Source organism: Ideonella alba (assembly GCF_018069875.1).
In the GTDB taxonomy this organism is placed as follows: Bacteria; Pseudomonadota; Gammaproteobacteria; order Burkholderiales; family Burkholderiaceae_C; genus Ideonella; species Ideonella alba.
Genome location: NZ_JAGQDF010000002.1, coordinates 452,143 through 508,164, shown reverse-complemented (window position 1 = coordinate 508,164; position 56,022 = coordinate 452,143). Strand labels below are relative to the sequence as shown.

Here is a 56,022-nt window from a genome sequence, read left to right as displayed (position 1 = left end):
GCTGGCTGCCGTCCTCATAGGTGTAGTCGGCGGCGCAGGCGGGGCAGGCAGGCAAATTGCTCATAGAAGGGTGTGGGCGGGCGGTCAACCGGCGATTGTCGCTGACCCGCCTCAGGAGGCGAGGACCGCGCGGCCGTTCGATGGCTGCACGGCGCGCGCATTCGGTGCCATCACCGCCCGCAGCGCGGTCAGCTGCGCCGCAGACACCGTGGCCACCGCCTTCAGCACCAGCCATACGACGCCCTCGGTGCAGGGCGCGCTGGTCAGCGAGCCCTCGTAGCGGTAGTAGGCCAGGTCGGTGGGCAGCCAGCGGCCGGGGTCGACGCTGGCGCCGTCCACCCGCTGCTCGGGTTGACCGGCCCGCGGCCAGGGCAGTGGCAGCTGCGCCAGGGCGGGGTGGGGTGCGCCCTCACGGCACAGCAGCACCAGCGTCACCAGCTGCCCCGAGGGGCTCTTGTGCGGGAAATGCAGTCCGAGCGGGAAGCTCTCGCCGCGGATGCGGTCGCCGCCGGGCAAGTGGAAGTGGAACTGCTGCAGCGTGTGCGGCACCGCGCCCACCCACAGCCGGCTGCCCGGGGCGCTGCGCACGCGCAGCGTGTGGCCATCGTGGACCCAGCGCAGCGGCGAGGGCTGCCAGTCGGCGCGCAGCGGCGGCAGCGGGACCTGCGCCGTGGGCACGATGTCGATCGGTGACTGGCGGCGGCCATCGCGGCACAGATCCGCCTGGGCTGTCAGCGGCAGCAGGCCGAGGCTGGCGAGCGCCTGCCGCCGGGTGAGGTGGTGCATCAGGCCAGCGTAACCGACAGCGATAATCGCCGCCATGACGCAAGACGAACTCAAGGCCCTTGTCGGCCAGGCCGCACTGGCCTATGTGGTGCCCGGCTCCATTGTGGGCGTGGGCACCGGCTCCACCGTCAACTGCTTCATCGACGCGCTGGCGACGATGAAGGACCAGATCCGCGGTGCGGTGTCCAGCTCGGTCAAGAGCACCGAGCGCCTGCAGGCGCTGGGCATCCCGGTGTTCGACGCCAACGAGGTCGAGTCCATCCCGGTCTACATCGACGGCGCCGACGAGATCGATCACAGCGGTTGCATGGTCAAGGGCGGCGGCGCGGCGCTGACGCGCGAGAAGATCGTGGCCGACCTGGCCGAGCGCTTCATCTGCATCGCCGACGAATCCAAGCTGGTGCCGGTGATGGGCCGCTTCCCGCTGCCGGTCGAGGTGATTCCGATGGCGGCAGCCCAGGTGGCGCGCCGCTTTGCCGCCACCTATGGCGGCACCGGCACGGTCCGCGAGGGCGTGGTGACCGACAACGGCAACCTGATCCTGGACGTGCGCGGCCTGCAGATCACCGACCCGCTGGCCATGGAGGCCGAGGTCAATCAGTGGCCCGGCGTGGTCACGGTGGGCATCTTCGGCCGCCACAAGGCCAAGGTCTGCCTGCTGGGCACGCCGCAGGGCGTGAAGACGCTGGCGTTCTAAGCCGGCTTGCGGGCGGCGCGGGCGACGAAGCGCGCCGGATCGATCGCATCGAGCAGGCTGGCCGCCAGCGGCACAGGCGCGCCGCAGATCCACGCTGCCAGCACCTCGCCCAGCAGCGGCGCCAGCGTCAGCCCGCGCGAGCCCAGCGCGGTGAGCAGGTACAGGCCCTCGACGCGTGGCACCTGGCGCGGCTGCTCCTGGCGCCGCGCACCGGCACGCGCGGGCGCATCGGCCGGCACCGGACCCACCAGGGGCAGCCGATCGTCGGCGGCCAGGCGCCAGCCCACCTTGCCCTCCAGCGCCGGGTGCTCGGCCAGCAGCGGGTCCACCGGCTGGCCGGTGAGCTCGGCCATGCGGGCCAGGTTGCGCCGGTGGTCGTCCGTGCGCACGGCAGCGTCCGTGTCGCCGCGTTGCGAGGTGGCCCCGCACAGCAGGCCGCCGCCCAGTGCATCGGGCAGCGTGATCAGGTAGCCGCCGCTGGCCAGCGGCAGTGCGGGCTTCGGAAGGTCCGAGGCCAGCGACGGCGGCACGATGCTCACCTGGCCGCGCTGCTGGCCGAGGGGCCAGTCCGCGGCCTCCGGGTGCCACGGCACCAGCAACGCCAGGCCGTCCAGGGCGCCGGCCACCACCGCCACGTCGGCCACGGCCAGGACGCGGCCCTGCGCATCACTCGCCTGCCAGAGGCCGCCCTCGCGGACCAGCCGCGCGACATCGCTGTCGGGACGCAGCGTGATGCCCGGCGCGTCCAGCAGGCGGCGCACCAGGGCCGGCGGGCTGACCCAGCCGCCGCCGGGGTAGAACCACTGTGGCCGCGGCAGCGCCAGGCCGGCCCGGCGCGAGGCCTCGTTGGCCGGCAGCGCCTGCACATAGCCGGCCGGCAGGCCCTGCTGATCGGCCAGCGCCTGCAGGACCTCGGCGGGATCGTCACCGCCGCCGCGCAGCAGACCCTCCACGGCGCCCGGCAAGGCCTGGGTGCCAAGCTGCCCCGCCAGTCGCTGCGCCGTGCGCAGCGCCGCCGCGCGCAGCAGCTGCGCATGCGCGCCGTCGTGCGGATGCAGCACGCCGTGGAACAGGCCGGCGCGGTTGGACGAGGTCTCCTGCGCCGGTGCGCTGCGGCGTTCCAGCACCGTCACGCTCAGCCCTTCGCGGGCCAGGGCGTCGGCCGCCGCCGCGCCGGCCACGCCGGCACCGATCACCAGCGCGCTGCGGGCTGTGGGCGCGCTGCGGCGGCCCGGGGGGGGCAGGGCACGTCGCTGAGCACCGATGAAGCGCGCCACGCTGATCTCGCGCTTGCCGCCCAGGCCGTGTTGGCGCTCGACGCTGAAGCCGGCCGATGCCAGGCCCTCGCGCACATCGCGCGCCACGCTCCAGGTGGCGGCGGTGGCGTCTGGCGAGGCCAGGCGGGAGAGCGCCGGGTACAGGCGCGCGTCCCACATCGCCGCGTTCTTCGCAGGTGCAAAGCCGTCCAGGTAGAAGGCATCGACCTCGGCCACCAGCTCCGGCAGCCAGTCGGCGATGTCGCCGAAGGCCAGCAGCAGGCGCACGCGGCCGTCGTCGAAGTCCAGGGTGTGCAGGTCGGGGGTCAGGGGCGGCCAGGCGGCCTGCAGCTGACGCGCCAGATCGGCAGCCTCGCTGCCAGCGTGGGCGCGCACCAGGTCGTCCACGCGCAGCGGGTGTTTCTCGATCGAGACGAAGACCAGGCGCTGGCTGCGCTGCGGATCGTTGCGCCAGGCCTGCCAGGTGGCCAGGAAGTTGTTGCCCAGGCCGAAGCCGGTCTCCAGCACCACGAAGCGCTGGCGACCCCGCCAGCGCATTGGCAGGCCGTTGCCGGCCAGAAAGACATGGCGCGCCTGGGTGAAGGCCCCGGCGCGCGGGTGAAAGACATCGCCGAAGGCCGGCGCATAGGGCAGGCCCTCGAAGCCGGGCTGGTCCAGCCGCAGCGCGCCCGGGACGATGGGCGCGGTCTTCATGCCGCGGCGCGGGCCGCCAGCCAGCGCAGCAGCGGCCCCTGCACGCCGTCCAGCGCGCGGTAGGCCAGCACCGCAGGGCTCATGCTGGCCAGCGTGTCGTGCAGCGCCTGGGCGCGCTCGGGCGTGTCGACCGCCTCGGCCAGCGGGCGCACCTGCACGCCGATCGTGAAGATCGCCTGCTGCAGCGCGGGCAGCGGCAGGAAGCACTGGTGCTCGGTGCGGAACCAGGCGTCGCCGGGGCGGCCAGGGTCCAGGTCGCGTGGCCAGGCGTGGGGCGCGCGGTCGGGGTGGCCATGCAGCCACGGCGAATCGGTGATCGTCCAGACGAAGCGCTCCCAGGCATCCGGACCGCAGACCAGTTTCATCAGGTGGGCGCCAGCCTGGCGCACCCTGTCGGCATCGGCCACCGGGGCGTGGGCTTCGGCGAAGCGCCGGCCGATCTTGTCGCGCGGCGCCCAGTGCGAGGGCAGGCACACCGCCAGCCAGGCCAGGCTGCCGTCGCGGCCGTCGACCAGGGCCAGGTCCTCGGCGAAGGCCAGCGCCAGCAGCGCGCTGCGGCGCAGCGGGGCGGGCAGCGCCGCCAGCGCGCGGGCGGGCTCGGCCCAGGCGCCGGGATCGGCCTGCAGCGTGCCGTCGGGCGCGACCGTGCAGCCCAGCACCGGGGCGTGCCAGCGACCATCGGGCTGGACCTGCCAGGCGGTCGGGTGGGCCTGCGCGGCATGGGCGGCCAGGGCATCCAGCGCCGGTGTGGGGTCGGCACCCGGGGAGGTCAGCAGCGCCTCGGTCGGCCAGCGCTGCAACACCGCCACCTTTTCACGCAGGTGGCGCGAGCCGGCGGCGACCGGGGTCAGCTGGGGGGTGTCGGCCGCCAGCCGCCGCAGCCCGGGCTGCATGCGGAACGGGGCCGTCACCGTGTGTTCGAAATCGAAGGACAGGGCCATGGTGGACAAGAAAAAGGGCACCTGAGAAGGTGCCCATGATGCCTGCCCGGACCGCGCCGGGCGCTGCGCCGCGTCAGGCGCGCTTGCGGTATTCGTGGGTGCGGGTGTCGATTTCGATCTTGTCGCCGTTTTCCACGAACAGCGGCACGGCGATCTCGAAGCCGGTGCCGACGATGCGGGCGGGCTTCATGACCTTGCCCGAGGTGTCGCCCTTGACGGCCGGCTCGGTCTCGATCTCGCGCACGACGGTGGTGGGCATTTCGACCGAGATGGCCTTGCCGTCATAGAACACGACCTGCACCGGCATGTTGTCTTCCAGGTAGCTGACCGCGTCGCCCATGTTCTCGGCCTCGACCTCGAACTGGTTGTACTCGGCGTCCATGAAGACGTACATCGGGTCGGCGAAGTAGGTGTAGGTGCAGTCCTTGGTGTCCAGGACGATCTGCTCCATCTTGTCGTCGGCCTTGAAGACCACTTCGGCGCCGGCGCCGTTGAGCAGGTTCTTCATCTTCATGCGCACGGTGGCGGCGCCGCGGCCGCCGCGGCTGTATTCGGTGCGCAGCACGACCATCGGGTCCTTGCCCTGCATGATCACGTTGCCGGCGCGGATTTCCTGAGCGAGTTTCATGGTGCTGTTCCAGCTGGGGGCCCGGGGCGTTGTTCAGCGTGCCGTCGCGGGGTATCCGCGGGGTGACCGGGGCCTGATTGAAATGAGTGGGTCGCGAAAAACCGGGCTTGCGCCCCAGGCTGTCCGGTGCAGGCCCAGCCAGCCGTTTTTCGCAAAGCCTTGAATTTTAACGCCTTTCGGTGACAAAGGCGAGGAGCTGCGTTGTCAGGTCGACCTGGGTCAAGAGCCGGTCGCGCCAGCGCCGGGTCAGCGCCTGCCAATCCGCCAGCGGCGGCAGCGGGTCCAGCCCGTCGGCGGCAAAGCCATTCCAGGCCCGGAAGGCCTGGGCCACCGCGCCGGCCACTGCCGGTGGCTGATCCTGCCGCAGGCGCTGCAGAAAGGCCTCCAGCTTGGCCTGGTGCACGCCGTCGTCCTGCACGTAGATCTGCCACAGGAAGGGGCGCGCGGCCCACTGGGCGCGCACGAAGCTGTCCTCGCCGCGCACCAGGTTCAGGTCGCACACGGCCAGCAACTGGTCGTAGGCGGCCTGCGGCAGCCAGGGCAGGGCGAGGCTGCGCAGGCCCGGCGGCAGCGCGCGGCCCTGCAGCGCGGCGGTGGCTGCGCCCGGGGTGGTGAGCAGCAGCGTCGGGGTGCCGGCCAGGGCCGCCAGCAGCCGGTCCACCGGCGCGCCGGGGTAGCAGAACAGGCTGACCAGTCGCTCGTCGGGTCGTGCCTGCACGCCCCAGGCGGCCAGCCAGGCATCGCGCGCGCAGGCGTCCAGCGCCTCGATGCGGCCGGGCTCGCGCAGCAGGCCGCCGGTGGCGGGCGTGAAGCCGGGGTAGAAGAACCACTTGTCCAGACCGGCGCCCGGGCCGCTCATCACCGGCGAGCGCAGGCCGTGGCTGCGCTCCACATAGGGCTCGGCGCTGAGGTACTCCAGGTTCAGCCACACCGGCGGGCGCTGCTCGGCGCGCATCGCGGCGACGAAGGCCGGAGGTGGGTCGCAGCCGAAAGCCTCGACCACCACCTCGCCCGGCGTGGGCAAGGCGTCCTCCTGCCAGCGCAGCACCTGCACGCCCGGGTGGCCCTGCGGCGCCATCCAGGCCAGCGCGGCGGCATCGTCCACCCACAGCCGCACCCGCTGGCCCCGTTCGGCCAGGTCCACGGCCAGACGCCAGCACACGCCGAGGTCGCCGTGGTTGTCGATCACGCGGCAGAACAGGTCCCAGAGCGGCGCAGCCATGGTGGGCATTATCGAAGGGCACAATGCGCGCCTGCATGGAAGTCCCCGAGCCGTCCCCCGTTCCTGCCCCGGCCAGCGAGGCCGCCGAGGCCCGCGCCCAGCAGGCGCTGGTCGAGGCGGCGGCGGCCGCCCGCGAGCGCCTGCTGGCCGAGGTGGCCGCGCTGCCCGGCCTGCCCGGCGTCTACCGCTACTTCGATGCGCGCGACAACGTGCTCTACGTGGGCAAGGCGCGCGACCTGAAGAAGCGCGTCTCCAGCTACTTCCAGAAGGACCACGGCGGCACCCGCATCGGCCTGATGGTGGCGCGCATCGCCCGCCTGGAGACCACGGTGGTGCGCACCGAGGCCGAGGCGCTGCTGCTGGAGAACAACCTGATCAAGGCGTTGAACCCCAAGTTCAACATCCTGTTCCGCGACGACAAGAGCTACCCCTACGTCAAGATCACCGGCGGCGGCTTCCCGCGGGTGGCCTACTACCGCGGCGCGGTGGACCGCAAGCACCGCTACTTCGGGCCCTACCCGGGCGCCGGTGCGGTGCGCGAGGCGATCCAGCTGATCCAGAAGGTCTTCCGCCTGCGCACCTGCGAGGACACGGTCTTCGCCAACCGCTCGCGGCCCTGCCTGCTCTACCAGATCCGCCGCTGCTCGGGCCCCTGCGTGGGCCTGGTCTCGGCCGAGGACTACGCCCGCGACGTGCGCGACACCGAGCGCTTCCTGCTCGGCGACGAGCAGCAGGTGGTGGCCGACCTGCAGGCGCAGATGATGGCGTTTGCCGACGCGCTGGAGTACGAGAAGGCCGCCGAGGTCCGCAACCGCCTGAGCGCACTGGCCAAGGTGCAGCACCAGCAGGCGGTGGACGAGAGCAGCCTGTCCTCGGCCGGTCGCGAGGTGGACGTGCTGGCGGTGAAGGTGGCCGGCGGGCGCGCCTGCGTCAACCTGGCGATGGTGCGTGGCGGGCGGCACCTGGGCGACCGCGCCTTCTTCCCCGCCCATGTGGAGGACGCCACCGCGCTGGCTGGCGGCGACGAGGACACGCGCAGCCCCGAGCAGCAGGTGCTGGACGCCTTCATCGCCCAGCACTACCTGCAGGGCACGCCGCCGCCGCTGCTGGTCACCAGCCACGCGGTGGACAAGGGCCTGCTGGCCACGCTGGCCGAGTCCACCGGCGTGAAGATCAGCGCCCAGCACCAGCCCCGCGAGCAGCGCCGCATCTGGCTGGAGATGGCCCAGACCGGCGCTGACCTGGCGCTGGCGCGGCTGCTGGCCGAGGAAGGCTCGCAGCGCGAGCGCACCCGTGCGTTGATCGACGCGCTGGACCTGGCGATCGACGACCCGGATACGTTCCGTGTCGAATGTTTCGACATCAGCCACACGGCCGGCGAGGCGACCCAGGCATCCTGCGTGGTGTTCCAGGACCACAAGATGCAGAACGGCGAGTACCGGCGCTTCAACATCGACGGCATCACCCCGGGTGACGACTACGCGGCCATGCGCCAGGTGCTGACACGCCGCTACGCCAAGCTGGCCGAGCAGGTGGCGGCCGAAGGCGTGCCGCCCCCCACCGCCAAGGTCCGGCTGCCCGACATCGTGCTGGTGGATGGCGGCAAGGGCCAGGTGAGCATGGCGCGCGAGGTGTTCAGCGAGCTGGGTCTGGACCTGGGCCTGATCGTCGGTGTCGAGAAAGGCGAGGGCCGCAAGGTCGGCCTGGAAGAGTTGGTGTTTGCCGACGGCCGCGAGAAGTTGTCACTGCCGCCGGACTCGGCGGCACTGATGCTGGTGGCGCAGATCCGCGACGAGGCGCATCGTTTCGCGATCACCGGCATGCGCAGCAAGCGCGCCAGCGTGCGCACCGGCGGCAGCCGGCTGGAAGACATTGCCGGCGTGGGCCCCAAGAAACGCGCGAAACTGCTGCAGCGCTTCGGGGGCGTGCGCGGCGTGGCCGCCGCCAGCGTCGAGGACCTGCAAGGTGTCGAAGGCATATCAAGAGACTTGGCATTGGAGATCTACCGTGCGCTTCACTGAACCCCACCCGATCGGCTACGCCTTCTGGTCGTCCTGGCGCGGCTGGGCGCTGCTGGCGGCCGTGGGCGGCTCGGCCTGGCTGTCGGGCTGCAAGACCCCGATGCCGGCGCCCGCCCCCGCCCCGGCCCCCAGCACCCGTCCGGCGCCCGCTCCGGCGCCCAGCACGCCCGCCGCCCGCACCCCGGCCGAATTCCGGCTGCAGGCGGCGCGCCGGCTGGTCGAGGCCAACGCGTCGATGACCTACCTGGAGGACGCGCCCGAGCCGCTGCTGGCCATCCCGGTGCTGGAGGCCGAGCTGGATGCCGACGGCCGCATCCTGAAGATCAATGTGCTGCGCTACCCGTCGCAGGCCAAGGACACCACGCAGCTGGCGATCGAGGCCATGAAGCGCGGCGCGCCCTATGGCGACATGCGCAGACTGCCCAAGCCCTGGCGCTACACCGAGGCCTTCCTGTTCGACGACAACCGGCGCTTCAAGCCGCGCACCCTGGACGAATGAGCCATACCGCCGCGCGCACAGGCAGAATCGCGGCATGTTCCTGACGATTCCCACGCTGCTCACCTGGGCGCGCATCGTGGCCATCCCGCTGATCATCGGGGTGTTCTACCTGCCACTGGCCGAGCCGACGCGCAACCTGATCGCGACCGTGATGTTCGTGGTCTTCGCGCTGACCGACTGGCTCGATGGCTGGCTGGCCCGCAAGCTGGACCAGAGCTCGGCCTTCGGCGCCTTCCTGGACCCGGTGGCCGACAAGTTTCTCGTCTGCGCCTCGCTGCTGGTGCTGGTGCATCTGCAGCGGGTGGACGTGCTGATCGCGCTGATCATCATCGGCCGCGAGATCGCCATCTCCTCGCTGCGCGAGTGGATGGCGCAGATCGGCGCGTCGCGCAGCGTGGCGGTGCACATGCTGGGCAAGCTCAAGACCACGGTGCAGATGGTGGCCATCCCCTTCCTGCTGTATGACTCGCCGCTGTTCGGCCTGGTCGACACGCGCCTGTGGGGCCGCCTGCTGATCATCGCCGCGGCCGTGCTGACCATCTGGTCGATGGTCTACTACCTGCGCAAGGCGCTGCCCGAGATCCGGGCCAAGGCGCGCTGACGGTGACCGTGTCCGCCGCCCAGGCGCGCTGGCTGCGCGCCATGCCTGCCGTGTTCGTGCTGATCTGGAGCACCGGCTTCGTGGTGGCGCGCTTCGGCATGCCGCATGCGCCCCCGTTCTCCTTCCTGTCGTGGCGCTACGCGCTGTCCTGCGGGGCCTTCGTGCTGTGGGTGCGCTGGGCCGGTGCGGCCTGGCCGCAGGGGCGGCAGCAATGGCTGCACCTGGCCGTCACCGGCGTGCTGATGCATGGCGGCTACCTGGGTGGCGTGTGGTCGGCGGTCAAGCTGGGGCTGGGCGCCGGCACGGCCTCGCTGATCGTGGGCCTGCAGCCGGTGCTGACCGCGCTGTGGGTGTCGGCCACCGGCAGTGAGCACCGGGTGTCGGCGCGGCAGTGGCTGGGCTTGCTGATGGGGCTGGGCGGGCTGGCACTGGTGGTGTGGCACCGCCTGGGGATGGGCGAGGCCAGCGGGCCTTCGCTGACCTGGGCCGTGCTGGCGCTGCTGAGCATCACCGCGGGCACGCTGTACCAGAAGCGCCATGTGCAGCCCTGCGATGTGCGCACCGCCAACCTGATCCAGCTGGCGGCGGCGCTGGCCGTGTCGTTGCCGCTGGCGCTGCTCGAGCCGCAGGCCATGGACTGGACCGGCGAGCTCGTCGGCGCGATGGCCTGGTCGGTGCTGGCGCTCACGCTGGGCGGCAGCTCGCTGCTGTACCTGCTGATCCAGCGTGGTGCCGCCACCCAGGTGGCCAGCCTGATGTACCTGGTGCCACCCTGCACGGCCGTGCTGGCCTGGGCGCTGTTCGGCGAGGCCCTGGGGCTGCGGGTGCTGGCCGGCATCGGCCTGACGGTGGCCGGCGTGGCCCTGGTGACACGCTCGCGCTGAGCAGCTGATCACGCGGCGTTGCGGCGGCGCGTCCGGCCCCCCAACGATTAACAACTAGAATGATTTTTCAAGCTTGACACTGCTCAGCGCCACGGCTGTAATCGTTTTTCCGCCGTCAGAAGCGGCGCCGAAATCCACCCACGCTCACTGACCTTACTACTGTCCTTACAAGAGGGGGCTTCTTCGTGAACAAGTCTGAACTGATCGACCACATCGCCACCAAGGCCGACATCTCCAAGGCCGCTGCCGGCCGCGCGCTGGACGCGCTCATCGGCGGCGTCAAGACGACGCTGAAGAAGGGTGGCACCGTGTCGATCGTCGGTTTTGGCACCTTCGCCGTGACCAAGCGCGCCGCCCGCACCGGCCGCAACCCGCGCACCGGCGCCGCCATCAAGATCAAGGCCGCCAAGGTGCCGAAGTTCCGTCCGGGCAAGGCCCTGAAGGACGCGCTCTGATCGGCTGAATGCCGGGTGCTTAGCTCAGTTGGTAGAGCGGCGCCCTTACAAGGCGTAGGTCGGCGGTTCGAGCCCGTCAGCACCCACCACCACCGGGACCTCCGGCGACCTGGCTAGACACTTGGCTAGAATCGCGCGCGACTCGCGCTGGACCCGATCACAAGGCGAACTCCGGTTCGCCTTTGTCGTTTCAAGCGCCGCGCGCCGCGCGCTCTCCTCTTGCAAGGTCATTCATGTTCGATTTCGTCCGCACGCACACCCGACTGCTGCAGTTCCTGCTGGTGCTGCTGATCTTCCCGTCGTTCATCTTCTTCGGTGTCCAGGGCTACTCCAGCTTTGTCGACGGCAGCAACAAGACCGTGGCCGAGGTCAATGGCGCGGCAATCAAGTCGGGCGAATTCGACGCTGCCCACAAGCAGCAGATCGAGCGCATGACCCAGCAGATGCCGGGCGTCGACGTGAAGCTGCTCGACACGCCCGAGATGCGCAAGCGCTCGCTGGAGGGGCTGGTGCAGCAGCGCGTGCTGACGGTGGCCTCCATCAAGGACCGGCTGCTGATCTCCGACGAGCGCCTCAAGCGCCTGTTCGCCAGCGACCCGCAGTACGCCCCGCTGCGCCGCCCCGACGGCAGCGTCAATGCCGAGATGCTGGCGGCGCAGGGCATGAGCTCCGAGGTCTTCGCCGAGCGGCTGCGCCAGGACTACATGCTGCGCCAGGTGCTGGGCGGCGTGGGTGACAGCAGCTTCGCGTCCACCGCGGTCAGCCAGGCGGGCGTGGCCGCCCTGCTGGAGCGGCGCGAGATTGCGGTGCAGAAGCTGGACGCCAAGGACTACCTGTCCAAGGTCCAGCCCACCGACGCCGAGGTCGAGGCCTACTACAAGGCCCACCCGGCCTTCTACAAGACGCCCGAGAGCGCGCAGATCGAGTACGTGGTGCTGGACCTGGACATGCTGAAGAAGCAGCTCAGCCTCAGCGACGACGACCTCAAAAAGTACTACGAGGAGAACGCCAGCCGCTACACCGCGGCCGAGGAGCGCCGCGCCAGCCACATCCTGGTCAACGCTCCCAAGGACGCCCCGGCGGCCGACCGCGAGAAGGCCAAGGCCAAGGCGCAGGCGCTGCTGGAGCAGGCGCGCAAGAACCCGGGCGGCTTCGCCGAGCTGGCGAAGAAGAACTCGGACGACCCGGGCTCGGCCGCCCAGGGCGGCGACCTGGAGTTCTTCGGGAAGGGCGCGATGACCAAGCCCTTCGAGGACGCGGTGTTCTCGATGAAGGACGGCGAGATCGTCGGCCCGGTGGAAACCGAATTCGGCTACCACATCATCAAGCTGACCGGCGTGCGCGGCGGCACCAAGAAGCCGTTCGAGGCGGTGCGCGCCGAGATCGTCGACGAGGTTGGCCGCCAGATGGCGCAGAAGAAGTTTGCCGAGGCGGCCGAGCAGTTCGGCAACCTGGTCTACGAACAGTCCGACAGCCTGCAGCCGGCCGTCGACAAGCTGCGGCTGACGCTGTCGACCGGCGTGGTGGGCCGCGAGGCGGCGCCGGGGGCCAGCGGTCCGCTGGCCTCGCCCAAGCTGCTGGCGGCGATCTTCGGCAACGAGGTGCTGAACAACAAGCGCAACACCGAGGCGATCGAGACCGGCCCGAACCAACTGGTCTCCGCCCGCATCGTCAAGCACCAACCCGAGGTGCTGCTGCCGCTGGATGCGGTCAAGGACCGGGTGCTGCAGCGCGTGCGCAGCGAGCAGGCCGCGGCCGCGGCCCGCAAGGATGGCCAGGCCCGCGTCGAGGCCCTGAAGGCCAAGGCGGGCGAGCCGCAGGGCGCGGCGGTGGCGGTGTCGCGCACCCAGCCGGCGGGTCAACCGCGGCAGGTGGTCGAGGCCGCGCTGCGCGCGGATCTGAGCAAGGGCGCCACCGTGGTGGGCGTCGACCTGGGCGAGCAGGGCTTTGCCGTGGTGCAGGTGCTCAAGGTGGTGGACCGTGGCGCCAATGACCCCGATGTCCCCCGTGCCCAGCCCTACGTGGCCCAGGCCCTGGCCGAGGCCGAGACCCTGGCCTACTACGAGGCCCTGAAGCGCCGCTTCAAGACCCGCATCGTGGAGACGCCGTCCGCGGCCGCCTCGGCGGCCAAATGAGTTGAGCGAGGCCACGCAGCCAGGGCCCTGATTTCAGGGCTATAATGCGTGGCTCTGCAGTGGTGGCTGTAGCTCAGTTGGTAGAGTCCCAGATTGTGATTCTGGTCGTCGTGGGTTCGAGTCCCATCAGCCACCCCACCGAACACCGTTAGCGCACGCAAGGCCTTGATTCCCAACGGAATCAAGGCCTTGTTGCTTCTAGGCTAAACCGCGGTTGCAACACGGTCTGTCACACAACCTTGTGGAACAGACCATGAAAGTTATCGCCGAAAACATCTACACCCGCGGCCAGCACGGCATCCAGTACGTGCGCCGTCGCATCCCGGCCGCCATCCGTGCGGCCTATCCCGCCAAGCAGACGCACATCGTCCGCAGCCTGGGCACTGCCGACCGTCGCCTGGCCAAAGGGCTCGCCCGCGCCGAGCTCGCGCGCATCGACGCCGAGTTCAAGCTCAAGAGCGAGCAGCTCGAACTGAGCCGCGCCTCCCTTTCTGCCAAGCGCATCGCCAAGCTCGACGACGACCAGCTCAAGGGCATCGCCCGCTTCTGGGTGCGCCAGGTGCTGCTGGCCGACGACCAGCGGCGCCAGGCCGGCCTGGACGATGCTGAGTTCGACGAGCTGGGAGCCGAGCTGGCCGAGCAGCGCGCGCAGCTCGGGCGCCTGCTGGCGCAGGGCAAGAGCATGAGCATGTTCCCGGCCATGCACGGCTTCCTGCACCTGTGCGGCCTGGACTTCGCCCCCGATGAGGCGGAAGCCAAGCGTGCCGCCCACGTGTTCCTTCGTGCCGTCGTCGAGTCGGTCGACCATCGCCTTGGCCGCCAGCGTGGTGACCTTGTCGATACCGACGTGGTTGCCCCTGATGCGCCGCACCCGCTCCCGTCTGCAGCGCCCGAACGCGCCCCGGCCCACCTGCGCGCGCCTAGCTGGGAAGCAGTCTTCGAGACGTGGCGCGACTACGTCGAGGACCGTCCCAAGCCGACGACCATCGCATCGCAGACTGCTTGGCGCGACCTGAGGGCCTTCGCCGAGGGGCTGGGCGTTCGTCACCCTGGCGCCGTCACACCCGAACAGATGACCGCCTTTGCCGAGCGAATGCGCGAGCGTGGGCTTGCGGTGCCGACCATCAACGAACGCATCCTCAAGGTTCGGGCCATTTACAAGATTGCCGTGGGCAAGCATGTGCTGAAGGAGAACCCTGCGGCCGGCACCATCGGATTCAAGCAGGCAGCGGCCCGGCAGCGGCAGAAGCGCCGGCTGTCGTTCGACGCGGCTGACCTCGGCGCCCTGTTCGGCTCGCCCGTGTTCACCGAGCACAAGCGGTCGGTGGGCCAGTCGGGCGAGGCCAGCTACTGGCTTCCGGTGCTCATGTTCTACACGGGTGCTCGACCCGAGGAACTGGCCGGCCTGGCGCTGAGCGACCTGCAGCACGACGAGAAGCTGGGCTGGTACCTGAACCTCATCGACCGGCCCAGCGATGAAGACGCCGACCTGTTCGAGGACGGCGACGTTCCGAAGTCGCACCGGCGGACCCTGAAGAACGCACCGTCGGTGCGGCGCGTGCCGGTGGCGCAGGAGCTCATCGACCTGGGCCTGCTGCGCTATGCGGAGTGGGTGCGCCAGCGCGGCGCGGCCGTGCTGTTCCCGACGCTGACGAAAGACAGTCACGGCAAGCTGTCTGGTTCGTTCTCCAAGTTCTTCGGCCGCTACAAGCGTGCCGTGGGCATCACGGACAGCCGCAAGGTGCTGTACTCGTTCCGGCACACCATGAAGGACATGCTCGAGGCGGCAGCCGTGCCGTCCAAGTACCTGAAGCGGCTGATGGGCCACACCACCGGGGACGGCGCTATCACCGACGGCTACGGTTCCGACCTGCCGTTCGAGCTGCTGGTCGAGCAGTTCCGCAAGGTCCGCTTTCCTGCCTTGGCCGCCAAGCCGTGGCAGCCAGGGCAAGGCTACGTGAGCCTCAAGGTCGAGGCCTGAGGGCAGGGCGCCGGGTCCAACGGCGCCGCACAAAGCAAAGCGGCACCAGGCCCGATGGCTTGGTGCCGCTTTGTACGTGGGGACACGCCCCGTCATTGCTTCACTCAGACCACCCACTCGCCTCGCGCCGTAGCGTTCGCGCCAGCCGGCTGTCGCGGCGCCGGGGCGTCGTCGTCGCTGACGCTCGGCGGGTTGCTGATGGCGGCCGGGGCCGGCACCAGCACCGCCTTCACGCTGTCGCCTGCGAACCGCTGCTGCCCGCGTGCCGCACCGGGCAGCGTCAACAGTGCGGCCTTCCAGGTGCCTCGTGCCCACGCCGTGCCCTGGAACAACTGCCGGGCGCCGACGTGGTGCTCGGACGACGCCACCGCCAGGGTCCAGGTCTCGCGCTGGCGGTCGAACAGGGCCCGCACGCCCAGCATGGCCAGGTGCTTGTCCAACGCCGCCAGGGTGTTGCGGTCGGCGTCGCCAGACACCAGCGTCTGCAGCGCCTCGCGCACCCGGGTGTAGAGCTTGGCGGTCTTGCCGTCCGCTTCGACCCGAACTACCACCTTGCGGTCCAGCATCGCGGCGAGGCACGCTTCGCCGTGCGACTCGTGCTCGTCCTGCGGCACCACGTTCAGCCCCCACTGCGCAATCAGCGCAGCCAGGTCGCGCAGCGCCGGCACGCTGTCGTGCTTCAAGGCGATGTAGCCGGCCAGCAGCGGGCTCCACGTGTCGGCCCGCCGGTCAGGGTGCCCGATGTCCTGCAGCATGCGGTGCACCGCTGCGCGGGCGTCGCGCATCACTTGCCAGCGTGCCACCAGCAGCCGCCGCAGCCGCGCGCCCAGCTCGCCGGGCTGCACACCGCTGGCCGGGTCCAGCAGCGGGCTCTTCGTCATCCCCGCTCGCTGCTTCGGCACCATCGACAGCCGCACCGAGCGGCTTTCCAGCGCCGGTTCGAGCTCGGGCAGGTGGATGCCGCAGAGCACCACACCGGCCGGCGCGTTGAAGTACTGCACCTTGCCGCCGATGACACGCGAGAACTTGCCCTTGCCCGGCGTCTTGGTGAAGCCGCTGTTGAACACCTCGGCCAGCTTCAGCATCTCGCCCTTGCTGACCTTCAGCGGCTCGAACTCGTCGCAAATCATTGCCAGCGACGAGTCCTTCACCGCGTGCAGCACCTGCGCCACCGTCGGAACGCCGTCACGCCGTACCGCCTGCCTGCCGAGCAACGCAGTCTGCAGGTCCACCCAGGTGGTCTTGCCCGACCCGCGTTCCGCCGTAACGATGAGCGAAGGGCTGTGCGGCAGAACCGCCCCCATCGCTGCGCTGGCCAGCCAACCCAGCGACACCGCCGCGCCGTGCTGCTGCTCGAAGCCGAACGACTCGAAGGTGCTTTCGACCAGGTGCACATCGGCTGCCGATGCCGAGGGCGTCGAGTCGTCGAAGCCGAGACTCTCGCCCGCCACGTACACGCGCTGCTTGGTGGGCGTGGTGTCCACCGGCGTGCCAGTTTCGTCGTAGACCGCTAGGCCGTAGTGGACGACCAGTTTGCCGTCGTCCTCGTACAGGCCCGGGCCGCGGACCGTTTCGGCCTGCGCAGGCCCGAACTCGTCGCAGCCCAGCCGGATTTCCTCGGCCAGCACGTCCGACGCGAAAACGCGTTTGCGGGTCTTCGGGTCCATCGTGCCGTAGTGGTCGAGGCAGTACGCCGCGCCGAGCTTGGTCAGCAGCGTCGCTTCGTCCAGCTTGCCGCTCAGCGTGACGAGCTGGCCGGTCTTACGGGAGAGGACGCGGTAACTGCCGTTCAGGTCGTAGCCCGCGACATCGAAGCCGCCGCCGGGGTGAATCAGCTCAGCGCGGGAAGGCGAGGGCGGCACCGCCTTCAGTGCTGGGGCTGCCGCAGCCTTGTGGCTGCCGAACAGTGCGCTCAGGATTTTGTTGTTGCTCATGTTGAAGTCTCCAAAGACGAAAGCCCTGCCGGCGACGCCGCCGGCAAGGCTTGATGTGTGAGGTGGAGCGCTGCCGAAGACTCAGGCAGCGCAAGTCGGCAGCTCAAGGCCAGAACGGCTGGAGCATGCGGGGCACGAGGTGCCCAACGCCGAGCCCGTCGAACGGGTGGCGTCTACTGGCGCACCACGGAGCTGTGGGGCCAGGCCTTGGAAGTTGGGAGTTGGCTTGTCGGCGCCGACCCCAGGGCGCGAAGGCTAGTTAGTCTGTTCTAAGCGCGGGTCTGGGGTATGCCGACAGGCAGGGATTTTTAAAGAACACGACCCCGATGCCACCAGCTTGGGTGGGGGGAGCGTGTTCTTGCGCGGGAGGTGCGCTGATGAAGTAGGAGCCGAACTGTATCGCCGCCGCGCAGCTTGGCAAGGCAATAGTTCACGGCCGGCCTTGGTGGCAGACCGTCACCGGCGACCGTCTTGCAGACCGTCGCCCAGGCCGAGACGGTAGAAGCAGACGCTTCCACCGTGGGGGAGCGGGGCACCCCGGCTCACGGTCGCTAGGGCGACACGCCGTGTTTCGGGCTGCACGCCCTCATCCCCTTGCCAATACCGCGCCCCATCCCGCTGCCTCTGCACGGCAGAGCCAACGGGCGGGCAACCCGCGCGCTGCTTGCCTTTGGTGCCGCTGTTCGCGCCACCCGCAGGCACCTCCTGGACGTCGGCCATCGCCCGGGTTGCCCGCCCGCTTTCAGCGGGTGGGGCGGGGCTCCGCCCCCACTGCGTCACCGGCCCGTGGGCGGGCCTGATTTCGTTGGGGCGAAACCTGACTTGCGGCGCCCCCCTGCCGCGCGTTGACCGTGTGGGCACGGTGCAGCGCGCGGGGCTGCGGCTGGACGCCTTGCCCCACGTCCTGCGGCGTGGCACCTGCACGCGCTGGCGCGCGATAACGCCGATGTCGATTCGACCGGCGTAATGCAGCAATTCGGCCGGTATCCTTGTCGGTTACGTCATGCAATAACCGAACGGGAGCACGTCTTGGCCACCAAGAAGAGCGCAGCTGCGCCGCAAAGCCAAACCACCGACTACCAGCACGCCCAGCAGGCCACCCAGCGCCCTGATGTTGGCGTGCAGGACCAGTTCAACACCAGGAAGCCGCCGAAGACCTACCGCTACGACAGCAGCCTGGACCCGGCGCTGAGCTGGGACGAGAACCGCGACCGCGACCTGGCCGAATGGCTGCTGGGCCTGGTGCAGCGCTGCGCCACCGAGGGCGAGGCGGCGGTGTTCACCGCGCCGCAGGTGTGGGCCGGCGGTGGCGTGCAGGTGCAGTCGCTGAAGGCAGCGGCCGACCTGCTGCAGGCGCTGAGCCAGCCCTTCCTGAACTGGACCGGCAAGGCCGAGCGCCACCAGATTTCAGTGCCCACGGTGCCGCTGTTCGTGCACGAGCGGCACTCGACCAAGGCCATCCTGGAGGGCATCAAGCACCGTAAGGCCAAGGGCACCACCTACGACCTGTTCGGCGACGGCGGTGGGCTGGACGTGACCGACAAGCTCGATGCCTACGAGCACAAGGGGCCGTGGCAGAACCGGATGATTCTCGGCGACAGCCTGCAGGTGATGAATTCGCTGCTGGAGTTCGAGGGGCTCGGCGGTCAGGTTCAGATGATTTTCATGGACCCACCCTATGGCGTGAAGTTTGGGTCGAACTTTCAGCCCTTCGTCCGCGACCGTGATATGGGCGACAAGCACGGCAAAGACGGGTTTATGACCCGTGAGCCAGAAATGGTAAAGGCCTATCGAGATACGTGGGAGCTTGGGCTTCATTCCTACCTGACATATTTGCGCGATAGGCTTTTTCTTTCGAAGGAGCTTCTCAATGAGACTGGAAGCATTTTCGTGCAAATTTCAGACGACAACGCGCACCACGCGAGAGCTGTTCTCGACGAGGTTTTCGGTTCGTCAAACTATGTGGCGCAGATTGCGTTCAAGAAAACTGGCTTCTCAAGCGACGACCGAGTTTCTACAACACACGACTATTTGCTGTGGTACGCAAAGGACAAAACTCGGCAGAAGGTCAATAAGGTATTTCTGGACCGACCAATCAGCCCAGAGGAACTTGAGTTTTACGACCAAATTGAGCTGCCTGACGGCACTCGCAGAGCATTGGAAAGTGAGGAAAAGAAGCTCGGCAACTCCGTTCGAAGCCTTGGTCGTGTTTTTGCAAGAAATCCGATGGTTTCGCCAGGTTGGCAGGATTCACTGGGTTTTGTAGTGAACTTTGGCGGTAGACCGTTTCGACCAGCTGCGAACCGCCACTGGGCGACTCACGAGGTAGGAATTGAGCGGCTGCGGACGGCAAAGCGTTTGGCAATTAAGGGTAATACTCTTCGGTTTGTTCGATACTTCGATGATTTCGCGCTAAGCCCATTGGGCACTGTGTGGAATGACACTGGAGTCGGTGGTTTCGTGGGTGACGATAGGCTGTACGTGGTCCAGACGGATACTCGGGTCCTTGAGCGATGCCTTCACTTGGTGACCGCTCCCGGCGATTTGGTTTTTGACCCTACCTGCGGGTCCGGGACAACAGCATTTGCGGCAGAGCGATGGGGGCGCCGCTGGATTACTTGCGACACATCGAGGGTACCGCTGGCGTTGGCGAGACAACGCTTGCTGACTGCGACCTTTCCGTTTTACGAACTGAAAGACCAGCAATCTGGCCCACAAGGGGGATTCGTCTATAAGCGAAAGCAGAGCCGACGTGGCGAAGAGGTTGGCGGTCTGGTGCCGCACATCACATTGAAGTCAATTGCCAACGAAGAAACACCGGCGACCGAGGTTTTGGTGGACAGACCCGAGGTCAACGACAAAGTTACGCGCGTTGCCGGCCCGTTCGTCGTAGAGGCGACCATCGCTCCGGCGCAGACAGTTGACTTCGAAGCGGAGACTGCCGACCAGCCAGAAGCTCAGAGTCTTGACGCCGCGCTGGGTGATGCCGACGCTGCTAACGGTGGCTTGCCCCTGCAGGTGGCAGAACCTGCCGGTCGTTACGCCGACCCCGCCACACACATCGAGCGCATGACCCAGGTGCTGCGTCAGTCCAAGACGCTGCGGCTGCCTGGCAATCGTGAACTGGTGCTGGCCGACATCCGCCGCATGACCGACAGCGACGCCATCCATGCCGAGGGCCTGGACGCCGAGGGCAACCGCATCGCCGTGGTCTTCGGCCCCGAGGACGGTGCCATCTCGTCCGACGTGGTGTTCGAGGCAGCGCGTGAGGCGTACTTCCTGAAGTTCCCGCACCTGTACTTCTTCGGCTTCGCCATCCAGGCCAAGGCGCGCGAATTGCTGGAAGACCGCGCCAAGCTGCGCGTGCCCTGCACCTACGTCACGGTCACGCCGGACGTGGCCATGAGCGACCTGCTGAAGACCAGCCGAGCCAGCGAAATCTTCTCGGTCACCGGCCTGCCCGACGCCGTGGTGCGCAAGGCCGGCAAGAAGAACGAAGACGGTGCCGACCTGTACGAGGTCGAGCTGCGCGGTCTGGACATCTTCAACCCGGCGACGATGGACCAGGAAGACATCCCCGCGCAGAACCTGCCGGCGTGGATGCTGGACACCGACTACGACGGCATGTGTTTCTACGCTACCCAGGTCTTCTTCCCCAAGACCGCCGCGTGGGACAACCTGCAGAAGTCGCTGAAGGCCGAGTTCGACCCGTCGGTGTGGGAGCACCTGGCCGGCACCGTGAGCGAGCCGTTTCCCATCGGGCCGAAGCGCCGTGTGGCGGTGAAGGTCATCGACGAGCGCGGTAACGAGCTGATGCGCGTGCTGGAGGTGAAGGCATGAGCTACAAGCCGAGCTCGCTCTACAACCTCATCCAGGTCATCAACAAGGGCCTGTTCCTTCCGCACATCCAGCGCCCCTTCGTCTGGGAGGAAGAGCAGATGCTCAAGCTGTTCGACAGCTTGATGCGCAACTACCCCATCCAGACGCTGCTGTTCTGGAAGACCAAGGACGAAATCAAGGCCCGCAAGTTCATGGAGGAGGTCGAGTGGGACCCCGACCTGAGCGACTACTACGAGCCGAACATCAGCAAGGCGGGGTGCGAAAAGACGTTCGTTCTTGATGGTCAGCAGCGGCTGCAGACGCTGTACGCCACATTTGCCGGGGCCATCAAGGGCCCCGACGGCGAACGCCTGGAGGCCTACTTCGATGCCAGCAGCGGCGCAGCGCTGTCCGACGATGGACTGCTGTACACGCTGAAGTTCTCGAAAGTGGCGCTGCCGCGCCCGTGGTACCGGGTGGCCGACCTGGTGGGCAAGGACGCCCAGCGCGTGGCCGAGGAACTGTCGGAGGAAATGAACGACAGCCTCGATGAGGCCGACGATGCGCTGCCAGCTGAGAAGCAGCCGACGAGCCAGGAACAGAAGGCGCGCCAGAAGCGCGTGCGGCGCAATTTCGGCCAACTGGTTTCGCTGCTGCGCGAGGACAAGCACTTCTGGATTCAGGAGCTCGACGGTGTGGCCAACAACTACACCTACGGGACCGTGCTGGACATCTTCGTCCGGGTGAACTCCGGCGGCACCAAGCTCGATGCGTCCGACCTGATGTTCGCAGCCATGAAGGAAGGCTGGGACGAAATCGAGGAGGCCATCGAAGACACCACCGAGCTGCTGAACAGCACCAACATCGGCTTCGACAAGACGTTCCCGCTGAAGTGCCTGCTGGTGGTGCATGGGCGCGGTGCCGAGGCATCGGCCGAGAAGTTCACCGGCGCCGACGGGACCAAGCTGCTGGCGGACATGAAGGCGAACTGGGACCGGGCAGAGGCCGCGTTCCAGGAGCTGCGCGACTTCCTCAAGACAGACCTGAAGGTCTATGCCGAGAAGGTGGTTCGCAGCCACAACAGCTTCATCCCGCTGTTCGATTACCTGTACTTCAACCCGAAGCCCACGGAGCGCAGCCGTGCGCTGATGCGCGGCTACTACTACAAGGCCCAGCTCTTTGGCTGGTACTCGCAGGGCACCGACAAGGTCATCAACGGCCTGCATTCGGTGGTCGGTCAGCCGTCCCCGGGCGGATTTCCGATGCAAGGGGTCAAGGACTACTTCATCGGGCGCGGATACCCGACGGAGTTGCAGAAGTTCCACCTGGAACAGACGCGCTTGAGGTTCCTGCTGCTGAACCTGGTGTACGTGGACCAGATGGGTTCGTCGCCATTCGACGTGAAGTACAAGGGCAACGAGCCGCACATCGACCACATCTATCCGCGGCACGCTTTGTCCACCAAGCTGGGACTCGGCAGTGCCGAGGTGAACACCCTCGGGAATTACCGATTCGTGGGCGCGACCGACAACATCCGCAAGCGTGCCGAGCTGCCCGACAGCTACTTCGGGCGTCTCAAGTCCTATGGGTCGCCCATCGAGAAGCACCTGCTGCTGGACGAATTCGCGGCTGACACCAAGAAGCTGGTGTTCGACGTTGCGACCTACCGCAGCTTCCGCGACCGGCGCCTGCAGCGCATCTGGGAGATTTGCGGGCGCACCGTGAACCCTGAGCTGGCCGCCATGGTGTCGGGGGGCGTGGCATGAGCCAAATCAACGCCGTCGAAGCGCCCATCATCAACAGCCCCTACGACCCGCCGGCCTTCCACTGGCACATCGAAGAGGGCAAGCACCCGGAGAAGCGGCCAGGCCGGCGCTTGGCCTCGTATTTCTTCCGTGTGCCCGACCGTGCAGCGCGCGGGCGCAAGGCCAAGGGCCAGCAGTCGCTGCTGGACGACGCATCGAAGGGGCAGGAATACCTGCTGGACCTGGCCAACCTCATCCGCCAGCGCTTGCGCGAGTGGCGCGAGCGCGACTATGCCGGCGCCACCAAGGTAACGCGGGAACTGCTGGAACTGTGGCGTTCGCCTGACCGCTCGCCGCGGCTGTTCTTCGCCCAGCTCGAAGCGGTGGAGACGGTGCTGTTCCTGGTGGAAGGGCCAGACGACCTGAAGCAGGGCATCAACGTGCCCAGCGACGAGCCGGGCGACGACGCCAAGGCAGACGGGTACAAGGCCTTCGTGCGCTACGCGCTGAAGATGGCCACTGGCAGCGGCAAGACCACTGTGATGGGCATGCTGTCGGCCTGGTCCATCCTGAACAAGGTGGCGCAGCCGCAGGCCTCGGCCTACTCGGACACGGTGCTCATCGTCTGCCCGAACGTCACCATCCGCGACCGGCTGCGCGAGCTCGACCCCAACCTGGACGAGCTCAGCCTGTACCGCACCCGGCAACTGGTGCCGCTGCACCGCATGCCCGACCTGCGCAAGGGCGAGGTCTTCATCACCAACTGGCACAACCTGGAGCGGCGCGAGCTGACCGATGTGAACGGCACGTCGGCCAAGGTGGTGAAGCGCGGCGTGCCGATGGAGAAGCTGCGCACCGTGAAGGTGGGCGGCAAGGACGCGGTGACCGAGGCCGACATCCGGCAGCAGGCGCTGACCGGCGCCTTCGACATCCTGCGCGAGCTGCGGGACAACAAGGGCCAGCTCACCGGCTTCGAGGTGAAGGAGGTGCGCTACTACGAGAGCGACACCGCCTTCCTGCGCCGCGTGCTGGGCAACCGCAAGGGGCGCAGCTCGGCCATCCTGGTGATGAACGACGAGGCCCACCACGCCTACCGGCGCGGCAAGCTCGACGCCGAGGACACCTTCGCCATCGACGAGGAAACGGCCGAGGTCGATGCCCGCGAGGCCACGGTGTGGATTGAGGGTCTCGACCGCATCAACAAGGCGCTGGGCGGCCGGACCAACGGCGTGCGGCTGTGCGTGGACCTGTCGGCCACGCCGTTCTTCATCCAGGGCAGCGGCAACGAGGTGGGCAAGCCCTTCCCGTGGGTGGTGTCCGACTTCAGCCTGCTGGAGGCCATCGAAGCCGGCCTGGTGAAGATTCCGCAGCTCCCCACGCAGGACATCGGCGGCACCGAGACCCCGGCCTACTTCAACGTGTGGCGGTGGGTGCAGGAGATTGCCGAGAAGGAAGGCCACAGCGGCAAGCTGACGCCCGACGTGCTGATGCGCTACGCCACGCAGCCCATCGTGCAACTGGCTGACGAGTGGCGCAAGACGGCCGAGCAGTGGTCGGCGCAGTTCAAGGCCGGCCACCGCAAGACCGACGTGCCGCCGGTCTTCATCATCGTGTGCCGCGACACCGCGCTGGCCAAGGAGCTGTACGACTGGCTGGCCAACGGCAACGCCACCTACGGCGCGGCGCCCGAGCAGTTCCGCAACGCCCCGGGCCGGGAGTGGACCGTGCGGGTGGACAGCAAGGTGGCCGAGGACATCGCGGAAGGCGGCGGCAAGAACGACGAGGCGCGGCGCCTGCGCTTCGTGCTGGAGACCATCGGCAAGACCGGCTGGCCGGGCAACAAGGTGCCCGAAGAGTACGTGGCCATGGTCGAGAAGCACAACCGCAAGGCCCTGGAGGACGACGACAACGGCCTGGTGACCATCGACGCCAGCGTGCCGCCGGGCCGCGACGTGCGCTGCATCATCAGCGTGGCCATGCTGTCCGAGGGCTGGGACGCCACGACCGTGACGCACGTGGTGGGCCTGCGCCCGTTCGGCTCGCAACTGCTGTGCGAGCAGGTGGTCGGCCGGGCGCTGCGGCGCACGTCCTACGCGGTGGACGAGGCCACCGGCTTCTTCCGCGAAGAGACTGCCAAGGTCTTCGGCGTGCCCTTCGAGCTCATCCCGTTCAAGGTGGAGGGCGGCGCCCAGCAGCCGCCGTCACCGCCGGCCAACCAGATTTACGCCGTGCCGGCCAAGGCGCAGTACGAGCTGGCCTTCCCGGTGGTGGAGGGCTACACCGACCCCGGCGTGACGCGGCTCACCATGGACTGGCCCAAGGTGCCAACCTTGGAGCTGAACCCCATGACGGTGCCCGATGTGACGCTGATGAAGGGCCTGACCACGCAGGACGGTGCCCTGGCCGCCTACGGCCCCGGCGCGGCCGACGTGGTGAACCTGGAGCAGTGGCGCGCCAAGGTGCGGGTGCAGCAGGTGGCCTTCACCATGGCCAAGGTGCTGACGCAGCAGTGGCTGGCCGACCGTGGCGATGTCATCCCCACGCACCGCCTGTTCCCGCAACTCCTGGGCTACACGACCCGGTTCCTGGCCGAGAAGCTGAAGCTGTCGGGCAATCGGGCGCCGCAGGACGTGGCGCTGAACCCGTACTTCCAGCAGGCGGTGGGCATCCTGTTCGACTCGCTGATGCCGGTGGACGAGAGCGGCAAGACGCAAGAGCGGCCCATCATCACGCCGGGGCCTGCGGGCGAGCGCTCGACGCGGCATGTCGAGTTCTTCACCGGGCGGCAACCCTGGCCGGTGCAGAAGTGCCACCTGAACGCCATCGTCGCGGACACGAAGACCTGGGAGCAGGCAGCGGCCACCGCACTGGACGCCCACGAGGGTGTCGCCAAGTGGGTCAAGAACGACCACCTGGGCTTCATCGTGCCGTATCGCAAGGACGGCATCCGCCGCCGCTACCTGCCCGACTTCATCGTGGACCTGACGACGGGCGAGCGCCTGATGGTCGAGGTGAAGGGCCAGCCCGGTGACGCCGAGGTGAAGGCCCAGGCCGCGCACCGCTGGTGCACCGCCGTCAACAACGACGGGCGCTTCGGGCGGTGGAGCTATCACATCGTCCGGCAGCCGCCGGACCTGATGAAGCTGCTCGACAAGCTGACTGGCGTCATCTGAAACGACGTCACGCCGTAACGGTGCCGGGTGACCACCACCCGGATACCGTTACCGCGTGACCACCACCCACGAATAACCAAAGTCCTTCAGACCAGAAGCGGTTGCAGAAAACCTGTTCTGAGAACCGAAGAAGAAGCCGCCCTGCGGGCGGCTGTCGCCCGGTGAAGAGCACCCGCAAGGCAGGGGGGCCTGGGCTGGGGGCGACGCGAGGGCGGGCCTGGCCCGCCCCGTGTCAGGCAGGCTGAAGCCTGCAGAAGCGCGCGAGTGTGACGAGCGTCTGGCCCGGTGCCGGGCTCAAGTCCCTGCCCGTCGGGCCGATACCTGCGTGACGGAAGGCACCGGCCCAACAGTCACAAACTCTCATGCCCCAACGCTCGTACACCTGGTTGCTGCTGACCTTCGCCGGGGCCTTCCTGTTCTTCGGCGGCTTGCTGTTCAACCCGGGCATTCGTGTCTTCGGCAAGCCGGTGGACCTCTTGGCCATTCTGGTCGGCCCCGTGGTGTTCCTGGTCGGTGTTGTCTGGGCGCTGGTGCTTGCGGTGCAGAGCCTGCGCGGGCCAGGCAGCCTGAGCCAGCGCCTGGGCTTGACTGCCCCTGCGAGGTACGCCCCAGGCGATGACGACGACGGTCACCGCCGGCGGCACGGCAGCAATGACCGCCGCGGGCCGGCGGTCAACGTTGACGGTACGCCCATGGCCACCGGCCATGTGGACGTGAACGGGAATGCCTATGGCTTCTCCGACCACCGTCACGATGCTGGCGGCTTCTCCAGCGGCGGTTCGTTCGGCGGCGGATTCAGCAACTCTCGTTGGTGACCGCCATCCGTCGCTGATGGCGCTGCCCTCTGAGCCAGCGCGCGGCGCTGCTGCCGCGCCAGCTTGCGTGACGTGATTTCGGCTGCACCGTCCTTGATGCGCTGGCGGTCGGGGCACAGGAACAGCACCTTGAAGCCTTGGCCAAGCGGCTCTCGGCGGATGAGGCCCAGCGTTTCCAGGTCAGCGAGATGGCCGCGGACAGCCCGCTCGTCCTTGCCCGTGAGCTTGGCGATGTGCGGCCCAGCGTAGGTCGTGTTTCCCTCGTAGTGGCAGGAGGCGAGAGCGAGGTACACATACATGGCCGCGTTGTCGATGCAGTCGACCACGTTGAACAGCATCGCCCGCGGCAGGCAGAAGTACCCGCCCTTGCCGTAGCGCTCGAACCAGCGGTCGTTCTCGGTGCTGGCGATGCGGTTGCGAGGGCGCTTCATGCCTGGCCCCCTTCGGTGAGCTCGCGTTCCAGCCAGGCTTCAACCTCGGCCACGTCGAAGAACGACAGCCGGCTGCCTGCCAGGTGGCGCGGGGCGGGGAATGCGCGCTGCGCAATCCAGTTTTCCAGGGTGCGGGTCGAGACGCCGAGGGCTTCGACCAGCGCGGACTTGGGGATGAACTTGTCCATCGAGATGCTCCAGGTGACGGGTGCGCCCGTCGGGCGAAGCGCGGCGGAACTGCCGGCTCGATGGAGTGAAGCCCCCCGTTTTAGCCTTCGCGCAATGACGCGCAGGCACTCGGGACGGCGGTGGCCGGCGAGACGGTGGCTAGACAGTGGACCTACCACCGGAAGCCACCATGAAAGTCTCGACCTCCGACTTGCAGGGCGTGCTGGGCGCCACGCCCGCCGCCGCGCCACCATCACGCGCGCCGCGACAAACCAACAGCCGCAGCGGGCGCGAGCAGGCCCGCATCAACGAGCTGAAGTGCATGCGTGTCGTCGCCCACCATGGACACGTCCGCATCGCCGAGCTGGCCCGCGCCGTCTGGCCCAAGGCGCGATACGCCGAGCAGGTCAGTAGGCGCGTTGCCAGCCGGCTGGTCGCCGAGGGCCTGCTGCTGGAACGCCGTAACGCGCTGGGCTCGCGCAGCCTGTGCCTGACCCGTGTCGGCGCAACCTGGCTGGAGACCCGGGGCATCGAGGCGCAGCACACGCTAGACCTGTCGAGCGTGTCCGGCAGCACTTTCTTCCACCGAACTCTCGCCACGCGTTACCTCATTGAACGCCAGGTCGAGGGCTTCCAGACCGCAGGGGAGTACCTGCTGCTGCGGCGCAAGGCGCCGTTCCCGGTGGACCGGATGGTGAAGATGCTGCGCAAGATGCCAGACGGTGCTGTCTGGCAGCGCCGCGCCGACGGGCCGGCGACGGTGGAGGTGTGCGAGGTCGAGGCCGCCCGCAAGGCGCTGCCGCAGCTCGCGGCCTGCCTGCGGTGGGCAGAGCTCGTCGGCCAGCCGCTCGACCAGGCCGGCGCCTACCGGCTTGGAGGCTTGGTCTTCGTCTACGACCGCGAGCTGAACCATGCCCGCCGTATCCTGCTGGCCGCGACTTCGCTGTGGGGCCACCGACCCTTGCAGGAACGCGTAACGCTGGAACGCCGGGTCAAGCTCGTCGCGGTCGAGCTGCGCGACCCGCTGGTGTGGGTCGGTTCCAGCGTGACGACGTTACACGACCTGAGGCAGCGCGCCGTTTAAAACCTGGGAGCTACCCTAGGTAGACCCTCAGACGATGACCCGCAGGCAATCGGGACAAGCTGATTAGGCGCGTTCCCGCGCGCCCGTTCGTGGCCTCGGCCCCGTCCGGAAAATGCACTGTACGGCCCCGCAAGGGGGGAGAGGCGCCTTCGGGCGCCTCTCTTGTTTACGACCGTTGCCAGGTTAGGTCGCCCGCGCCACGGGTCGAAGAATCTGCGCGGCCTCTTGCTGGCGTCCACGCAGCTGGCGGCCGAGCTTCGCTCGCTCATCGCCGTCTGCGGCGACGTATGCGGAACGGGTCTCATGCAGCTTTCGATGGCGCTCGTTTGGCAGCCGCAGTTCTTCACCGACGATGACCGCGCCGGTGACACTCTTAGGCGCGCCGGCAGCGAAGGTGGCCGACTTCTTGCCCTTGGACTTCAAGCCATGGCGAGCAATGAGCATGCGTACTTCACCCAGTAGGCGCTTCGTGGCGTTCGGACCTGAGAGCGCGATGTCATCGACGTAGATGGTCAGTTTGCAGCCTGAGGCAACTGCGAGCTTGGCGATGTCCTCGAACAGCCCCCTCGCGGCGAAGAATGCCACCCGGCCGCTCAGCGGACTTCCGGTAGGCAGATGCAGTTGCCTGTAGCAACAGATGTCGGCCAGCCGGTCCGCGACATCGGCGGCGCACTCGAAGTCGCGCACGAACATCCGGAACACCATGGCCCGGGTCACGCTTGGATAGAACTTGTTGATGTCGGTCTTGATGACCGGGTGGTTACCGAGGTGCTGCCGCGCGTTGTCCGCATACGAACGGCCCTTCTGCGAGAACACGTAGTCCGGGACCTCAATGCGTGCGAGCAGGTCGGCTATGACCTTGTGCACTGCCGCCATCCAATGGATGGGCGCCTGGATTTCCCGGTCCTTCGGCCCCTTCCAGACCCGAAAAGATTCGGCAGCCAGAAGGTCCGTCACCGACTCCCATTTGACGCCGATGACGTCCTCAAACCGCCCCTTGCCGCGCAAGCGGAAGAGCGGCGACTGATTCAGCGCGTAGGCCTTACGCGGCGCGCTCGACGGCATCGCGTTCCTGAAGCCACTCAAGCAGCCTCAGTATCTTGTCCGCCGCCGCCACCCGCAGCTTCGCCCCGGGCTTTCGGTCCTCATTGATGGACTCCGAGAACAAGAGGATGGAGGACACGGGCATCTTGAAAACCTCGGAATACCGCTCCAGCAGGTCCAGCCCGGGCGTCTTGTCGCCTTTCTCCAGCTCGCTCAGGTACGAGTTGGAAATCCCAAGGCGCTTGGCCAGCTCCACTTGGGTGTACTGGTGGTAGGTCCGAAGCAGCTTCAGGGCGCGATTCAACATGGCATGCCTCTCGAATTTGAAATAAAGGGGTGACGAATCACCGAAGCAGGAAGTCAATCAGCTTGGCGACCATCGAGACGAGCCGGACCACCGCGGTGGCCAGGCGGAACGTCTCGGGACGCACCCACCAGGACTTCTTGCGTTGCTTCTTCGTCGCCCGCCGCTGAGGAGGCTTCAGAACGTCACTCATGACGATTCCTTTCGGCTGCACCAAACAACGCACACGGGATGTGTGCGCCGTGGCTGTCGCCCGCAACCGAACAGAGCAAAGCGGCGAGTTGACCCCCTTCACTTCCAGATGCCTGCCCGGGGTCGCCCGGGCAGGCTCGCACCGGCCCCAACCGTACCGCGCACCGGAGGACCGGCACCGTGCGGCGTGGGCTTGCGAGTAGTTAGAGCCTTTCGGCCCCACAGGGTGCTGTAGCACCCCAACAGTCGACAGTTATCTCTGTCAGCCTCGGGGCGGAGTGTAGCCGAAGAACTTCGCCCAGCGCAAGTTGTGTTTCGCTGTCAGCGAAATTTCGATATGACCCCGCTAAGGGGTCTCCCCTCGCGCCGCGCAACCGTCCGCACGCTGCGGCGTGCCCTCCGGCCTGGCATCCCCAGCTTCCTGTCGTGCAGCCGGGGTGTGCCCCTTCCAGGCCTGCGGCGGTTGCGCTCTTCTACCCCCGGTCTCGCCGACGGGCACGGGGTGCCACACGCACCCCCAGCCCTAAAGGAGCAAGTCATGGAAGGCAAGCAACAGCAGCGCGACCTCTACGCCGAGGTCACCCGTCGAATCGTCGAGGCCCTGGACCGGGGCGTCCGCCCCTGGTCGTGCCCGTGGTCCCGTGGCGCCGCCAGCGGCGGCATGCTGCCCCGCCGGCACGGCGGCGAGCCGTATCGTGGCGTGAATGTTCTGCTGCTGTGGGGCGCAGCGATGGAACGCGGCTTCACATCGCGCACCTGGTTGACCTACCGCCAGGCCGAGGCGCTGGGCGGGCAGGTTCGCAAGGGCGAGCGCGGCACGATGGTGGTCTATGCCGGTCAGTTCAGCCCCAGCAAGGAGGGCACCGAGGCGGTCGAAGGCGAAGCCCCGGCACGGCGGGCGGTGGCTTTCCTGCGCAGCTACACGGTCTTCAACACCGAGCAGGTGGATGGGCTGGCTGCGCCAGCCGCACCCGAGGTGCCCGCGGCCATCCAGCCCGACGCCGACGCGCTGGCCCTGGTGGCGCGGGCAGGCGCGACGGTTCGCCACGGCGGCGACCGCGCGTTCTACGCACCGGGGCCTGACCTCGTGCAGATGCCCGATGCTTCGCGTTTCCGCGATGCCGCCGCGTACTTCGGCACCCTGGCGCACGAGCTCGTGCACTGGACCGGCCACCCGGACCGCCTGGCGCGCCAGTTCGGCCAGCGCTTCGGCGACCAGGCCTACGCGATGGAAGAGCTCGTTGCCGAGCTCGGCGCCGCCTTCGTGTGCGCCGGCAGCCGGCTCAGCCCGGAACCGCGTGAGGACCATGCCGCGTACCTGGCCGCGTGGCTGGCCGTGCTGAAGCACGACAAGCGCGCCATCTTCACCGCCGCCGCTCAGGCCCAGCGGGCGGCCGACCTGCTGTGCGGCGTCGAGTCGGCGCAGGTCGAGGGCAGCCCGTAACGCGAAAGGCGCCCATCGGGCGCCTTTCGCGGACATGTCCGGCCTGTCAGGGCAACGAGTCCGCCTGAACCGGGTTCACGCTGCGCACGTAGCCCTGAATGCCCGCGCGTTGCAGTTCGCTCGTCGAGGCCTGGAAGGCTTCACGAAACTCGGCCAGCTTCGGTGGCAGGACCGAAAGCGGAGTACCTGCCGCAAGTTCGATGTTGAACGCGGAGATGGTTGCCGCCGGGCCCTGTTCCTTGTCGTCGCTGAAGGCGAGGCGCGACCGCTGCGCTTTGGTCTTCATCGTCGTCAGCACGTCACCTAGTTCTTCGGGGTCGTTACCCGACACGATGATGTCGTCGACGTACACGGTGACGACGACGCTGTTCTCGCGATGCAGTTGGTCGAGGTACTTGCCCAGCCCGCTTTTGTGCAACGCGAGCGAGGCCAGCAGCGGCGACTGGACGAACCCATATGGCAGGATTTGCCGGGCTGGGTCTTCGGGATGTTGAACCGTGCTCGCCGTTGCAATCCGTCTGGCCTCCGCGTGGCTGACGAACTCCTTCAGCACGCGCGAGATGCGGGAGCGACTGACTGAGCCGAAGAAGTCGGCGATGTCGACCTTGACGAAGCAGGTGCTTCGTTGGTGGCGCATCAGTGCGGCGACGTGGCCTCCCTGCCGCAGGTGAAAGTAGTAGCTTGGGGCCTTCCAGTGGGACTCGACGAGCTCTTTGACCTCGACGCCCTCTGCGCGCGCTTCAGGGGAAGGCTCGAAAACCCAACGACCTGGCTTTCGCTCAAACTTGTGCAGCCACTTCGCGGGCATTGGCTAGCTGATAGTTGAAGACCGCGTTCACGATGGCAGTGATGAGTTGCACGAGTGCAATGCCCATCCCAAACCAATCGCGAACAGGGCGGTCGTTGGGACGTCTCTTCTTCATCTCAACGATTCCTTTCACAACCCTGGCGCGCCCAGCGCGCAAGCGCGCGGATATTCAGCTAACCAATATGGCGCTGCCAACAGGGATACACCAAGTTGACCAGGACGCCTACAGGAGGTCACAGAGTGACAGTGAAAGGTGACTGCAGGTAGCGGGGGGCCGCCTACCGCCAGGGCACCGCAAATCTAGCACATCGGTCCCGGGTTTGGCGACCTTGCCAGGCGCTTGCCGTGCGCTCGGTCCTGTCACACAATCTGATGCACAGACCTGTGTTGCGTCGGCTCTAAGTGCCTGTGAGAGCTGGGGTTTCGCGGTGGCCAATGGTCTCCCATCAGCCACCCCACCGCATTCCTGCCAACGGCCCCTCTTCAGGGGCCGTTGCTTTTGGTGGCCCACGCCCGGGTGCGGCGGGCGCTGCTGATCAGGCGCTGCGCAGGCGGCCGGCCACGAACTGCAGCGCCGCGCTGTAGCCGAACACGCCCAGCCCAGCGATCACGCCTTCTGCGATGCCCGAAATGTAGGAGTGGTGGCGGAATTCCTCGCGCCGGTGCACATTGCTCACATGCACCTCGACCACCGGGATGGCCACGCCGGCCAGGGCGTCGCGCAGCGCCACGCTGGTGTGGGTCCAGCCACCCGGATTGATGACGATGAAGCGGGTGCCGTCCAGCCGCGCCGCATGGATGCGGTCGATCATCTGGCCTTCGTGGTTGGTCTGGAAGCACTCGGCCTGCAGGCCCAGTGCGGCCGCTTCATCGCTGAAGCGCTTCTCCACGTCAGCCAGCGTGTCGGCGCCGTAGATGTGGGGCTCGCGGGTGCCGAGCAGGTTCAGGTTGGGACCGTTGAGCAGCAGGACGCGCATGGGACGTGTGGCGGGCAGGGAGAACAGACCGACAGGTTAGCAGTTCGCTTCAGCTGCAGGCCAGCCGGATGTCGTCCGGCACGGGCAGTGCCTTGAGGCGGCCTGTCTCGGGATCACGGCCCACGAAGGCGCGCACCTCGCGCGACTCGCACAGCAGGGTGTCGCCGCGCAGCACCCGGTGGCGGTGGACGAAGACCTTGGCGCGCCATTCCTCGACGCTGGTCTCCACCATGATCGCCTCGCCATAGGTGGCACTGGCCACGAAGCGGGTGTTGATTTCCAGCACCGGCGTGCCCACGATGCCGCGGGTCTTCTCCAGTTCGCGCCAGGGCGGCAGGCCGCAGGCCATGAAGAAGGCCAGCGAGGACTGGTCCATCCAGCGCGAGAAGTTGGGGAAGAAGACGATGCCCGCCGGGTCGCAGTCGCCGAAGTGCACCTGCACGGGGTGGTGGTGGATGCGGCTCATCGGGTGTTCAGGCCGTGGTGGCGGGAGGGGTCAGGTGCGGGATGTCGACCTGGCAGAGGATGCCGCGCGGCTGGCGCTCCTGCCACTCGACGGTGCCGCCCATGGCCTTGACGCGCTTGCGGATGCCGCCCAGGCCCAGGCCATGCGACCACACCGACGGGTTGCGGCCGCTGCCATCGTCGCTGATGCGGATCTGCATCCGGCCTTCATGCAGCCGGCACTCGATGCGCACCTGGCGCGCCTGGGCGTGGGCGATGACATTGCTGACCAGCTCACGCAGGATGCGGGTGATCGACGACCACTGCACCATCGACAGCGTGGGATCGGCGTCGAAATCGGACTCCCATTCCAGCTCGCAGCGGGCGGCCTGCAGGCGGTGGGTCATGTCGGTCTTCCACTCGGCGGCGGCCAGTGTCAGCGGATGCTCCTTGGCGGCCAGGCCGCGGGTGAGCGTCTTCAGGTCCTGCAGCGTGTGGCGGACATAGTCCTCCATCTCCTTGCTGGGCGACTTGTACATCAGCGTCAGCAGGCGCGCGCCGATGTCGTCATGCAGGTCCTGGGCGATGCGGGTGCGCTCCTCGCTGCGGCCGCGCTCGACCGCGCGGTCGTGGGCCAGGGCGCGCATCAGCTGCTCGACGATGCGGTCGGCCAGGCGCGCGTCCTCAGGCGTGAACAGGCGCTTGCCGCGCTCGGCAAAGCGCAGCGCCACCATGCCTTGCAGGTGGGCCGCCTCGACCAGCTTGGGCACCGGCACCAGCAGCACCGCGCCGTTGCCGGCAATGCGGCTGAGCTTGCCGTGGCCGCCCACCAGCTGCGCCTCCAGCGGCTCGAAGACGTTGCGCAGCAGCTCGGTCATGCGGTCGCCCGCGCGCTCGGGGCGCGCTTCCACCTCGCGCGCGATGCGGTAGAGGTGGGTGAACATGCGCTCGGTGGTCAGCGCCCGGGCACCCATCATCTGGTTGATCAGCCACTGGCGGATGGCCGCATAGGCGCCCAGCGACAGGAACAGCGACAGCGTCAACGAGGTGAACTGGCTGAACGAAAACACCGCCACGAACAGCAGGTCCACCGAGGTGGCCACGGTGCTGATGCCGGCCAGCATCGCGAACTCGCGCATCACATGCTGCGAGCGTGACACGAAGGGCACCAGCAGCACCACCGAGGCCAGGAAGACGTTCCAGATCATAGGCGCCGCCATCGCCATCGGCTGCACGTCGGTGGGCATGCGGTCGACATAGGACACCGACAGCGCCAGCAGCAGCAGCGCGCAGACCGTGACGGTGGTGAAGCGGCGCATCACCAGCACGAAAGGGTGGCGTTCGCGGCTGTAGGACCAGCTCAGCAGCAGCACGCAGGACACGCCCTGGACCAGCAGCAGCATGTCGCCCCAGCGCCAGGCCATCGGCTGCAGTTGGCTGGCGAAGGTCAGCGCGGCATAGCCGCCGGTGACCACCCACACGGCGGTGGCCAGCAGGCCGCGACCGGGCAGGCGCAAGGGGTGCCACAGCACGGCGGTCAGCACCGCGGCGCCGGTGATCGCGTCCAGCAGCGTGCGCAGCATCGGCTCGCTGCCCACCAGCATCACCGGCAGGGCCAGGCCCGGCACCGAGGCGATGGCCGACAGCAGCAGCTGGGCGGCCTGCGCATGGGCCATCACCGCATAGAGAAAATTGCCCTCGCGCGGCTGGACCAGCGGCACGATCCAGCCCACCAGGAACACCACCATCGCGAAGGCGCTGAGCAGCCAGAACATCGAGCCCAGCTCGACATAGCCGCGTGGGCGAGACGCGATCTCGACCCGGCTGCCGTCCCGGAACACCAGCACCACCTGGCCGTCGGCCAGCGCGTGGGCGGCGGTGAGCCGCGCGTTGAGCAGTCGCTGGCGCAGTGTCGGGTCGCTGATCCAGCGCGAGGAATGGGTCAGCGCCAGGCTGTTGAAGGGCACCGGCTCGACCCCGGCACCACCGATGGCCAGCAACTCCTTGCCCATGTGCTCCTTGAGCGCCGGCAGCGGCGAGAAGACCAGTTCCAGCCGGTCGTCATTGCCCTGTCGCCACTCGGCCGCCACATGGGGGTGGTTGGCCATGGTGCGGGCCAGCAGGAAGACCGTCAGGCAGCCGACGATGGCCGCCAGCAGCAGCGCGTGGCGCCGCCAGCCGATGCGCGGCGTCGCCGTGGCCAGACCGCTGGGCAGGGCGTCGGCCGGCCCGTCGCTGTCGGTGGGCAGACCGGACGCGGGGAAGCGGCTCGAGGGTTGGGTGGAGTCCAGCGGGTTCAGCGCCATCCCGCGATGATGCCCCAGCTTCGGCCCGTGGGCCGAAGGCAATGGATCAGACCAAACCCTGCTTGCTGGCCAGCACCGCCGCCTCGGCGCGGCTGGACACGTTGAGCTTGCGGTAGATCGACTTGATGTGGTCGTTCACCGTGAACCACTTGATGCCCATGAGGTTCGCGATCTCCTTGATCGTGAAGCCCTTGCTGAGGTAGGTGAGCACCTCGATCTCGCGCGGCGTCAGGTGGGGCAGGTCCACCGGCTTCTCGATCGGCACCGGCGCCTTGGTGGCGCCGCCCATCGTGCCGATGCCGGGGGAGGGCGGCGGCGCATCGGCGGCGGTGCCGTGGCGGAAATGGGTCAGCAGGCGGCGGGCGATGGCCGGCGACAGCGGCGGCTGGCCCAGCACGATCTTGCGCAGCTCCTCGACCAGCACCTCGAAGCGGTCTTCCTTCAGCAGGTAGCCGTCGGCGCCGCATTGCAGCGCCGGGAACAGGTGCTCGTCGTCCGAATACAGCGTGGTCACGACCTTGGTGGCGGGGTACTGGCCCAGGTCGGCCAGCAGCTCCAGGCCGTTGCCGTCGGGCAGTTCCAGGTCGACCAGCATCAGCTTGAACGGGTCGGCGCCGTGCAGGCCACCCGGGCCGGTCAGGGCGATCTGCCGCCGAGCGGTCTCCAGATCGCCTGCTTCGGTGATCGTGATCGGATCACTGAACGCCTCGCGCAGCACGCGTGACAGGAAATCCCGGGCGACCGGGTTGTCTTCGAGTATCAGAACCTTGACCGACATGGCGACCTCTCGACAGGCCACCAGGACCCGCGCTATCCACGACGGCCGCCATGCTAGCAGGCGGTCGCCTCGGGCAGTTGCCCTGTATGGGGGACAGCGGCGGCGTCCTCAGTCTGGCTGGACCATCACCAGCTTGCCGCGCACCTGGCGGGCCGCCAGGCGACGGAAGGCCTCCCCCAGCTCGCCCAGGGGCAGCTGGCTGTCGATCAGCGGCCGCACCCGGCCCTCGGCATACCACCCGGCCAGCTGCGCCAGGCCGCGGGCGCTGGCGGCCGGCTCGCGGCGCACGAACTCGCCCCAGAACACGCCCACCAGGGACGCGCCCTTGAGCAGCGGCAGGTTCAGCGGCAGCGCCGGGATGCCACCGGCGGCGAAGCCCACCACCAGGTAGCGGCCGCGCCAGGCGATCGAGCGGAAGGCCGCCTCGGCCAGATCGCCGCCCACCGGGTCGTAGACCACATCGGGGCCACGGCCGCCGGTCAGCGCCTTCAGGCGCTCACGCAGGTCCTCGCTGGCGTAGTCGATGGTCTCGTCGGCGCCGATCTCGCGGCAGAAGGCCACCTTGTCGGCACCGGCGGCGCCAGCGATCACCCGCGCGCCCGCCGCCTTGGCGATCTGCACTGCCGCGGTGCCCACGCCGCCGCCGGCGCCCAGCACCAGCACGGTCTCTCCGGCCTGCAGCGCGCCGCGGTCGATCAGCGCGTGGTGCGAGGTGCCATAGGTGAAGGCGAAGGCCGCGCCATGCTCGAACGGCATGCCCGCGGGCAGAGGCAGCAGCCGCGCCTCGTCGACCAGCGCATGGGTGGCGAAGCCGCCGGTGCCGGCCAGCGCGATCACCCGGTCGCCGACCTTCAGCCGTGTCACGCCGTCGCCCACGGCCTCGACCACGCCGGCGAACTCGGCACCGGGCACGAAGGGGTAGGGCGGCTTGTGCTGGTACTTGCCCTGGGTGATCAGCAGATCGGGGAAGTTCAGGCTGGCGGCGCGGATCGCCACCCGGGCCTGGCCCGGGCCGGGCTCGGGCGTGGCCTGCTCGGTCCAGCGCAGGGCCTCGGGTCCGCCGTCGTTGTTGCAGATCCACGCATGCATGGCTTGTCTCCTGTCAAAGGTCGTCGTGGGGCGCGATGATAGGCAGGCGCGCTGCGCGGCGGCGTCACCCTGGCGACGCGTCCCTACAATCGGTGCGCATGCGCATCCTCATTGCCAACGACGACGGCTACCTGGCCCCCGGCATCGCCGCTCTGGTGCGGGCCTGCCAGGGCCTGGGCGAGATCGACGTCATCGCGCCCGAGCAGAACGCCAGCGGCACCTCCAACGCCCTCAGCCTGAACCGGCCGCTGTCGGTCTACGCCGCCCAGGGCGAGCACCTCAGGGGCGTGCGCTACGTGAACGGCACGCCCTCCGACTGCGTCCACATCGCCCTCACCGGGCTGCTGCCGCAGCGGCCCGAACTGGTGCTCTCGGGCATCAACCAGGGCGCCAACATGGGTGACGACACGCTCTACTCGGGCACTGTGGCGGCGGCCATGGAGGGTTATCTGTTCGGCATCCCGGCGATCGCCTTCTCGCAGGTGGAGAAAGGCTGGGTCGAGCTGGACGCCGCCGCCCGCACCGCGCGCCGGGTGGTCGAGACGGTGCTGGCCCAGCGCCAGGCCGGCACCTGGGGGGCGCCCTTCCTGCTCAACGTGAACATCCCCAACCACCCGCAGGCCGACACCCTGGACTGGCAGATCACCCGCCTGGGGCGGCGCCATGCCAGCGAACCGGTGATCCGCCAGCAGAGCCCGCGCGGTGAGACGGTCTACTGGATCGGCCCGGCCGGTGATGCACGTGAGGCGGGCGAGGGCACCGATTTCCACGCCACGGCGCAGGGGCGGGTGTCGATCACGCCGCTGCAGGTGGACCTGACCGACCACGCCCACCTGGGCGACTGGGCCGCCCGCCTGGCGCGGCCATGACCAAACCCCGCACCGGCCGCTTCCCGGCCTCGCTCGACGCGGTGGCGCCCGGCGCCCGTGCCGGGGCGGGCGCCACGCTGCGGCCGCAGCGCCCGCTGGCCGAAGCGGCGCGCGACCAGCGCCAGCAGTCCACCCCCACCGGTCTGGGGCTGGACGGCACGGCGGTGCGCACCCGCATGGTCGAGCGCCTGCGCGCCGATGGCGTGCTCAGCGAGCCGGTGCTGCAGGCCATGCTGGCCGTGCCGCGGCACCGCTTCGTTGACTCGGCGCTCGCCAACCAGGCCTACGAGGACACCAGCCTGCCGATCGGCCTGGGCCAGACCATCTCCAAGCCCTCGGTGGTCGCTCGCATGCTGGAGTGGTGCTTCCTGGGCGAGACCGCCCGGGCCCGCGGCCACCTGGGCAAGGTGCTGGAGATCGGCACCGGCTGCGGCTACCAGGCGGCGGTGCTGGCGGCGCTGTCCCGGCACGTGGTCTCGATCGAGCGCCTGGGCCCGCTGCACCAGCTGGCCCGCAGCCACCTGGGCACCCTGGGCGTGCACCATGTACGCCTGATCCACGGCGACGGCATGCGGGGCCACGCGCCCGGCGGCCCCTATGACACGATCGTCGCCGCCGCGGGTGGCGAGGACCTGCCCGCCGCCTGGCTGGACCAGCTGGCGCTGGGTGGACGCCTGGTGGCGCCGGCGCTGGCCGCCGATGGCCGCAGCCAGGTGCTGGTCATCGTCGACCGCCGTGCCGACGGTTGGCAACGCACCGTGGGAGAGACGGTGCAGTTCGTCCCCTTAAAATCGGGTATTGCATGAACCAGGGAAGTTCCATGACCGACGCGCTGCGGCCGCTCCTGCGCCGAACTCTGATGATCGGCCTGGCGACGCTGCTGGTGGCCTGCTCCGCCACCCGCCCGCCCGCGCCCGTCGAGGACCGCTCGGCCGGCCGGGGTGCCCGGCCAGTGGCCGAGGCGCCCAAACCCGCGGCGCCGGCCTCGGCCCCGGCGGCCGCGCCAGCCGACCTCAAGCCCGGCACCTACGTGGTCAAGCCTGGCGACACGCTGATGCGCATCGCGCTGGAGAACGGCCAGGGCTGGCGCGACATCGCCCGTTGGAACGGCATCGAGAACCCCAACCTGATCGAGGTGGGTCAGGTGCTGCGCGTGGCCCCGCCGGAAGGCACTGCCGTGGCCACCAAGCCGGTGACCGCACCCAAGGTGGACGCCAAGCCGCTGCCCGGCGCGGCCTCCGCCTCGGCCAGCGGCGCGGCCAGCGCACCCGCTGCGACGCCTGCGCCGGCCCCGGCGCCGCTGCCCAAGGAGGCCGACGACGACATCCCCTGGGGCTGGCCCGCGGCCGGTCCGGTGATCAGTCCCTTTGACGAGGCCCGCAGCAAGGGTCTGGGCATCGGCGGGCGGGCAGGTGACCCGGTCCTGGCGGCCGCGGATGGCCGCGTGGTCTATGCCGGCTCCGGCCTGCGGGGCTACGGCAACCTGGTGATCGTCAAGCACAACGCCACCTACCTGACGGCCTACGCCCACAACCAGACCCTGCTGGTCAAGGAAGACCAGGCGGTGCGCAAGGGCCAGAAGATCGCCGAGATGGGCAACACCGATGCCGAGCGGGTGCAACTGCACTTCGAGATCCGGCGCCAGGGCAAGCCCATCGATCCGGCGCGGCTGCTGCCCGCGCGCTGAACCCGCTGGCGCCACGGCCGGGGCCGCCTGCGGGCGGCCTCGGTGTTTTCAGCCCCCCGATAATCCCCACCATGACAGCACAGGACGAATGGCTGCGCGTTGATGCGCTCGACATCGAGGCGCAGGGCGTGGCCCGCAATGCCGAAGGCAAGGTGGTCTTCATCGAGGGCGCGCTGCCCGGCGAGGAGGCCCTGGTCACGGTGGCTCGCCGCAAGAACAACTGGGAGCAGGCCAGCCTGCGCGAGCTGCGCAGTGAAAGCGCGCAGCGCGTGACACCCGGCTGCCCGCATTTCGGCCTGCATGCCGGTGCCTGTGGTGGCTGCAAGATGCAGCATCTGCACGCCAGCGCGCAGGTGGCGATCAAGCAGCGGGTGCTGGAAGACAACCTGTCGCACCTGGGCAAGGTCAAGCCCGAGCGCGTGCTGCGCCCGATCGAGGGACCGACCTGGGGCTACCGCCTGCGCGCCCGGCTGTCGGTGCGCTACGTGGCGCGCAAGGAAACCGTGCTGGTGGGCTTCCACGAACGCAAGTCGCGCTACGTGGCCGACATGCGCGAGTGCCACGTGCTGCCGGCGCGCATCAGCGCGATGCTGATGCCGCTGCGCGCGCTGGTGGGCGCGATGGATGCGCGCGACACGCTGCCGCAGATCGAACTCGCCGTGGGCGACCAGGTCACCGCGCTGGTGCTGCGCCACCTGGCGCCGCTGTCCGACGCCGACCGCCAGCGCCTGCGCGACTTCGCGGCCGAGCACGGCGTGCAGTGGTGGCTGCAACCCAAGGGGCCGGACACCGTGCACCTGCTGGACGACGGGGGCGAGGAACTGGCCTACTCGTTGCCCGAGTTCGGCGTGACGATGCCGTTCAAGCCCACCGACTTCACCCAGGTCAACCACCAGATCAACACCGTGCTGGTCGGGCGCGCGCTGCGCCTGCTGGATGCGCAGCCCGACGAGCGGGTGATCGACTGGTTCTGCGGCCTGGGCAACTTCACGCTGCCGATCGCCACCCGCGCGCAATCGGTGCTGGGCATCGAGGGCAGCGAGACCCTGGTCGAGCGCTCGCGCCAAAACGCGCAGCGCAATGGCCTGGCGCACAAGACCGCCTTCGAGGCGCGCAACCTGTTCGAGCTGACGCCCGACGACCTGGTGGGCTGGGGCAACGCCCAGCGCTGGCTGGTCGACCCGCCGCGCGAGGGCGCCTTTGCGCTGGTCAAGGCGCTGGGCGACCTGCAGCAGGCCCCGCGCGCGGGCTGGACGCCGCCGCAGCGCATCGTCTATGTCAGCTGCAACCCGGCCACGCTGGCGCGCGATGCCGGCCTGCTGGTGCACGTGGCCGGCTACCGCTGTGTGGCGGCCGGCGCGGTGAACATGTTCCCGCACACCGCGCACGTCGAGAGCATCGCGGTGTTCGAGCGCTGAGGCGCGTGCCTCAGGGCAGCAGCATGCTGCGGATGCCGCGCCAGGTCAGCAGGCTGCCCGGCATGCGCCGCTCGTTCAGGATGTCGCTGAGCTTGGCGCGGATGCGCGGGCTCTGGTTGGCACGCCAGACCATGATGTTGAGCAGCCAGGGGTGGCGGTTGAAGCTGGCCGCCTGGCGGTACATCTCGAAGCGCGGTTTCAGCGCCTGCAGGCTGGCGCGGTAGGCGGCCTCCACCGCTGCGTCATCGCCCCGGTGGGCGATCAGCGCTTCGGCCGCGGCGATGCCAGTTTCCATCGCCTTGCCAATGCCCTCGCCCGAGAACGAATAGGTGGCGCCCACCGCGTCGCCTGCCACCAGCACGCCGGGGGCGGTCCAGGCCGCGCCTTCCAGGTCGCAGCGCAGCGGCGCGCCCTTGAGCTCGCCCACCATCGTGCCCTCGCGCACCAGGCGAGCGGCCACCGGGTCGACGGCCACGAAGTCGTCGAACATGCGGCGCAGGTTGCGGGGCGGCTTGCCGCGGTCCTCGTCCAGCTGACCCACCAGCACGCCGGTGCCCAGGTTGTAGGTGTGGTCAGGGCCTTCGAAGATCCAGCCGTAGCCATCGCGCAGTGTCGGGTGCCAGACGAAACGCAGTCCGCCCACGGCTGCCGCCATGTCGGGGTCGGTGTGCCGGACATAGCCACGGATCGCCATGCAGCTGGGCGACTTGCGCTGGCACAGGCCCATGGCCGCCAGCGGGCCGGTCCCGGCCCCGGTGGCCAGCACCAGCCAGCGCGCCGACAGCGGACGCTGGCGCTGTCCGTCGTCGAGCAGCGCGCCGGTGACGCGACCGCTGTCGCCGCGCAGCGACGCGACGAAGCGCGCCGGCGCCGCGTGCAGCGCGCCAGCGGCCACCGCGGCGCGGCAGAGCAGGGCGTCCAGCTCGCGCCGTGGCAGCACCGCCAGCTCGCCCGCCACGTCCACATGCCGGCCATTGGGCGCCAGACAGCGCGCCGCCGCCGCGCCCTGGGCACGCTGCAGCACCTCGTCGATCACGCCCAGGCGTCGCAGTGCGGCGTGGGTGTCGGGCACCAGGCCGTCGCCGCAGGTCTTGTCGCGCGGAAAGGCCTGGGCATCCACCATCACCACCGAGCGGCCGGCCTGGGCCAGCACCCGCGCCGCCGCGCTGCCGGCGGGTCCACTGCCCACCACCAGCACATCGGTGGCATCGGGCAGGTCGCTCAGGGGCTGGTTCCAGTCGGGCATGGCGGGTCGGCGGGTGGCTGTCTCGCGACGCATTGTGCCGTGGCGGCGGGCATGAAAAAGGGGCCCGCAGGCCCCTGTGTGGATGCGGCCGGGCCGCGTCAGTCGTCGCCGCCGAAGATGCCCAGCAGGCTCAGCAGGCTCTGGAACACGTTGTAGATGTCCAGGTAGATCGCCAGCGTGGCGGTGACGTAGTTGGTCTCGCCGCCGTCGATGATGCGCTTGATGTCGTAGACCATGAAGGCCGAGAACAGGCCGATGCACAGCACCGACACCGTCAGGAACAGCGCACCCGACTGCAGGAACACGTTGATGATGCCGGCAGCGAAGATCACCAGCGCGCCCACCATCAGGAACTTGCCCATGCCCGACAGGTCGCGCTTGATCACGCTGGCCAGCGTGGCCATGGCCAGGAAGACCAGCGCGGTGCCGCCGAAGGCGGTCATCACCAGCGTCGGGCCGTTGCCCTTGGCCAGCACGAAGCCCAGCAGGCGCGACAGCATCACGCCCATGAAGAACGTGAAGAGCAGCAGCAAGCCGACGCCAGCGGCGGAGTTCTTGGTGCGTTCGATCGCGAACATCAGGCCGAAGGAGCCGGCCAGGAAGATCACCAGCGACATCACCGGGCTCAGGCCGCGCATCAGCCCGGTGCTCACACCCAGCCAGGCGCCCATCACAGTGGGCACCATGGACAAGGCCAGCAGCCAGTAGGTGTTGCGCAGCACGCGGTTGCGCTGGGCGGCCAGCGAGCCCGAGCCGGTCGAGAGGCCGGGGAAGGTTTGCAGGCTGTCGTTCATCAAAGAACCTCCAAGGGGTTGCCAGTCTGTGGGTTGCAGGCGGTGACCCGCCCCAGGGCATCAGACCCTGAGCAGTCATTCTAGTTCCCAGCCCGCCGAGGGCGCTTCGCCGAGGGGTCTTTCCAACGTGGACCTGACAGGCGAGCCGGTCTTTCAGGCTATAATCAGCGGGTTTACCCCAAAACAAGCCACCCAGCGAAACGACGTTTTCGGAAACTTCCTGCCAAGCCCATGGCAACCCCCTGAAACGTCGCAGGACGGGGGTGGCCTGGCGGGCGAGGGGCTGGGTGCGCGAACACCGGAGTTCCCCTTGTTGCCCGTCCTCGCTCCCGCCCTCCTCGCGCTTGCTGACGGCACGGTTTTTCGTGGCACCTCGATCGGCGCGGCCGGTCACACGGTGGGTGAAGTGGTGTTCAACACCGCGCTCACCGGCTACCAGGAGATCCTCACCGACCCGAGCTACTGCCGGCAGATCGTCACGCTGACGTATCCGCACATCGGCAACTACGGCGTCAATGACGAGGATGTCGAAGCCACGAAGGTCCATGCTGCCGGCCTGATCATCAAGGACCTGCCGGTCCGCACCTCCAACTTCCGCCAGACCCGCACGCTGGGCGAGTACCTGCAGGCCGAGGGCACGGTGGCGATCGCCGACATCGACACCCGCCGCCTGACCCGCGTGTTGCGCACCACCGGCGCCCAGAACGGCTGCATCGCCACCTTTGCCGCCGGCCACACCATCAGCGACGCCGATGTGGCCGACGCCGTGGCCCGCGCCAAGGCCGCGCCCAGCATGGCCGGCCAGGACCTGGCCCAGGTCGTCAGCGCCGAGCAGTCCTACCCCTGGACCGAGACCGAATGGCAGCTCTCGCGTGCCGACGGCACGCCGGGCTACGGCACGCTGACCAACGCGAAGTACCACGTCGTCGCCTATGACTTCGGCGTCAAGCGCAACATCCTGCGCATGCTGGCCGAGCGGGGCTGCCGCGTGACCGTGGTGCCCGCCAAGACCCCGGCGGCCGAGGTGCTGAAGCACCAGCCCGACGGCATCTTCCTGTCCAACGGCCCGGGCGACCCGGAACCCTGCGACTACGCGATCGCCGCCGCGCGCGAACTGATCAATTCCGGTATCCCCACCTTTGGCATCTGCCTGGGTCACCAGATCATGGCGCTGGCTTCGGGCGCCAAGACCTTCAAGATGAAGTTCGGCCACCACGGCGCGAACCATCCGGTGAAGGACCTGGACAACGGCCGCGTGTCGATCACCAGCCAGAACCATGGCTTCGCGGTGGACGAGAAGACGCTGCCGGCCCACCTGCGCGCCACCCACGTCAGCCTGTTCGACGGCACGCTGCAGGGCCTGGCCCGCACCGACAAGCCGGCCTTCTGCTTCCAGGGCCACCCGGAGGCCTCGCCGGGGCCGCACGACATCGGCTACCTGTTCGACCGCTTCACCACGCTGATGGACCAGGCCCGCGCCTGAGTTGCCCCATGCTCGGCATCACCGACCTGACCACCTACCTGCTGGGCACGATCGCGATCGTGCTGCTGCCGGGCCCGAACTCGCTGTTCGTGCTGTCGGTGGCGGCGCGCCGCGGCGTGCGGCCCGGCTATGCCGCGGCCTGCGGGGTGTTTGTCGGCGACACCGTGCTGATGACCCTGGCCGCGCTGGGCGCCGCCTCGCTGCTGAAGGCGGTGCCGGCGCTGTTCCTGGTGATCAAGGTCGTGGGTGCGAGCTACCTGGCCTGGGTGGGCATCCAGCTGCTGCTGGGGGCGATCCGCCGCTGGCGCGGTGAGCTGCCGCCGGTGGACGAGAGCCGGCTGGACCTGAGCCAGCCGTTTCGCAAGGCGCTGGTGATCAGCCTGCTCAACCCCAAGGCCATCCTGTTCTTCGTGTCCTTCTTCATCCAGTTCGTCGACCCCGCGTACCCGTGGCCGGCGCTGACCTTCCTGGGCCTGGGCGCGATCGCGCAGGCCTGCAGTGCCGTCTACCTGTCGGTGCTGATCTTCGCGGGGATGCGGCTGGCCGCCGCCTTCGCCGCCCACCGCCGCACCGCCAGTGCGGCCGCCTCGGGCGTTGGCGCCCTGTTCCTCGGCTTTGGCGCCAAGCTCGCCACCGCCAGCCTTGGCTGATGCCTGCCCGAATCAGATAAAGACTTTGACCATGCCCAAGCGTTCCGACCTCCAGAGCATCCTCATCATCGGCGCCGGCCCGATCATCATCGGTCAGGCCTGCGAGTTCGACTACTCCGGCGCCCAGGCCTGCAAGGCGCTGCGCGAGGAGGGCTACAAGGTCATCCTGGTCAACAGCAATCCGGCGACCATCATGACCGACCCGGACACGGCCGATGTCACCTACATCGAGCCGATCACCTGGCAGGTGGTCGAGAAGATCATCGCCAAGGAGCGCCCGGACGCGATCCTGCCCACGATGGGCGGCCAGACCGCGCTGAACTGTGCGCTGGACCTGCACAAGCACGGCGTGCTCGACAAGTACCAGGTCGAGATGATCGGCGCCAACGAGCACGCGATCGAAAAGGCCGAGGACCGCCTGAAGTTCAAGGACGCGATGACCAAGATCGGCCTGGGTTCGGCCAAGTCGGGCATCGCGCACAGCATGGAGGAGGCCTGGGCGGTGCAGAAGAGCATCCAGGCCGAGATCGGCGGCTCGGGCTTCCCGATGGTCATCCGCCCCAGCTTCACGCTGGGTGGCACCGGTGGCGGCATCGCCTACAACCCGGAGGAGTTCGAGGAGATCTGCAAGCGCGGTCTGGACCTCAGCCCCACCAATGAGCTGCTGATCGAGGAATCGCTGATCGGCTGGAAGGAATACGAGATGGAAGTGGTCCGCGACAAGGCGGACAACTGCATCATCGTCTGCTCGATCGAGAACCTCGACCCGATGGGCATCCACACCGGCGACTCGATCACCGTGGCCCCGGCCCAGACGCTGACCGACAAGGAATACCAGCTGCTGCGCAACGCCTCGATCGCCATCCTGCGCGAGATCGGCGTCGACACCGGCGGCTCCAACGTGCAGTTCTCGATCAACCCGGACACCGGCCGGATGATCGTCATCGAGATGAACCCGCGCGTGTCGCGCTCGTCGGCATTGGCCTCCAAGGCCACGGGCTTCCCGATCGCCAAGGTCGCGGCCAAGCTGGCGGTGGGCTACACGCTGGATGAGCTGCGCAACGACATCACCGGCGGCGCCACGCCCGCCTCGTTCGAGCCCTCGATCGATTACGTGGTCACCAAGATCCCGCGCTTCGCCTTCGAGAAGTTCCCGGCGGCCGATGCGCACCTGACCACGCAGATGAAGTCGGTGGGCGAGGTGATGGCCATGGGCCGCACCTTCCAGGAATCGTTCCAGAAGGCCCTGCGCGGCCTGGAGACCGGCATCGACGGCCTGAGCGAGCGCAGCACCGACCGCGAGGAGATCATCCAGGAGATCGGTGAGCCCGGCCCGGAGCGCATCCTGTTCGTCGCGGACGCCTTCCGCATCGGCATGACGCTCGATGAGATCTTCGCCGAGACCGCGATCGACCCCTGGTTCCTGGCCCAGATCGAGCAGATCATCCAGGCCGAGCAGGCGCTGAAAGGCCGCACGCTGGAGAGCCTGTCCCGCGACGAGCTGGTTTTCCTCAAGCGCAAGGGCTTCTCCGACCGCCGCCTGGCCAAGCTGCTGGGCACCCACCAGCATGCCGTGCGCGAGCGGCGCCATGCGCTGAATGTGCGCCCGGTCTACAAGCGGGTGGACACCTGCGCCGCCGAGTTCGCCACCCAAACCGCCTACATGTACTCCACCTACGACGAGGAGTGCGAGGCACAGCCCACCGACAAGAAGAAGATCATGGTGCTGGGCGGTGGCCCGAACCGCATCGGGCAGGGCATCGAGTTCGACTACTGCTGCGTCCATGCGGCCCTCGCCATGCGCGAGGACGGCTACGAGACCATCATGGTCAACTGCAACCCCGAGACGGTGTCCACCGACTACGACACCTCCGACCGCCTCTACTTCGAGCCGGTGACCCTGGAGGACGTGCTGGAGATCGTGGCCAAGGAGCAGCCGGTCGGCGTGATCGTGCAGTACGGCGGCCAGACGCCGCTGAAGCTGGCCCTGGACCTGGAGCGTGCTGGCGTGCCCATCATCGGCACCACGCCCGACTCGATCGACATCGCCGAGGACCGCGAGCGCTTCCAGCAGCTGCTGCACACGCTGGGCCTGAAGCAGCCGCCCAACCGCACCGCCCGCAACGAGGAAGACGCGGTGCGTCTGGCCAACGAGATTGGCTACCCGCTGGTGGTGCGCCCGTCCTACGTGCTGGGCGGCCGGGCGATGGAAATCGTCCATGGCGACAAGGACCTCGAGCGATACATGCGCGAGGCGGTGCGTGTCTCCGAGAAGTCGCCGGTGCTGCTGGACCGCTTCCTCGATGACGCGATCGAGGTGGATGTGGACTGCATCGCCGATGCCTCGGGCGCGGTGATGATCGGCGGCATCATGGAGCACATTGAGCAGGCCGGCGTGCACTCGGGGGATTCGGCCTGCTCGCTGCCGCCGTACTCGCTGTCCAAGGAACTGCAGGACGAGCTGCGCCGTCAGACCGCCGAAATGGCCAAGGCCCTGAAGGTGGTGGGCCTGATGAACGTGCAGTTCGCCATCCAGGGCGACGGCGACGACGCCGTGGTCTACGTGCTGGAGGTCAACCCCCGCGCCTCGCGCACCGTGCCCTTTGTCTCGAAGGCCACCGGCCAGCCACTGGCCAAGATCGCCGCGCGCTGCATGGCCGGCCAGCTGCTCAAGGACCAGACCGGTGTCGGTGGCCGTGCGCCGCACGAGGTCATCCCGCCGTACTTCAGCGTCAAGGAAGCGGTCTTCCCGTTCAACAAGTTCCCGGGGGTGGACCCCATCCTGGGCCCCGAGATGCGCTCCACCGGCGAGGTGATGGGCGTGGCCTACAGCTTCGGTGAGGCCATGCTCAAGAGCCAGCTGGGCGCCGGCAGCCGCCTGCCCGGCAAGGGCACGGTGGTCATCACCGTCAAGAACAACGACAAGGACCGCGCGGTCAAGGTGGCCTCGGAGCTGGTGAACCTGGGCTTCCTGGTGGCCGCCACCAAGGGCACGGCGGCCGCCATCGCCGAGGCCGGCATCCCGGTCAAGGTGGTCAACAAGGTCAAGGACGGCCGCCCGCACATCGCCGACATGATCAAGGCCGGTGACGTGCAGCTGGTCTTCACCACCGTGGACGAAACCCGCACCGCGATCGCCGACAGCCGCTACATCCGCACCGCCGCGCTGGCCAACCGCGTGACCTACTACACCACGATGGCTGGCTGCGAGGCAGCGACCGAGGCGCTGAAGCACCAGGACGACATCGGTGTGCTGTCGCTGCAGGAGCTGCACACGTCGCTGGCCTGACATGCTGAACGGCCGATCTGACGGGCCGGGTCGAGCGGCTCGCCGCACAGGCCCCGACTGCACTACACTTCGCCCATTGCACCGCCGCCGCCCACCGCCCGACCGGGCCGTGGCGGCGGTTTGCCTTTGTAGACACCCCTGAACACCCGAGACATGAGCACGATTCCCCTGACCAAGCGCGGCGCCGAAAAGCTGAAGGACGAACTGCACCGCCTCAAGCACGTCGAGCGTCCGGCCGTGGTGCAGGCCATTGCCGAGGCCCGCGCCCAGGGCGACCTGTCCGAGAACGCCGAGTACGACGCGGCCAAGGACAAGCAGGGCTTCATCGAAGGCCGCATCCTCGAGATCGAGGGCAAGCTCTCGGCCGCCCAGGTCATCGACCCCGCCAGCCTGGACGCCGGCGGCAAGGTGGTGTTCGGCGCCACCGTCGATCTGGAAGACGAGGAGAGCGGCAAGGCCGTGACCTACCAGATCGTCGGTGACGACGAGGCCGACCTGAAGCTGGGCCTGATCTCGATCAGCTCGCCCATCGCCCGGGCGCTGATCGGCAAGGAAGCCGGCGACGTGGCGGACGTGCAGGCCCCCGGCGGTGTGCGCTCCTACGAGATCGTCGCGGTCCGCTACGAGTGATCCGCGCCGCTGCCTTCACCCGCCGCATCGTGCCCGGGCTGTGGGCCGGCGCGCTGCTGTGCATCGCGCTGATCGCCACACCGGCGCCCTTCGCCACGCTGGTGCAGGCCGACGCCGGCCGGGTGGTGGCGCGCATCTTCGCGCAGGAGGCGTGGCTGAGCATCGGCCTGGGTGGCCTGATGCTGATGCTGGAGCGCCGCGCCGCGGCCGAGGCGGCCGAGGTCGGGCAGGGCAGCCAGTTCACGCTGGGCATGGGCCTGGCGCTGCTGGCGCTGGGCTGCACCGTGCTGGGCTATTACGGGTTGCAGCCGATGATCGCGGCGGCCAAGGCCGGACAGCCCACCGCGCTGGGTTTCGCGGTGCTGCATGGCCTGAGCTTCGGCCTGTTCGCGATCAAGATCGTGGCGGTGACGGCGCTCGCCTGGCGGGCCGCCCGCGCCCCGGTCACTGGCTCTGGGCCTTCTTCTTGACGCTGGTGGCGCGCTTCTTGGCGCGCTTGATCTGGCCGCCGGCGGTCAGGCGCTCGTTGCCATGCACCGTCACCGTCTTGACGATCGGCCGCGGGCTGCCCTTGCGGGCGAAGGTGACCAGCTTGACAGTGCGCGAGCCCCGCTTGGCCTCTTCGGGCTCGGCCTTGACCTTCTCGGGCATGGGCCGCCACAGCACCAGCAGCTTGCCGATGTGCTGCACGGGCGCCGCACCGAGCTGGTCGGCCAGTTGCGCCAGCACGGCCTCGCGGCCGGCGCGGTCGTCCGAGAAGACGCGCACCTTGATCAGGCCGTGGGCCTTCAGGGCGGCGTCGGTCTCCTTGAGGATGGCGGGGGTCAGGCCCTCGGCACCGATCATCACGACCGGGTCGAGGTGGTGGGCCTCGCCGCGCAATTCCTTGCGGCGGGCGGGCGTCAGTTCAATCGCAGGCATCGTGGCATTATCCCCCGGGGTTGAATACCGATGAAAGTCCAGACCAAGAGCAAGAAGGTGAACAAGGCGTGGCTGCACGACCATGTCACCGATCCGTACGTGCGCCAGGCGCAGAAGGACGGCTACCGCGCCCGCGCCGCCTACAAGCTCAAGGAGATCGACGAGACCTTCAGCCTGGTGCGCCCTGGGCAGGTGGTGGTGGATCTGGGTGCCGCGCCCGGCGCCTGGAGCCAGTACCTGCGCCGCCGCTTTGCGCCCAAGGTGGCCGGCAGTGGCGGCGCGGCCAGCGGCGCACTGGATGGCACGATCATCGCGCTGGACCTGCTGGAGATGGAAGCGATCGACGGCGTTCAGTTCATCCAGGGCGATTTTCGCGAGGATTCGGTGCTGATGCAGCTGGAAGCCGCATTGGCCGGCCGTCCCGTGGACCTGGTGGTCTCGGACATGGCGCCCAACCTGTCGGGGGTGTCCAGCGCCGATGCCGCCCGCATCGAGCACCTGGTGGAACTGGCGGTGGATTTCGGCCGCCAGCACCTCAAACCGCAGGGCGCCCTGGTGGCCAAGGTCTTCCATGGCGGGGCCTACGACCCGCTGGTGGCGCTGTTCAAGCAGAGCTTCCGGGTGGTCAAGCCCTTCAAGCCCAAGTCCTCGCGCGACAAGTCGGCCGAGACCTTTCTGGTGGGGATCGGCCTGAAAACGGGCGCCTGACCCCGGTTTTCGGGGGCTGGACGGTCTGTCCACGCCCGCTGTCAGGGAACTTGTGGGGCGTAGAATCGACCCTATATGCGGTAAGTCGCAGGTGGCGGAGGGCCGCCGCCAGCGTCTGATGGCAAGAAGGAGCCGCGGTGAATAATCAATGGGTCTCGAAAATTGCAGTGTGGCTGGTGATCGCCCTGGTGCTGTTCACTGTCTTCAAGCAGTTTGATCGGGCCGCTGTGTCGGGCAGCCAGCTGAGCTACTCCGAGTTCCTCGAAGAGGTGCGCAGCAAGCGCATCAAGAGCGTCACGATCCAGGAGGGTCCGGGCAGCGTCGAGATCTCGGCCAAGACCACCGACGACCGCAACATCCGCACCACCGGCACCTACCTCGACCGCGGCCTGACCGGCGACCTGATCGCCAACGGCGTCAAGTTCGATGTGCGCCCGCGCGACGAGCCCTCGCTGCTGCAGAGCCTGCTGCTGTCCTGGGGCCCGATGCTGCTGCTCATCGGCGTGTGGATCTACTTCATGCGTCAGATGCAGGGCGGCGGCAAGGGCGGGGCGTTCAGCTTCGGCAAGTCCAAGGCCCGCATGCTGGACGAGGCCAACAACTCCACCACCTTCGCCGACGTCGCCGGCTGCGACGAGGCCAAGGAAGAGGTCAAGGAGCTGGTCGATTTCCTGAAGGACCCGCAGAAGTTCCAGAAGCTCGGCGGCCGCATCCCGCGCGGTGTGCTGCTGGTCGGCCCCCCGGGCACCGGCAAGACGCTGCTGGCCAAGGCGATCGCCGGCGAGGCCAAGGTGCCGTTCTTCAGCATCTCCGGCTCTGATTTCGTCGAGATGTTCGTCGGCGTGGGCGCGGCCCGCGTGCGCGACATGTTCGAGCAGGCCAAGAAGAGCGCGCCCTGCATCATCTTCGTCGATGAGATCGACGCGGTGGGCCGCCACCGTGGTGCCGGCCTGGGCGGCGGCAATGACGAGCGCGAGCAGACCCTCAACCAGATGCTGGTCGAGATGGACGGCTTCGAGACCAACCTCGGCGTCATCGTGATGGCGGCCACCAACCGGCCCGACATCCTGGACCCGGCGCTGCTGCGCCCGGGCCGCTTCGACCGCCAGGTCTATGTCACGCTGCCCGATGTGCGTGGCCGCGAGCAGATCCTCAACGTGCACATGCGCAAGGTGCCCATCGGCCAGGACGTCAAGGCCGACATCCTGGCGCGCGGCACGCCGGGCTTCTCCGGCGCCGATCTGGCCAACCTGGTCAACGAGTCGGCACTGTTCGCCGCCCGCCGCAACGCCCGCGTGGTCGAGATGATCGACTTCGAGCGCGCCAAGGACAAGATCATGATGGGCCCCGAGCGCAAGTCCATGGTCATGCCCGAGGACGAACGCCGCAACACCGCGTACCACGAAGCCGGTCATGCGCTGGTGGCGCGCCTGATGCCCAAGACCGACCCGGTGCACAAGGTCACCGTGATCCCGCGCGGCCGCGCGCTGGGCGTGACGATGCAACTGCCCGAGGGCGACCGCTACAGCATGGACAAGGAGCGCATGCTCTCGACCATCTCGGTGCTGTTCGGCGGACGCATCGCCGAAGAAGTGTTCATGAACCAGATGACCACCGGCGCCAGCAACGACTTCGAACGCGCCACTGCCATCGCCCGCGACATGGTCACCCGCTACGGCATGACCGACGAGCTGGGCCCGATGGTCTACGCCGAGAACGAAGGCGAGGTCTTCCTGGGCCGCTCGGTCACCAAGACCACGCACATGTCCGAAGAGACGATGCGCAAGGTCGACCAGCAGATCCGCAAGATCATCGACGAGCAGTACTCGATCGCCCGCCGCCACATCGAGGAGCATCAGGACAAGATGCACGCGATGGCCAAGGCGCTGCTGGAATGGGAAACCATCGACAGCGAGCAGATCGACGACATCATGGAGGGCAAGCCGCCGCGCCCGCCCAAGGACTGGACGCCCAGCTCCAGCAAGGGTGGCAACGGCCCGACGCCGCCTGCCCAGGCCGACGGTGCACCGGCTGCCGCCTGACGCTTTCCTCTTGCCAACCTGACGCCACGGGGCCCTGACGGCCCCGTCGGCCTTTTCAACGGCACCCCTTTCGGCCGATGTTCTGGCAGACCACCCGATTCCAGATCGCCCTGGACCGCCCGCAGGTGATGGGCATCGTCAACGTCACCCCTGACTCCTTCTCGGACGGTGGCAGCCACGCCGGTGAGCGTGCCGCGCTGGCGCACTGCGAGCGGCTGCTGGCCCAGGGCGCTGACATCCTGGACATCGGCGGCGAGTCCACCCGCCCCGGATCGCAGCCGCCCAGCCTGGCCGAGGAACTGGCCCGCGTGGTGCCCGTCGTGCGCCAGGCCGTGCGGCTGGGCGTGCCGGTCAGCGTGGACACCAGTCGCCCGGAAGTGATCGACGCGGTGCTGTCGCTGGACGCCGACATCATCAACGATGTGCGGGCACTGCAGCTGCCCGGGGCGCTGGCGCGTGTGGCGGCGCATGGCAGCGTGGGCCTGTGCCTGATGCACATGCAGGGCCAGCCCGACACGATGCAGCAGCGCCCGACCTACACCGACGTGGTGGCCGAGGTGCGCGACTTCCTGGCGCAGCGGCTGCATGCAGCACGCATGGCCGGCATCATCGACGGCCGCATCATGCTCGATCCTGGCTACGGCTTTGGCAAGTCGCTCGAACACAACCTGGCCTTGTGGCAAGGCCAGGCCGCGCTGTGTGACCTGGGGCCGCCGCTGCTGGTGGGCTGGTCGCGCAAGGGCACACTGGGCCAGCTGACCGGCAGGCCGGTGGGCGAGCGCCTGGTGCCCAGCGTGGCCGCGGCACTGGCCTCGATCGCGCGGGGCGCGCGCATCGTGCGTGTGCACGATGTGGCAGCCACGGTCGATGCGGTCAAGGTCTGGTGTGCGGCGGGCCTGGGCGGTCCGCCGGCCCACTGACAATCCGGTCCAGCGCAGAACTACACAGGAGAGAGAGTCATGTCGCGCCAGTACTTCGGCACCGATGGCATCCGCGGCACCGTGGGCCAGGCGCCCATCACGGCCGACTTCGCGCTGCGCCTGGGCCATGCGGTGGGTCGCGTCCTGCGCGCCGGCCGCACCAAGGGTCCGCGCACCGTGCTGATCGGCAAGGACACCCGGATCTCGGGCTACATGCTGGAGTCGGCGCTGGAGGCCGGCTTTGCCTCGGCCGGCGTCGATGTGCTGCTGACCGGCCCCCTGCCCACGCCGGGCGTCGCCTACCTGACGCGGGCGCTGCGGCTGGACCTGGGCGTGGTGATCAGCGCCTCGCACAACCCCTACCAGGACAACGGCATCAAGTTCTTCTCGGCGCGCGGCCAGAAGTTGTCGGACGACTGGGAGCGCTCGGTCGAACTGGCACTGGAGGAAGCGCCGCAGTGGGTCGATTCCGCGCAACTGGGCAAGGCCCGGCGCCTGACCGATGCCGAGGGCCGCTACATCGAGTTCTGCAAGACCACGGTCAGCGGTGACCTGACGCTGCGCGGCCTGAAGCTGGTGGTCGATGCCGCGCATGGCGCCGCCTACCACGTGGCGCCGGCGGTCTTCCATGAGCTGGGGGCCGAGGTCACCAGCATCGGCGTGTCGCCCAACGGCACCAACATCAATGACCGCGTTGGTGCCACCGCGCCCCAGGCGCTGCAGGCCGAGGTGCAGGCCCGTGGCGCGGATTTCGGCATCGCGCTGGATGGCGACGCCGACCGCCTGCAACTGGTCGATGGACAGGGTCGCCTCTACAACGGCGACGAACTGCTGTACCTGATGGTGCTGGACCGACTGGCCCAGGGCGAGCCCGTGCCCGGCGTGGTGGGCACGCTGATGACCAACATGGGGGTCGAGCTGGCGCTGCGCCGCCGTGGCATCGAGCTGGTGCGTGCCAAGGTGGGCGACCGCTATGTGCTCGAGGAACTGGCGCTGCGCGGCTGGATCCTCGGCGGCGAAGGCTCGGGCCACCTGCTGGCCCTGGACCGCCACAGCACCGGCGACGGCATCGTCAGCGCGCTGCAGGTGCTGCAGGCGGTGCAGCGCAGCGGCCGGTTGCTGCCCGAGCTGTTGGCCGACGCGCCACTGTTCCCCCAGACCATGATCAATGTCCGCCTGGCCGAGGGGGCCGATTGGCGGTCCAACGCCCGCCTGGCCGCCGAAACCGAGGCGGTGAAGGCCGCGCTGGGTGACGCCGGCCGGGTGCTGATCCGTCCCTCGGGCACCGAACCGGTGCTGCGGGTGATGGTCGAGACGGCGGACGCCGCGCAGGCCCGCCAGGCCGCCGAGCGCCTGGCCGCCGCCGCCCAGGCCGGCTGATTTCGGCGGTCATGACAGCCGGGTGACAGTCCGGTGACCGGGATGGCGTGTGTGACAGCCGTGTCACGACGCTGTCACAGAGCCTTTCTACAGTGCGGGCATGCCGGATGAACCGGCGCTTGTGTACCTCTGGAAAGGGCTTCCCATGCTGTCTACCCTTCGTGTCTCGCTGGCCAGTGTGCTGCTGTCGACGTCCGGCCTGGTGCTGGCGCAGGACATCACCGGCGCCGGCGCCTCCTTCCCGGCCCCGGTCTACGCCAAGTGGGCCGATGCCTACGCCAAGGCCGGCGGTGCCCGCGTGAACTACCAGTCGGTGGGTTCGGGCGCCGGCATCAAGCAGATCAAGGCCAAGACGGTCGACTTCGGCGCCTCGGACATGCCGCTGAAGGATGAAGAGCTGGCTGCCGACGGCCTGGTCCAGTTCCCCACGGTGATCGGCGGCGTGGTGCCGGTGATCAACGTCAAGGGCATCCAGCCGGGCCAGCTGAAGCTCAATGGCCAGGTGCTGGGCGACATCTACCTGGGCAAGATCACCCAGTGGAACGATGCGGCCATCGCCGCACTGAACCCGGGCGTGGCCCTGCCCGACCAGACGATCGCCGTGGTGCGC

General features: G+C 68.5%; 50 protein-coding genes and 2 tRNA genes (2 of these 52 cut by a window edge). 30 read left to right on the top strand and 22 right to left on the bottom strand.

Annotated features, from left to right (window positions below):
* Both KAK07_RS05335 and KAK07_RS05330 read right to left on the bottom strand, forming a co-directional pair.
* Positions 1–64, bottom strand: partial view of a zinc ribbon domain-containing protein YjdM gene (locus KAK07_RS05335; protein WP_210859350.1) — the 5' portion only. The gene continues 275 nt to the left of window position 1, outside the view; the window shows 64 of its 339 coding nt (coding positions 1–64); its start codon is at positions 62–64; the stop codon falls past the left edge of the window.
* Positions 65–111: 47 nt separating this feature from the next.
* Positions 112–786 (bottom strand): carbonic anhydrase family protein, encoded by a 675-nt coding sequence (locus KAK07_RS05330; protein ID WP_210859348.1) that lies wholly within the window; start codon positions 784–786, stop codon positions 112–114.
* A gap of 34 nt (positions 787–820) precedes the next feature.
* Between KAK07_RS05330 and rpiA the strand changes: the two genes are divergently transcribed.
* A complete protein-coding gene (rpiA, locus tag KAK07_RS05325; RefSeq protein ID WP_210855969.1) occupies positions 821–1,483 on the top strand; it encodes a ribose-5-phosphate isomerase RpiA in 663 nt (220 codons plus the stop codon).
* Here rpiA and mnmC read toward each other — a convergent pair.
* The 4 genes from mnmC to earP form a co-directional block, all read right to left on the bottom strand.
* On the bottom strand, positions 1,480–3,453 hold the full coding sequence (mnmC, locus tag KAK07_RS05320; RefSeq protein WP_210859346.1) for a bifunctional tRNA (5-methylaminomethyl-2-thiouridine)(34)-methyltransferase MnmC2/FAD-dependent 5-carboxymethylaminomethyl-2-thiouridine(34) oxidoreductase MnmC1: 1,974 nt from the start codon (positions 3,451–3,453) through the stop codon (positions 1,480–1,482). The two genes, rpiA and mnmC, sit on opposite strands and share 4 nt — an antisense overlap.
* The gene (locus tag KAK07_RS05315) at positions 3,450–4,394 is read right to left on the bottom strand and encodes a heme-dependent oxidative N-demethylase subunit alpha family protein (protein ID WP_247664247.1); all 945 of its coding nucleotides are present in this window, start codon (positions 4,392–4,394) and stop codon (positions 3,450–3,452) included. Before KAK07_RS05315 ends, mnmC begins: the two co-directional genes overlap by 4 nt.
* Positions 4,395–4,467: 73 nt before the next feature.
* Complete coding sequence (efp, locus tag KAK07_RS05310) at positions 4,468–5,022, bottom strand: elongation factor P (RefSeq protein ID WP_210804109.1); 555 nt, start codon at positions 5,020–5,022, stop codon at positions 4,468–4,470.
* A gap of 166 nt (positions 5,023–5,188) precedes the next feature.
* Entirely contained in the window at positions 5,189–6,244 is a 1,056-nt protein-coding gene (gene earP / locus KAK07_RS05305) for an elongation factor P maturation arginine rhamnosyltransferase EarP (RefSeq protein WP_210859342.1), read from the bottom strand.
* 35 nt (positions 6,245–6,279) lie between these two features.
* On the opposite strand from earP, the gene uvrC reads away from it, so the two are divergent.
* From uvrC to KAK07_RS05260, 9 genes are all read left to right on the top strand, one after another.
* Positions 6,280–8,265: an excinuclease ABC subunit UvrC gene (gene uvrC / locus KAK07_RS05300; protein WP_210859341.1), complete on the top strand. Its 1,986-nt coding sequence runs from the start codon at positions 6,280–6,282 to the stop codon at positions 8,263–8,265.
* A complete protein-coding gene (locus KAK07_RS05295; RefSeq protein ID WP_310740701.1) occupies positions 8,252–8,764 on the top strand; it encodes a hypothetical protein in 513 nt (170 codons plus the stop codon). Before uvrC ends, KAK07_RS05295 begins: the two co-directional genes overlap by 14 nt.
* 34 nt (positions 8,765–8,798) lie before the next feature.
* The gene (gene pgsA / locus KAK07_RS05290; protein ID WP_210859339.1) at positions 8,799–9,365 is read left to right on the top strand and encodes a CDP-diacylglycerol--glycerol-3-phosphate 3-phosphatidyltransferase; all 567 of its coding nucleotides are present in this window, start codon (positions 8,799–8,801) and stop codon (positions 9,363–9,365) included.
* Positions 9,366–9,367: 2 nt separating this feature from the next.
* Complete coding sequence (locus tag KAK07_RS05285) at positions 9,368–10,249, top strand: DMT family transporter (RefSeq protein WP_375141213.1); 882 nt, start codon at positions 9,368–9,370, stop codon at positions 10,247–10,249.
* 185 nt (positions 10,250–10,434) lie between these two features.
* The gene (locus tag KAK07_RS05280; RefSeq protein WP_210804105.1) at positions 10,435–10,704 is read left to right on the top strand and encodes an HU family DNA-binding protein; all 270 of its coding nucleotides are present in this window, start codon (positions 10,435–10,437) and stop codon (positions 10,702–10,704) included.
* A gap of 13 nt (positions 10,705–10,717) precedes the next feature.
* Positions 10,718–10,793 (top strand) — tRNA-Val (locus KAK07_RS05275).
* Between the two features lie 144 nt (positions 10,794–10,937).
* Positions 10,938–12,839 carry a SurA N-terminal domain-containing protein gene (locus tag KAK07_RS05270; RefSeq protein ID WP_210859336.1) on the top strand — a complete coding sequence of 634 codons (1,902 nt, stop codon included), beginning with the start codon at positions 10,938–10,940 and terminating at the stop codon, positions 12,837–12,839.
* Positions 12,840–12,901: 62 nt separating this feature from the next.
* Positions 12,902–12,977, top strand: a tRNA-His gene (locus KAK07_RS05265).
* 115 nt (positions 12,978–13,092) lie between these two features.
* The gene (locus KAK07_RS05260; protein WP_210859334.1) at positions 13,093–14,820 is read left to right on the top strand and encodes a site-specific integrase; all 1,728 of its coding nucleotides are present in this window, start codon (positions 13,093–13,095) and stop codon (positions 14,818–14,820) included.
* Between the two features lie 104 nt (positions 14,821–14,924).
* Here KAK07_RS05260 and KAK07_RS05255 read toward each other — a convergent pair whose 3' ends face one another.
* A complete protein-coding gene (locus KAK07_RS05255; protein ID WP_210859333.1) occupies positions 14,925–16,754 on the bottom strand; it encodes a nucleoside triphosphate hydrolase in 1,830 nt (609 codons plus the stop codon).
* 1,029 nt (positions 16,755–17,783) lie between these two features.
* On the opposite strand from KAK07_RS05255, the gene KAK07_RS05250 reads away from it, so the two are divergent.
* The 4 genes from KAK07_RS05250 to KAK07_RS05235 all read left to right on the top strand — a co-directional run bounded on the left by KAK07_RS05250 (position 17,784) and on the right by KAK07_RS05235 (position 26,306).
* Positions 17,784–20,594 (top strand): site-specific DNA-methyltransferase, encoded by a 2,811-nt coding sequence (locus KAK07_RS05250; protein ID WP_210859332.1) that lies wholly within the window; start codon positions 17,784–17,786, stop codon positions 20,592–20,594.
* Positions 20,591–22,339 (top strand): DUF262 domain-containing protein, encoded by a 1,749-nt coding sequence (locus KAK07_RS05245; RefSeq protein WP_210859331.1) that lies wholly within the window; start codon positions 20,591–20,593, stop codon positions 22,337–22,339. The genes KAK07_RS05250 and KAK07_RS05245 overlap by 4 nt, the downstream gene beginning before the upstream one ends.
* On the top strand, positions 22,336–25,491 hold the full coding sequence (locus KAK07_RS05240; RefSeq protein ID WP_210859330.1) for a BPTD_3080 family restriction endonuclease: 3,156 nt from the start codon (positions 22,336–22,338) through the stop codon (positions 25,489–25,491). Before KAK07_RS05245 ends, KAK07_RS05240 begins: the two co-directional genes overlap by 4 nt.
* Before the next feature lie 362 nt (positions 25,492–25,853).
* Complete coding sequence (locus KAK07_RS05235) at positions 25,854–26,306, top strand: hypothetical protein (RefSeq protein WP_043783907.1); 453 nt, start codon at positions 25,854–25,856, stop codon at positions 26,304–26,306.
* Here the strand turns inward: KAK07_RS05235 and KAK07_RS05230 are convergent.
* A complete protein-coding gene (locus KAK07_RS05230; RefSeq protein WP_014427839.1) occupies positions 26,240–26,737 on the bottom strand; it encodes a helix-turn-helix domain-containing protein in 498 nt (165 codons plus the stop codon). The genes KAK07_RS05235 and KAK07_RS05230 overlap by 67 nt on opposite strands.
* Entirely contained in the window at positions 26,734–26,925 is a 192-nt protein-coding gene (locus tag KAK07_RS05225; protein WP_014427840.1) for a helix-turn-helix transcriptional regulator, read from the bottom strand. Before KAK07_RS05225 ends, KAK07_RS05230 begins: the two co-directional genes overlap by 4 nt.
* A gap of 170 nt (positions 26,926–27,095) precedes the next feature.
* Here KAK07_RS05225 and KAK07_RS05220 point away from each other — a divergent pair, with 170 nt between their 5' ends.
* Positions 27,096–27,989, top strand: coding sequence for a hypothetical protein (locus KAK07_RS05220; protein ID WP_210859329.1), 894 nt, complete (start codon positions 27,096–27,098; stop codon positions 27,987–27,989).
* Between the two features lie 183 nt (positions 27,990–28,172).
* Here the strand turns inward: KAK07_RS05220 and KAK07_RS05215 are convergent, their stop codons facing one another.
* The 3 genes from KAK07_RS05215 to KAK07_RS05205 are packed head-to-tail and all read right to left on the bottom strand — an operon-like array spanning position 28,173 to position 29,530.
* Entirely contained in the window at positions 28,173–29,054 is an 882-nt protein-coding gene (locus KAK07_RS05215; RefSeq protein WP_247664225.1) for a reverse transcriptase family protein, read from the bottom strand.
* Positions 29,032–29,340, bottom strand: a complete 309-nt coding sequence (locus KAK07_RS05210) for a helix-turn-helix transcriptional regulator (RefSeq protein ID WP_014427843.1) — start codon at positions 29,338–29,340, stop codon at positions 29,032–29,034. Before KAK07_RS05210 ends, KAK07_RS05215 begins: the two co-directional genes overlap by 23 nt.
* Before the next feature lie 37 nt (positions 29,341–29,377).
* On the bottom strand, positions 29,378–29,530 hold the full coding sequence (locus KAK07_RS05205; protein ID WP_014427844.1) for a hypothetical protein: 153 nt from the start codon (positions 29,528–29,530) through the stop codon (positions 29,378–29,380).
* A 537-nt stretch (positions 29,531–30,067) separates the two neighbouring features.
* Here KAK07_RS05205 and KAK07_RS05200 point away from each other — a divergent pair.
* The gene (locus tag KAK07_RS05200; protein ID WP_014427845.1) at positions 30,068–30,973 is read left to right on the top strand and encodes an ArdC family protein; all 906 of its coding nucleotides are present in this window, start codon (positions 30,068–30,070) and stop codon (positions 30,971–30,973) included.
* Positions 30,974–31,019: 46 nt separating this feature from the next.
* Here the strand turns inward: KAK07_RS05200 and KAK07_RS05195 are convergent, their stop codons facing one another.
* The 7 genes from KAK07_RS05195 to KAK07_RS05165 form a co-directional block, all read right to left on the bottom strand.
* Positions 31,020–31,781, bottom strand: coding sequence for a reverse transcriptase domain-containing protein (locus KAK07_RS05195; RefSeq protein ID WP_014427846.1), 762 nt, complete (start codon positions 31,779–31,781; stop codon positions 31,020–31,022).
* Complete coding sequence (locus tag KAK07_RS05190) at positions 31,753–31,896, bottom strand: hypothetical protein (protein WP_210859326.1); 144 nt, start codon at positions 31,894–31,896, stop codon at positions 31,753–31,755. The genes KAK07_RS05195 and KAK07_RS05190 overlap by 29 nt, the downstream gene beginning before the upstream one ends.
* Before the next feature lie 421 nt (positions 31,897–32,317).
* Positions 32,318–32,758 carry a type II 3-dehydroquinate dehydratase gene (gene aroQ / locus KAK07_RS05185; protein ID WP_210856579.1) on the bottom strand — a complete coding sequence of 147 codons (441 nt, stop codon included), beginning with the start codon at positions 32,756–32,758 and terminating at the stop codon, positions 32,318–32,320.
* A gap of 49 nt (positions 32,759–32,807) precedes the next feature.
* Positions 32,808–33,224, bottom strand: a complete 417-nt coding sequence (locus KAK07_RS05180; RefSeq protein ID WP_210856580.1) for an acyl-CoA thioesterase — start codon at positions 33,222–33,224, stop codon at positions 32,808–32,810.
* 7 nt (positions 33,225–33,231) lie between these two features.
* Positions 33,232–35,508, bottom strand: a complete 2,277-nt coding sequence (locus KAK07_RS05175) for a sensor histidine kinase (protein WP_210856581.1) — start codon at positions 35,506–35,508, stop codon at positions 33,232–33,234.
* A gap of 46 nt (positions 35,509–35,554) precedes the next feature.
* Positions 35,555–36,286 (bottom strand): LuxR C-terminal-related transcriptional regulator, encoded by a 732-nt coding sequence (locus KAK07_RS05170; RefSeq protein WP_210856582.1) that lies wholly within the window; start codon positions 36,284–36,286, stop codon positions 35,555–35,557.
* Positions 36,287–36,394: 108 nt separating this feature from the next.
* Positions 36,395–37,375 carry an NADPH:quinone oxidoreductase family protein gene (locus KAK07_RS05165; protein WP_210856583.1) on the bottom strand — a complete coding sequence of 327 codons (981 nt, stop codon included), beginning with the start codon at positions 37,373–37,375 and terminating at the stop codon, positions 36,395–36,397.
* A 98-nt stretch (positions 37,376–37,473) separates the two neighbouring features.
* Between KAK07_RS05165 and surE the strand changes: the two genes are divergently transcribed.
* The 4 genes from surE to rlmD all read left to right on the top strand — a co-directional run bounded on the left by surE (position 37,474) and on the right by rlmD (position 41,349).
* The gene (gene surE / locus KAK07_RS05160; protein ID WP_210856584.1) at positions 37,474–38,244 is read left to right on the top strand and encodes a 5'/3'-nucleotidase SurE; all 771 of its coding nucleotides are present in this window, start codon (positions 37,474–37,476) and stop codon (positions 38,242–38,244) included.
* On the top strand, positions 38,241–39,050 hold the full coding sequence (locus KAK07_RS05155) for a protein-L-isoaspartate(D-aspartate) O-methyltransferase (protein WP_210856585.1): 810 nt from the start codon (positions 38,241–38,243) through the stop codon (positions 39,048–39,050). Before surE ends, KAK07_RS05155 begins: the two co-directional genes overlap by 4 nt.
* Positions 39,047–39,931, top strand: coding sequence for a peptidoglycan DD-metalloendopeptidase family protein (locus KAK07_RS05150; RefSeq protein WP_247664224.1), 885 nt, complete (start codon positions 39,047–39,049; stop codon positions 39,929–39,931). Before KAK07_RS05155 ends, KAK07_RS05150 begins: the two co-directional genes overlap by 4 nt.
* Before the next feature lie 71 nt (positions 39,932–40,002).
* Positions 40,003–41,349, top strand: coding sequence for a 23S rRNA (uracil(1939)-C(5))-methyltransferase RlmD (gene rlmD, locus KAK07_RS05145; RefSeq protein ID WP_210856587.1), 1,347 nt, complete (start codon positions 40,003–40,005; stop codon positions 41,347–41,349).
* Positions 41,350–41,359: 10 nt separating this feature from the next.
* Here the strand turns inward: rlmD and KAK07_RS05140 are convergent, their stop codons facing one another.
* Positions 41,360–42,595, bottom strand: a complete 1,236-nt coding sequence (locus KAK07_RS05140; RefSeq protein ID WP_210856588.1) for an FAD-dependent monooxygenase — start codon at positions 42,593–42,595, stop codon at positions 41,360–41,362.
* A 98-nt stretch (positions 42,596–42,693) separates the two neighbouring features.
* Positions 42,694–43,389 (bottom strand): Bax inhibitor-1/YccA family protein, encoded by a 696-nt coding sequence (locus KAK07_RS05135; protein WP_210859325.1) that lies wholly within the window; start codon positions 43,387–43,389, stop codon positions 42,694–42,696.
* A gap of 310 nt (positions 43,390–43,699) precedes the next feature.
* Here KAK07_RS05135 and carA point away from each other — a divergent pair, with 310 nt between their 5' ends.
* From carA to KAK07_RS05110, 5 genes are all read left to right on the top strand, one after another.
* Positions 43,700–44,872, top strand: coding sequence for a glutamine-hydrolyzing carbamoyl-phosphate synthase small subunit (gene carA, locus KAK07_RS05130; protein ID WP_210859324.1), 1,173 nt, complete (start codon positions 43,700–43,702; stop codon positions 44,870–44,872).
* Between the two features lie 8 nt (positions 44,873–44,880).
* Positions 44,881–45,522, top strand: a complete 642-nt coding sequence (leuE, locus tag KAK07_RS05125) for a leucine efflux protein LeuE (RefSeq protein WP_210856591.1) — start codon at positions 44,881–44,883, stop codon at positions 45,520–45,522.
* A gap of 31 nt (positions 45,523–45,553) precedes the next feature.
* Entirely contained in the window at positions 45,554–48,811 is a 3,258-nt protein-coding gene (carB, locus tag KAK07_RS05120) for a carbamoyl-phosphate synthase large subunit (protein WP_210859323.1), read from the top strand.
* Between the two features lie 153 nt (positions 48,812–48,964).
* A complete protein-coding gene (gene greA / locus KAK07_RS05115) occupies positions 48,965–49,441 on the top strand; it encodes a transcription elongation factor GreA (RefSeq protein WP_210856593.1) in 477 nt (158 codons plus the stop codon).
* Complete coding sequence (locus KAK07_RS05110; protein WP_310740700.1) at positions 49,438–49,911, top strand: DUF4149 domain-containing protein; 474 nt, start codon at positions 49,438–49,440, stop codon at positions 49,909–49,911. Before greA ends, KAK07_RS05110 begins: the two co-directional genes overlap by 4 nt.
* On the opposite strand, the gene KAK07_RS05105 is transcribed toward KAK07_RS05110, so the two are convergent.
* On the bottom strand, positions 49,886–50,362 hold the full coding sequence (locus KAK07_RS05105; RefSeq protein ID WP_210856594.1) for a YhbY family RNA-binding protein: 477 nt from the start codon (positions 50,360–50,362) through the stop codon (positions 49,886–49,888). The two genes, KAK07_RS05110 and KAK07_RS05105, sit on opposite strands and share 26 nt — an antisense overlap.
* Positions 50,363–50,392: 30 nt before the next feature.
* Here KAK07_RS05105 and KAK07_RS05100 point away from each other — a divergent pair, with 30 nt between their 5' ends.
* The 5 genes from KAK07_RS05100 to pstS form a co-directional block, all read left to right on the top strand.
* Positions 50,393–51,070: an RlmE family RNA methyltransferase gene (locus tag KAK07_RS05100; RefSeq protein WP_210856595.1), complete on the top strand. Its 678-nt coding sequence runs from the start codon at positions 50,393–50,395 to the stop codon at positions 51,068–51,070.
* 137 nt (positions 51,071–51,207) lie between these two features.
* A complete protein-coding gene (gene ftsH / locus KAK07_RS05095) occupies positions 51,208–53,112 on the top strand; it encodes an ATP-dependent zinc metalloprotease FtsH (protein WP_210859318.1) in 1,905 nt (634 codons plus the stop codon).
* Positions 53,113–53,189: 77 nt separating this feature from the next.
* Positions 53,190–54,032 (top strand): dihydropteroate synthase, encoded by an 843-nt coding sequence (gene folP / locus KAK07_RS05090; protein WP_210859309.1) that lies wholly within the window; start codon positions 53,190–53,192, stop codon positions 54,030–54,032.
* 39 nt (positions 54,033–54,071) lie between these two features.
* On the top strand, positions 54,072–55,412 hold the full coding sequence (gene glmM / locus KAK07_RS05085) for a phosphoglucosamine mutase (RefSeq protein ID WP_210859307.1): 1,341 nt from the start codon (positions 54,072–54,074) through the stop codon (positions 55,410–55,412).
* 145 nt (positions 55,413–55,557) lie between these two features.
* Positions 55,558–56,022, top strand: partial view of a phosphate ABC transporter substrate-binding protein PstS gene (pstS, locus tag KAK07_RS05080; protein WP_210856599.1) — the beginning only. Its footprint extends 567 nt past the window's final position; only the first 465 of its 1,032 coding nucleotides appear in the window; the start codon lies at positions 55,558–55,560; the stop codon falls past the right edge of the window.

What these genes read in the sequence shown, in the direction of transcription:
- KAK07_RS05330 (WP_210859348.1), bottom strand. Translation starts at nt 786, where the DNA reads ATGCACCACCTCACCCGGCGGCAGGCGCTCGCCAGCCTCGGCCTGCTG.
- rpiA (WP_210855969.1), top strand. Translation starts at nt 821, where the DNA reads ATGACGCAAGACGAACTCAAGGCCCTTGTCGGCCAGGCCGCACTGGCC.
- mnmC (WP_210859346.1), bottom strand. Translation starts at nt 3,453, where the DNA reads ATGAAGACCGCGCCCATCGTCCCGGGCGCGCTGCGGCTGGACCAGCCC.
- KAK07_RS05315 (WP_247664247.1), bottom strand. Translation starts at nt 4,394, where the DNA reads ATGGCCCTGTCCTTCGATTTCGAACACACGGTGACGGCCCCGTTCCGC.
- efp (WP_210804109.1), bottom strand. Translation starts at nt 5,022, where the DNA reads ATGAAACTCGCTCAGGAAATCCGCGCCGGCAACGTGATCATGCAGGGC.
- earP (WP_210859342.1), bottom strand. Translation starts at nt 6,244, where the DNA reads ATGGCTGCGCCGCTCTGGGACCTGTTCTGCCGCGTGATCGACAACCAC.
- uvrC (WP_210859341.1), top strand. Translation starts at nt 6,280, where the DNA reads ATGGAAGTCCCCGAGCCGTCCCCCGTTCCTGCCCCGGCCAGCGAGGCC.
- pgsA (WP_210859339.1), top strand. Translation starts at nt 8,799, where the DNA reads ATGTTCCTGACGATTCCCACGCTGCTCACCTGGGCGCGCATCGTGGCC.
- KAK07_RS05270 (WP_210859336.1), top strand. Translation starts at nt 10,938, where the DNA reads ATGTTCGATTTCGTCCGCACGCACACCCGACTGCTGCAGTTCCTGCTG.
- KAK07_RS05260 (WP_210859334.1), top strand. Translation starts at nt 13,093, where the DNA reads ATGAAAGTTATCGCCGAAAACATCTACACCCGCGGCCAGCACGGCATC.
- KAK07_RS05255 (WP_210859333.1), bottom strand. Translation starts at nt 16,754, where the DNA reads ATGAGCAACAACAAAATCCTGAGCGCACTGTTCGGCAGCCACAAGGCT.
- KAK07_RS05245 (WP_210859331.1), top strand. Translation starts at nt 20,591, where the DNA reads ATGAGCTACAAGCCGAGCTCGCTCTACAACCTCATCCAGGTCATCAAC.
- KAK07_RS05240 (WP_210859330.1), top strand. Translation starts at nt 22,336, where the DNA reads ATGAGCCAAATCAACGCCGTCGAAGCGCCCATCATCAACAGCCCCTAC.
- KAK07_RS05235 (WP_043783907.1), top strand. Translation starts at nt 25,854, where the DNA reads ATGCCCCAACGCTCGTACACCTGGTTGCTGCTGACCTTCGCCGGGGCC.
- KAK07_RS05230 (WP_014427839.1), bottom strand. Translation starts at nt 26,737, where the DNA reads ATGAAGCGCCCTCGCAACCGCATCGCCAGCACCGAGAACGACCGCTGG.
- KAK07_RS05225 (WP_014427840.1), bottom strand. Translation starts at nt 26,925, where the DNA reads ATGGACAAGTTCATCCCCAAGTCCGCGCTGGTCGAAGCCCTCGGCGTC.
- KAK07_RS05220 (WP_210859329.1), top strand. Translation starts at nt 27,096, where the DNA reads ATGAAAGTCTCGACCTCCGACTTGCAGGGCGTGCTGGGCGCCACGCCC.
- KAK07_RS05215 (WP_247664225.1), bottom strand. Translation starts at nt 29,054, where the DNA reads ATGCCGTCGAGCGCGCCGCGTAAGGCCTACGCGCTGAATCAGTCGCCG.
- KAK07_RS05210 (WP_014427843.1), bottom strand. Translation starts at nt 29,340, where the DNA reads ATGTTGAATCGCGCCCTGAAGCTGCTTCGGACCTACCACCAGTACACC.
- KAK07_RS05205 (WP_014427844.1), bottom strand. Translation starts at nt 29,530, where the DNA reads ATGAGTGACGTTCTGAAGCCTCCTCAGCGGCGGGCGACGAAGAAGCAA.
- KAK07_RS05200 (WP_014427845.1), top strand. Translation starts at nt 30,068, where the DNA reads ATGGAAGGCAAGCAACAGCAGCGCGACCTCTACGCCGAGGTCACCCGT.
- KAK07_RS05195 (WP_014427846.1), bottom strand. Translation starts at nt 31,781, where the DNA reads ATGCCCGCGAAGTGGCTGCACAAGTTTGAGCGAAAGCCAGGTCGTTGG.
- KAK07_RS05190 (WP_210859326.1), bottom strand. Translation starts at nt 31,896, where the DNA reads ATGAAGAAGAGACGTCCCAACGACCGCCCTGTTCGCGATTGGTTTGGG.
- aroQ (WP_210856579.1), bottom strand. Translation starts at nt 32,758, where the DNA reads ATGCGCGTCCTGCTGCTCAACGGTCCCAACCTGAACCTGCTCGGCACC.
- KAK07_RS05180 (WP_210856580.1), bottom strand. Translation starts at nt 33,224, where the DNA reads ATGAGCCGCATCCACCACCACCCCGTGCAGGTGCACTTCGGCGACTGC.
- KAK07_RS05175 (WP_210856581.1), bottom strand. Translation starts at nt 35,508, where the DNA reads ATGGCGCTGAACCCGCTGGACTCCACCCAACCCTCGAGCCGCTTCCCC.
- KAK07_RS05170 (WP_210856582.1), bottom strand. Translation starts at nt 36,286, where the DNA reads ATGTCGGTCAAGGTTCTGATACTCGAAGACAACCCGGTCGCCCGGGAT.
- KAK07_RS05165 (WP_210856583.1), bottom strand. Translation starts at nt 37,375, where the DNA reads ATGCATGCGTGGATCTGCAACAACGACGGCGGACCCGAGGCCCTGCGC.
- surE (WP_210856584.1), top strand. Translation starts at nt 37,474, where the DNA reads ATGCGCATCCTCATTGCCAACGACGACGGCTACCTGGCCCCCGGCATC.
- KAK07_RS05155 (WP_210856585.1), top strand. Translation starts at nt 38,241, where the DNA reads ATGACCAAACCCCGCACCGGCCGCTTCCCGGCCTCGCTCGACGCGGTG.
- KAK07_RS05150 (WP_247664224.1), top strand. Translation starts at nt 39,047, where the DNA reads ATGAACCAGGGAAGTTCCATGACCGACGCGCTGCGGCCGCTCCTGCGC.
- rlmD (WP_210856587.1), top strand. Translation starts at nt 40,003, where the DNA reads ATGACAGCACAGGACGAATGGCTGCGCGTTGATGCGCTCGACATCGAG.
- KAK07_RS05140 (WP_210856588.1), bottom strand. Translation starts at nt 42,595, where the DNA reads ATGCCCGACTGGAACCAGCCCCTGAGCGACCTGCCCGATGCCACCGAT.
- KAK07_RS05135 (WP_210859325.1), bottom strand. Translation starts at nt 43,389, where the DNA reads ATGAACGACAGCCTGCAAACCTTCCCCGGCCTCTCGACCGGCTCGGGC.
- leuE (WP_210856591.1), top strand. Translation starts at nt 44,881, where the DNA reads ATGCTCGGCATCACCGACCTGACCACCTACCTGCTGGGCACGATCGCG.
- carB (WP_210859323.1), top strand. Translation starts at nt 45,554, where the DNA reads ATGCCCAAGCGTTCCGACCTCCAGAGCATCCTCATCATCGGCGCCGGC.
- greA (WP_210856593.1), top strand. Translation starts at nt 48,965, where the DNA reads ATGAGCACGATTCCCCTGACCAAGCGCGGCGCCGAAAAGCTGAAGGAC.
- KAK07_RS05105 (WP_210856594.1), bottom strand. Translation starts at nt 50,362, where the DNA reads ATGCCTGCGATTGAACTGACGCCCGCCCGCCGCAAGGAATTGCGCGGC.
- KAK07_RS05100 (WP_210856595.1), top strand. Translation starts at nt 50,393, where the DNA reads ATGAAAGTCCAGACCAAGAGCAAGAAGGTGAACAAGGCGTGGCTGCAC.
- folP (WP_210859309.1), top strand. Translation starts at nt 53,190, where the DNA reads ATGTTCTGGCAGACCACCCGATTCCAGATCGCCCTGGACCGCCCGCAG.
- glmM (WP_210859307.1), top strand. Translation starts at nt 54,072, where the DNA reads ATGTCGCGCCAGTACTTCGGCACCGATGGCATCCGCGGCACCGTGGGC.